At 40.3% G+C, this 57671-nt stretch carries 50 protein-coding genes, 2 pseudogenes and 1 riboswitch (1 of these 53 cut by a window edge); of the genes and pseudogenes, 6 read left to right on the top strand and 46 right to left on the bottom strand.

The annotated features are described in order from the left end of the window. Positions 1–148: 148 nt before the first annotated feature. From ACIROD_RS01035 to ACIROD_RS01050, 4 genes are all read right to left on the bottom strand, one after another. Positions 149–853: a TerC family protein gene (locus ACIROD_RS01035; protein WP_101225442.1), complete on the bottom strand. Its 705-nt coding sequence runs from the start codon at positions 851–853 to the stop codon at positions 149–151. 322 nt (positions 854–1175) lie between these two features. Further along, positions 1176–2663 (bottom strand): tagaturonate reductase, encoded by a 1488-nt coding sequence (locus ACIROD_RS01040; protein ID WP_402937224.1) that lies wholly within the window; start codon positions 2661–2663, stop codon positions 1176–1178. A gap of 80 nt (positions 2664–2743) precedes the next feature. Continuing rightward, positions 2744–3757, bottom strand: a complete 1014-nt coding sequence (locus tag ACIROD_RS01045; RefSeq protein WP_101225444.1) for a zinc-binding alcohol dehydrogenase family protein — start codon at positions 3755–3757, stop codon at positions 2744–2746. A gap of 45 nt (positions 3758–3802) precedes the next feature. Then, positions 3803–5308, bottom strand: coding sequence for a UxaA family hydrolase (locus ACIROD_RS01050; RefSeq protein ID WP_402937226.1), 1506 nt, complete (start codon positions 5306–5308; stop codon positions 3803–3805). 194 nt (positions 5309–5502) lie between these two features. Here ACIROD_RS01050 and ACIROD_RS01055 point away from each other — a divergent pair, with 194 nt between their 5' ends. Beyond that, complete coding sequence (locus ACIROD_RS01055; RefSeq protein WP_101225446.1) at positions 5503–6369, top strand: AraC family transcriptional regulator; 867 nt, start codon at positions 5503–5505, stop codon at positions 6367–6369. A 68-nt stretch (positions 6370–6437) separates the two neighbouring features. Here ACIROD_RS01055 and ACIROD_RS01060 read toward each other — a convergent pair whose 3' ends face one another. From ACIROD_RS01060 to ACIROD_RS01095, 8 genes are all read right to left on the bottom strand, one after another. After that, positions 6438–7679 (bottom strand): MFS transporter, encoded by a 1242-nt coding sequence (locus ACIROD_RS01060; RefSeq protein WP_101225447.1) that lies wholly within the window; start codon positions 7677–7679, stop codon positions 6438–6440. Between the two features lie 159 nt (positions 7680–7838). Then, positions 7839–8840, bottom strand: coding sequence for a LacI family DNA-binding transcriptional regulator (locus ACIROD_RS01065; protein WP_402937229.1), 1002 nt, complete (start codon positions 8838–8840; stop codon positions 7839–7841). A 186-nt stretch (positions 8841–9026) separates the two neighbouring features. Beyond that, positions 9027–9863: an SDR family oxidoreductase gene (locus ACIROD_RS01070; RefSeq protein WP_402937231.1), complete on the bottom strand. Its 837-nt coding sequence runs from the start codon at positions 9861–9863 to the stop codon at positions 9027–9029. Then, positions 9860–10936, bottom strand: coding sequence for a mannonate dehydratase (gene uxuA, locus ACIROD_RS01075; protein WP_101225450.1), 1077 nt, complete (start codon positions 10934–10936; stop codon positions 9860–9862). The genes ACIROD_RS01070 and uxuA overlap by 4 nt, the downstream gene beginning before the upstream one ends. Positions 10937–10948: 12 nt before the next feature. Continuing rightward, on the bottom strand, positions 10949–11569 hold the full coding sequence (locus ACIROD_RS01080; RefSeq protein ID WP_101225451.1) for a bifunctional 2-keto-4-hydroxyglutarate aldolase/2-keto-3-deoxy-6-phosphogluconate aldolase: 621 nt from the start codon (positions 11567–11569) through the stop codon (positions 10949–10951). Between the two features lie 13 nt (positions 11570–11582). Next, the gene (locus tag ACIROD_RS01085) at positions 11583–12602 is read right to left on the bottom strand and encodes a zinc-binding alcohol dehydrogenase family protein (protein WP_402937233.1); all 1020 of its coding nucleotides are present in this window, start codon (positions 12600–12602) and stop codon (positions 11583–11585) included. A gap of 8 nt (positions 12603–12610) precedes the next feature. Beyond that, a complete protein-coding gene (gene allD, locus ACIROD_RS01090; protein ID WP_101225453.1) occupies positions 12611–13621 on the bottom strand; it encodes an ureidoglycolate dehydrogenase in 1011 nt (336 codons plus the stop codon). 26 nt (positions 13622–13647) lie between these two features. After that, entirely contained in the window at positions 13648–14604 is a 957-nt protein-coding gene (locus ACIROD_RS01095; RefSeq protein ID WP_101225454.1) for a sugar kinase, read from the bottom strand. A 393-nt stretch (positions 14605–14997) separates the two neighbouring features. On the opposite strand from ACIROD_RS01095, the gene ACIROD_RS01100 reads away from it, so the two are divergent. Next, positions 14998–15915, top strand: coding sequence for a DMT family transporter (locus tag ACIROD_RS01100; protein ID WP_402937236.1), 918 nt, complete (start codon positions 14998–15000; stop codon positions 15913–15915). A gap of 377 nt (positions 15916–16292) precedes the next feature. On the opposite strand, the gene ACIROD_RS01105 is transcribed toward ACIROD_RS01100, so the two are convergent. The 23 genes from ACIROD_RS01105 to ACIROD_RS01215 all read right to left on the bottom strand — a co-directional run bounded on the left by ACIROD_RS01105 (position 16293) and on the right by ACIROD_RS01215 (position 38925). Next, positions 16293–16931 (bottom strand): urease accessory protein UreH, encoded by a 639-nt coding sequence (locus tag ACIROD_RS01105; protein ID WP_402937238.1) that lies wholly within the window; start codon positions 16929–16931, stop codon positions 16293–16295. Further along, positions 16928–17404, bottom strand: coding sequence for a nickel pincer cofactor biosynthesis protein LarC2 (larC2, locus tag ACIROD_RS01110; protein ID WP_137017611.1), 477 nt, complete (start codon positions 17402–17404; stop codon positions 16928–16930). The genes ACIROD_RS01105 and larC2 overlap by 4 nt, the downstream gene beginning before the upstream one ends. Beyond that, complete coding sequence (larC, locus tag ACIROD_RS01115) at positions 17401–18327, bottom strand: nickel pincer cofactor biosynthesis protein LarC (protein ID WP_402937241.1); 927 nt, start codon at positions 18325–18327, stop codon at positions 17401–17403. Before larC ends, larC2 begins: the two co-directional genes overlap by 4 nt. Further along, the gene (gene larB, locus ACIROD_RS01120) at positions 18308–19078 is read right to left on the bottom strand and encodes a nickel pincer cofactor biosynthesis protein LarB (protein WP_101225459.1); all 771 of its coding nucleotides are present in this window, start codon (positions 19076–19078) and stop codon (positions 18308–18310) included. The genes larC and larB overlap by 20 nt, the downstream gene beginning before the upstream one ends. Continuing rightward, positions 19075–19890 (bottom strand): ATP-dependent sacrificial sulfur transferase LarE, encoded by an 816-nt coding sequence (gene larE / locus ACIROD_RS01125; protein WP_402937243.1) that lies wholly within the window; start codon positions 19888–19890, stop codon positions 19075–19077. The genes larB and larE overlap by 4 nt, the downstream gene beginning before the upstream one ends. Before the next feature lie 175 nt (positions 19891–20065). After that, positions 20066–20698, bottom strand: a complete 633-nt coding sequence (locus ACIROD_RS01130; RefSeq protein WP_101225487.1) for a bifunctional 4-hydroxy-2-oxoglutarate aldolase/2-dehydro-3-deoxy-phosphogluconate aldolase — start codon at positions 20696–20698, stop codon at positions 20066–20068. Positions 20699–20711: 13 nt separating this feature from the next. Continuing rightward, on the bottom strand, positions 20712–21668 hold the full coding sequence (locus ACIROD_RS01135) for a sugar kinase (RefSeq protein WP_101225461.1): 957 nt from the start codon (positions 21666–21668) through the stop codon (positions 20712–20714). Between the two features lie 21 nt (positions 21669–21689). Continuing rightward, positions 21690–22553: a fumarylacetoacetate hydrolase family protein gene (locus ACIROD_RS01140; RefSeq protein ID WP_402937245.1), complete on the bottom strand. Its 864-nt coding sequence runs from the start codon at positions 22551–22553 to the stop codon at positions 21690–21692. Positions 22554–22567: 14 nt separating this feature from the next. Beyond that, positions 22568–23527, bottom strand: a complete 960-nt coding sequence (locus ACIROD_RS01145; RefSeq protein WP_402937247.1) for a C-terminal binding protein — start codon at positions 23525–23527, stop codon at positions 22568–22570. Positions 23528–23561: 34 nt separating this feature from the next. After that, positions 23562–24509, bottom strand: a complete 948-nt coding sequence (locus ACIROD_RS01150) for a U32 family peptidase (protein ID WP_230175867.1) — start codon at positions 24507–24509, stop codon at positions 23562–23564. Further along, entirely contained in the window at positions 24506–25417 is a 912-nt protein-coding gene (locus ACIROD_RS01155) for a dihydrodipicolinate synthase family protein (protein ID WP_101225465.1), read from the bottom strand. Before ACIROD_RS01155 ends, ACIROD_RS01150 begins: the two co-directional genes overlap by 4 nt. Before the next feature lie 17 nt (positions 25418–25434). Then, positions 25435–26583, bottom strand: coding sequence for a galactonate dehydratase (dgoD, locus tag ACIROD_RS01160; RefSeq protein ID WP_402937250.1), 1149 nt, complete (start codon positions 26581–26583; stop codon positions 25435–25437). 67 nt (positions 26584–26650) lie between these two features. Continuing rightward, entirely contained in the window at positions 26651–28120 is a 1470-nt protein-coding gene (gene gucD / locus ACIROD_RS01165; RefSeq protein ID WP_101225467.1) for an alpha-ketoglutaric semialdehyde dehydrogenase GucD, read from the bottom strand. Between the two features lie 22 nt (positions 28121–28142). After that, on the bottom strand, positions 28143–29300 hold the full coding sequence (locus ACIROD_RS01170; RefSeq protein WP_402940054.1) for a UxaA family hydrolase: 1158 nt from the start codon (positions 29298–29300) through the stop codon (positions 28143–28145). A gap of 4 nt (positions 29301–29304) precedes the next feature. After that, the gene (locus ACIROD_RS01175; protein ID WP_230175863.1) at positions 29305–29604 is read right to left on the bottom strand and encodes a UxaA family hydrolase; all 300 of its coding nucleotides are present in this window, start codon (positions 29602–29604) and stop codon (positions 29305–29307) included. 11 nt (positions 29605–29615) lie between these two features. Beyond that, complete coding sequence (locus tag ACIROD_RS01180; RefSeq protein ID WP_101225469.1) at positions 29616–30503, bottom strand: fumarylacetoacetate hydrolase family protein; 888 nt, start codon at positions 30501–30503, stop codon at positions 29616–29618. A 31-nt stretch (positions 30504–30534) separates the two neighbouring features. Beyond that, positions 30535–31302, bottom strand: coding sequence for an IclR family transcriptional regulator (locus tag ACIROD_RS01185; RefSeq protein ID WP_101225470.1), 768 nt, complete (start codon positions 31300–31302; stop codon positions 30535–30537). A gap of 63 nt (positions 31303–31365) precedes the next feature. Continuing rightward, a complete protein-coding gene (locus tag ACIROD_RS01190; protein WP_402937254.1) occupies positions 31366–33570 on the bottom strand; it encodes a dihydroxy-acid dehydratase domain-containing protein in 2205 nt (734 codons plus the stop codon). Between the two features lie 64 nt (positions 33571–33634). Continuing rightward, entirely contained in the window at positions 33635–34885 is a 1251-nt protein-coding gene (locus ACIROD_RS01195) for a nickel pincer cofactor-dependent isomerase, group 22 (protein ID WP_402937256.1), read from the bottom strand. Between the two features lie 24 nt (positions 34886–34909). Continuing rightward, positions 34910–35953, bottom strand: a complete 1044-nt coding sequence (locus ACIROD_RS01200; protein ID WP_402937258.1) for a TRAP transporter substrate-binding protein — start codon at positions 35951–35953, stop codon at positions 34910–34912. A 60-nt stretch (positions 35954–36013) separates the two neighbouring features. Further along, positions 36014–37291 (bottom strand): TRAP transporter large permease, encoded by a 1278-nt coding sequence (locus tag ACIROD_RS01205; protein ID WP_101225474.1) that lies wholly within the window; start codon positions 37289–37291, stop codon positions 36014–36016. Next, positions 37288–37860, bottom strand: coding sequence for a TRAP transporter small permease (locus tag ACIROD_RS01210; protein ID WP_397314886.1), 573 nt, complete (start codon positions 37858–37860; stop codon positions 37288–37290). The genes ACIROD_RS01205 and ACIROD_RS01210 overlap by 4 nt, the downstream gene beginning before the upstream one ends. 36 nt (positions 37861–37896) lie before the next feature. Further along, positions 37897–38925 (bottom strand): TRAP transporter substrate-binding protein, encoded by a 1029-nt coding sequence (locus ACIROD_RS01215; RefSeq protein ID WP_402937260.1) that lies wholly within the window; start codon positions 38923–38925, stop codon positions 37897–37899. 859 nt (positions 38926–39784) lie between these two features. Here ACIROD_RS01215 and ACIROD_RS01220 point away from each other — a divergent pair. Further along, on the top strand, positions 39785–41521 hold the full coding sequence (locus ACIROD_RS01220) for a methyl-accepting chemotaxis protein (protein ID WP_402937262.1): 1737 nt from the start codon (positions 39785–39787) through the stop codon (positions 41519–41521). Between the two features lie 71 nt (positions 41522–41592). Here the strand turns inward: ACIROD_RS01220 and ACIROD_RS01225 are convergent, their stop codons facing one another. The 5 genes from ACIROD_RS01225 to ACIROD_RS01245 all read right to left on the bottom strand — a co-directional run bounded on the left by ACIROD_RS01225 (position 41593) and on the right by ACIROD_RS01245 (position 48387). Beyond that, positions 41593–42552, bottom strand: a complete 960-nt coding sequence (locus ACIROD_RS01225; protein WP_402937264.1) for a DUF4822 domain-containing protein — start codon at positions 42550–42552, stop codon at positions 41593–41595. Between the two features lie 75 nt (positions 42553–42627). Beyond that, positions 42628–43329, bottom strand: coding sequence for an ankyrin repeat domain-containing protein (locus tag ACIROD_RS01230; RefSeq protein WP_402937266.1), 702 nt, complete (start codon positions 43327–43329; stop codon positions 42628–42630). A gap of 270 nt (positions 43330–43599) precedes the next feature. Then, complete coding sequence (locus ACIROD_RS01235; protein ID WP_101225055.1) at positions 43600–44286, bottom strand: response regulator transcription factor; 687 nt, start codon at positions 44284–44286, stop codon at positions 43600–43602. Next, the gene (locus ACIROD_RS01240; RefSeq protein ID WP_402937268.1) at positions 44283–45731 is read right to left on the bottom strand and encodes a sensor histidine kinase; all 1449 of its coding nucleotides are present in this window, start codon (positions 45729–45731) and stop codon (positions 44283–44285) included. Before ACIROD_RS01240 ends, ACIROD_RS01235 begins: the two co-directional genes overlap by 4 nt. Before the next feature lie 397 nt (positions 45732–46128). Next, a complete protein-coding gene (locus ACIROD_RS01245; RefSeq protein ID WP_402937270.1) occupies positions 46129–48387 on the bottom strand; it encodes a metallophosphoesterase in 2259 nt (752 codons plus the stop codon). 707 nt (positions 48388–49094) lie between these two features. Then, positions 49095–49273: riboswitch (Lysine riboswitch) on the top strand. A gap of 132 nt (positions 49274–49405) precedes the next feature. On the opposite strand from ACIROD_RS01245, the gene dapA reads away from it, so the two are divergent. Next, positions 49406–50302, top strand: coding sequence for a 4-hydroxy-tetrahydrodipicolinate synthase (gene dapA / locus ACIROD_RS01250; protein WP_101225060.1), 897 nt, complete (start codon positions 49406–49408; stop codon positions 50300–50302). 441 nt (positions 50303–50743) lie between these two features. Here dapA and ACIROD_RS01255 read toward each other — a convergent pair whose 3' ends face one another. Then, entirely contained in the window at positions 50744–51235 is a 492-nt protein-coding gene (locus tag ACIROD_RS01255) for an Lrp/AsnC family transcriptional regulator (RefSeq protein ID WP_230175854.1), read from the bottom strand. Positions 51236–51486: 251 nt separating this feature from the next. Between ACIROD_RS01255 and ACIROD_RS01260 the strand changes: the two genes are divergently transcribed. Next, the gene (locus tag ACIROD_RS01260; RefSeq protein ID WP_402937273.1) at positions 51487–52401 is read left to right on the top strand and encodes a DMT family transporter; all 915 of its coding nucleotides are present in this window, start codon (positions 51487–51489) and stop codon (positions 52399–52401) included. 137 nt (positions 52402–52538) lie between these two features. Here the strand turns inward: ACIROD_RS01260 and ACIROD_RS01265 are convergent. After that, positions 52539–52815: pseudogene (locus tag ACIROD_RS01265) on the bottom strand (DNA alkylation repair protein); the annotation flags it as partial. 45 nt (positions 52816–52860) lie between these two features. On the opposite strand from ACIROD_RS01265, the pseudogene ACIROD_RS01270 reads away from it, so the two are divergent. Then, positions 52861–52961 (top strand): annotated as a pseudogene (locus ACIROD_RS01270) (DNA alkylation repair protein); the annotation flags it as partial. Between the two features lie 212 nt (positions 52962–53173). On the opposite strand, the gene sdaAA reads toward ACIROD_RS01270, so the two are convergent. The 4 genes from sdaAA to ACIROD_RS01290 form a co-directional block, all read right to left on the bottom strand. Next, positions 53174–54736 (bottom strand): L-serine ammonia-lyase, iron-sulfur-dependent, subunit alpha, encoded by a 1563-nt coding sequence (gene sdaAA, locus ACIROD_RS01275; RefSeq protein ID WP_363320530.1) that lies wholly within the window; start codon positions 54734–54736, stop codon positions 53174–53176. 69 nt (positions 54737–54805) lie between these two features. After that, positions 54806–55987, bottom strand: a complete 1182-nt coding sequence (locus ACIROD_RS01280) for an amidohydrolase (RefSeq protein ID WP_402937275.1) — start codon at positions 55985–55987, stop codon at positions 54806–54808. Between the two features lie 14 nt (positions 55988–56001). Next, positions 56002–57237, bottom strand: a complete 1236-nt coding sequence (locus ACIROD_RS01285; protein WP_402937277.1) for an MFS transporter — start codon at positions 57235–57237, stop codon at positions 56002–56004. Between the two features lie 162 nt (positions 57238–57399). Continuing rightward, on the bottom strand, positions 57400–57671 hold the final stretch of the coding sequence (locus ACIROD_RS01290; RefSeq protein WP_402937279.1) for a helix-turn-helix domain-containing protein. The gene runs 2047 nt beyond the window's last position; only the last 272 of its 2319 coding nucleotides appear in the window; the start codon falls outside the window, past its right edge — the gene reads right to left on this strand; its stop codon occupies positions 57400–57402.

Genomic DNA, 57671 nt, shown 5'->3' on the forward strand with positions numbered 1-57671 from the left:
TCATGATTGAAGTGCATGTTATCGTTTGCTAATTCGCAAAAGGATGTACCAAAGTGCGGACTTTGGTACATCCTTTTTCTTGTTTTGTACTTATATGGCATAGACAAAAAGAAGAGACCTTTCATTTCGAAAGGTCTCTTTGTATCAATTATCCATTACGTTCGATTTGCATTTTTTCTCTGTTTGCTTTTTCTTTTTCGATATTTTTCTGTCTTGAAATCCCGGCTACCAGGATTCCAATTACCACTATTGCTTCAAATCCATATTTAATGAAGGGATTTGCAAAGTAGTCGTGCATGAAAGGTTCAGCTACGATCATTTTAGAAGCTGTCCAGCCTAGTATTCCCGCACCAATTATTATGATGAATGGGAAGCGTTCGATCAGTTTCAGGATCAAAGTGCTTCCATACATCACTACTGGAATTGATACAAGTAAACCGATCACCACTAAAGTGAAGTTACCATGAGAAGCACCTGCAACCGCTAGGACATTGTCCAATCCCATCAATGCATCTGCGATAATGATGGTTTTTATAGCAGCCCACATAGAGTCTGCAGGCTTCACATCATGTTCTTCTTCATCGATAAGGAGCTTATAAGCAATCCATACAAGAAGTAATCCCCCTATTAAATGCAGTCCCGGCACCTCTAATAGCCAAACAACAAGCAGCGTTGCAATGATCCTTATCACAATTGCGCCGACCGCTCCCCATATTATCACCTTTTTTTGCTGTTCTTTTGGAAGCTTTCTTGCAGCCAATCCAATAAGGATCGCATTATCACCGGCTAGAACCAAATCTATCATAATGATCGCTAAAAGTCCTGAAATGAATTCACCTGTTAAAAAATCCAACACAAATTCCTCCTTTTTACAAAAATAAAGAGACCTCTGCCATAAATGGCAAAGGTCTCGCTAAGCACTAAATGAATTAGGCCAATAAAGCCGGTGGGATTCCCACGTAATGACGACTTTATTTCAGGTTATCCCTGACGCTACTCCCCTTCACGGGAATAAAGAATATGTAATTCTTTTAATATCTTTCCATTAGGAAACTACCAAGAAAAAATATCACTAATTCAGTATACCAAAAATACAAATAAAATAAAGAAAAAAATAATAGATAGTAATGTTATTCATGAACTTAACCTTGTGGAATTCCTTTCAACGGATAATTTCAGTCAATCATCCCTTCTAGATATTGGCATAATTCGTTTCCAAGGTTAGGGATACCGCTCAAATCCTTCCCCCATAGATATTGATTACTCAACGTTGCCTCTACCAATTGTCTAAGCGGGATTTCTTCCCTCTCATAACGAAGCCATTGTTCCCTGAAAAATTCAATTACCTTTATATCATCTCTAACGACATAGACTTTACCCGCAAAGCTTTTACCAATATAACTCCCCTTGGTTTCGTTAACCCTATAAAATCGGATCAGGCCCGAAAAGCCTTTTACGATACAGTCGGGCAGCCTGCCTTTCGCCTTATGATATTCCTCCAAGGTAGGCAGGAGACGAGCCTTGAACTTCGAAATACTGTTCAGCGAGATATCGGCCAGGAGGTGATGTACAAAAGGATTCTTAAATCGCTCTAGAACACTTTCCCCATATTGCATCATCTCATTTTGATCAAAAGGTAATGAAGGAATTATTTCCTTTTCGATGGCATTGCTCAGAAATTGGCTGAATTCCGGATGATCGATTGCCTGTTTTACTTCTTCCAATCCAGATAAAATGCCTAAAGGAGCCAACAAGGTATGTGAACCATTAAGTATCCTTACCTTCCTCATTTGATAAGGTGTCAAATCTTTTACCCAATGCACATTTAAGCCGGATTGTTGTAAAGGAAGACGTTGATCAATACAAGGGTCACCTTCAATCGCCCATAAATGGTAGGGTTCTGCCGTATTTAGCAGAGTATCCTTGTATCCCCATTCAGCAAATAGGTTGTCCGACTCATTGGCTGGAAATCCTGTAACGATACGGTCTACAAGCGAGTTTAGGAATAGGTTGTCCCGGTCCACCCACTCCATGAATGGCTTTGGTAAATCCCAATCCCTGCTATGCTTAAGAACATATTGCTTCAATGAATCACCATTTCTCTCTAAAAGCTCACATGGAAGCATGATCAGTCCCTTTTTCGCATCCCCGTTGAAATGCAGATAACGATGATACAAAAAAGAAGTCAGCTTTCCTGGAAAAGATTCAATCGGCTTTCCTTCTTCCAAAGGAATCGGCTGGTATTTGAGTCCTGCTTCAGTCGTGTTGGAAACTACAAATTCCAATTCAGGATTTTCTGATAGTGCTAAAAATTCCATCCATTCTTCATATGGATCAATTACCTTTGAAAAAACGGAAATGATCTCTGTATGTTCCACTTTCCCGCCTTGGTGAAAACCACGTAACATTAATGTATACATTCCATCTTGCCGCTTTACTTCCTCTATTTTCCCTTTTCCGGCGAGGCGGGGCTGGGTAACTGCAATACTTCCCATGAAATGTCCTTGTTTATTACATTCATGAATCATCCAATCAAAGAAGCCTCGAAGAAAATTCCCCTCCCCTATTTGCAATACTTTCATGGGAAGTTCCATCATATGTGAATATTGGGCAGCGTTTGTATCTTTACTCAGATGCTTCAGTTGACTTTTATTTAGGTTCATGATCAAGGAACTCCTTTCTAATAGAAATATCCAATTCGGATTGCGTTTTATGTGGTTTCCTTATGACAGCGTACTAATGTTCATATTTCGACAATGGCCTTGATCACTTTAGCTTCAGGAGTTAACCAACCTTCAAACTGATTGATCATTTCATCCAAATGTGTGCGGTGGGTAATATACTGGCTCATATCCAACAAATCATTTTTCAGCGTATTCACGACATAATCAAAGTCATCCCTTGTTGCATTGCGGCTTCCCATTAATGTAAGCTCTTTACTGTGGAACTCAGGGTCATTAAAGGAAATATCCGCTTTAACTAAACCTACATAAATCAATCTTCCGCCGTGAGCAGGGTATTTAAATGAATCCATCATTGACTTAGCATTACCTGTCGCATCAAATACCACGCTTGGCATATCTCCATTCGTCAATTGGGCTAATTTCTCCATTGGATTCTCCAAAACATTCAAAGTATAATCGGCATTTGCCCACTTGCCGGCAAACGCAAGGCGTTCATCATTTACATCCATTGCGATCACCTTAGCACCCTGTTCTTTAGCGAATGCCATGACTCCCAAGCCAATTGGCCCAGCACCAATTACAAGTGCAAATTCCCCTTTATGAATAGCAGCGCGCCTAACTGCGTGAGCCCCTATACTTAAAGGCTCTATCATTGCGGATTGGTCAAGTGTGAGACCCTCGGTTCTCACCAAATGATTATAAGGAACCGTAATCCACTCACTCATGCCGCCTTCAGCATGTACACCCAACACTTTCATATCCGTACAGCAATTCGTTTTTCCACTTCTGCAAGCCAGGCATTCTCCACATTCCATATAGGGGATGATCGATACTTGATCCCCGACATTAAGCCCAGATTCATTTTCCGGTATCGACTCAATAAAACCGGATAATTCATGGCCAAGTATTCGAGGATAGCTAAAAAAGGGTTGATTGCCTCCATAGGCATGAATATCCGTTCCGCATATACCTATGCGCCGCACACGAATCAAAGCTTCCCCTGAGTTTGGAACTGGTTTTTCCGACTGTATCATCTTAAATTCAAAAGGTTGTTCACAAACGATACTTTTCACTGAATAACACTCCTTTTTAATAGCTTGATAGAAATTGTGTATGTATTAGAGAATGACTCCTTCTTTAAAGATGCTTATCTCCCTATATCCGAATTTTTCATTATTCGTTTTCTTTTTACCTGTTGAAAGCTCAAGAATGTAATGGAATAAATCGTCCTTTAATTCATCGATCTTTTGACCTTCTATCAACCGCCCGGCATTATAATCAATCCAGTGCTTTTTACGATCGGCTAAATCCGAATTCGTAGCTATTTTTACAGTAGGCACGGGTCCCCCAAACGGCGTTCCCCTTCCTGTAGTGAATAGAACGATATGTGCGCCGGCTGCTGCCAAAGCCGTCACCGAAATCAGGTCATTGCCAGGAGAATTGATTAAATTCAAACCATGCTTCTCTACTCGTTGTCCATATGGGCTTACATCCACTACAGTGGCATGGCCCCCTTTTTGTGTACATCCAAGTGATTTTTCCTCCAGTGTACTTATGCCGCCTTCCTTGTTTCCAGGTGAAGGGTTTTCATAAATTTCCTGATCATGGCGAATGAAATACTGTTTGAAATCATTAATAAGGCCAACGATTTCCTTAAAGGTTTCTTCATCCCTTGCCCTGTTCATCAATATCGTTTCCGCTCCAAACATCTCAGGAACCTCTGTCAATATCGTGGTCCCGCCATTTTCCACAATAAGATCGGAAACAGCACCAACCAATGGATTAGCGGTAATGCCTGAAAAACCATCGGAACCACCGCACTTCAAGCCTATTTTCAACTTTGAAACTGGTACGGTCTGGCGTACGAACCTTTCCGCATATTCCACTAATTCCCCCATTAAACGTAAGCCGCTCTCCAATTCATCTTGAACCTCCTGGGCTTTTAAAAATTTAATCCGATGAGGAGGAAATTCGCCTATGGCTTCTTTAAATGCTTCGATTTGATTGTTCTCACACCCTAATCCTACAACTAAAACCCCTGCTGCATTTGGATGTTGAGCCAAGGCTGCCAATAGTTTCTGCGTATGGGTCAAATCATCTCCCAATTGAGAACAACCGTAGGGGTGGGAAAAGTGATGAATCCCATCGATTTGACGATCTTTAAACTGCTCATTGCCCATTTTAGCGAGAAGTTCACATGTTTTATTGATGCAGCCTACCGTATTGATGATCCAGATTTCATTCCGGATACCCACTTCCCCATTTTCACGGATATATCCTTGGAAGGTATGATTTTGACTTGGCTTATTTGTATCTTGAATGCTAGGTTGATAGGAATAATCCAATATACCATGCAAACCGGATGCTAGATTATGGGTGTGAACCCAATCGCCAATGGAGATATCTTCTTTAGCTTTTCCGATCGAGTAGCCAAATTTGATTACGTCCTCCCCTCGTTTAACCGGTTTCACTAACATTTTATGCCCTTTAGGAATGTCGTCATTTGCCTTGATATGGATCATTCCACTGTCTTCTGTTTGAATCTGGAAGCTCTGTCCTTTATGAATTCCCTCCAAGGAAATAACAACATCATCATTTGAATGCAATTGAACATATTTATTCATTTTGTCCCTCCTTATCATGAGTAAGACGTTCAGAACCAAACGTCAATTCATTCCGAAAGCCCTTTCATTTTTCCCTTGAATTTTTTAATTTTTAAATCTATTTTAATTTTAACATCAATTTATGAGATATAAATTGCGTTTTTTGCTATAAATATACTCATTCTTGTTGTATTATACTTTCAGGAGATGAACAAATGAAAAAAATTCATAATGCATTAAACCATGATTTACTCTTCCCATTCTCATTTGTCTATCAAGATACGAAAAGTCCCCAGAATGAATTGTCCGATCATATGCATGACTATTATGAAATTGTTTATGTTTATAACGGTAAAGGGACCTTTTTTATCGGTGATGTGTTTTATGATATGCAGCAAGGGGATGTATTCCTGATCCCGAATAATACCATTCATAGGGCATTACCGAATAAGGACGACCCTGTCACCTCCACCATTATCTTTTTCAGTCCCACATTAATATATAAAGATGTGGTTGATGATTCTTTTTCATATTTACACTTGTTTGATCTGACAAAAAAGAGTAAGAATTACAAAATATCATTGCCGCAGAAGGAACAAGTAAAGTTGGAGGAACAGCTACAGCTCATCCTGCAAGAAACAACTAGCCAACTAATAGGCTCGAGGCATGCTTGTTTGCTGATCGTTCATCAGATCATACTTGATTTATACCGTACCCGGATAAATGGCAAAGAGGATTTATCCGAGGGCAGCTATAGCTCAGAATGGATCAAAGATATTTTAATCTATATTAATGAACATATTGATGAACCATTAACACTGACGGCACTTGCACAAAAAGCTTTGGTCAGTCCCGCTCACTTCAGCAGAGTTTTTAAGGAAACGACTGGAATTGGCTTAATCGTATATCTAAACACGAAAAGAATCATCAAGGCAAAGGAACTTTTGCTGGAAACGAATCACACCATTGCACATATTGCTGAAATGTGTGGTTTTGAAAGCATGCCCCAATTTTATCGTACCTTTAAGAAATACAATGAAAAGACACCAGCTACATTTCGAAAAGAAAATCGTATTCGCTAGGCGTGCCTAATACAAATGAAAAATGGAAGTGTCTTCCCTTTGGGAGACACTTCCATTCTAACAATCTATTACGCAGGCTTTACTATCGGTCGTACAAAACGGATGACTGCAAGCGATGCAACGATGGCCAATCCACCAGCAAGCAAGAATGCAACTGTGTATGTGCCTGAGGTATCGACAATGTATCCTGTTAACGTCGGTCCGATGATTCCTGCTGTATTTGCCAAGAAATGCATAAAACCTCCAACAGATCCAACATTACCAGGGTCTACGACATCGTTGACGATTGCCCAGTAAATGGCACCAGTCAAATATAGGAAGAAGACGGAAAGTGCTACAAGCGTTACCGCACTGACCGTCGTGGATACAAGTCCGGCAAAACCGATACATACTGCCGATAAGAACAAGCATGTTACAAGCACGAGTTTACGTGAGAATAAAACACCTTTTTGAGCGAATTTTTTAAAGAAGAAATCCGACACGAATCCACCCAAAGCAAGTCCGATGAATCCAAAGATCCAAGGAATCACTGTAATGATACTCATATTTTCCACACTTAGGCCGCGTGCATCCACCAAATAGCTTGGGAACCAAGTTAAGAAAAAGAAGAGAATATAGTTGTAGGAGAAAAAGGCTAGAGCTGTAAATAAAACAGTTTTTTGTTTTAAATAAAAGGTGAATTTCACCTTTCCTTCCGATGTTGCCGCTACATAAGATTTTCCTGTATGTTTCTGTTCTTTGGACTCTTGTGGTTTTTCTTTAACGAACTTCCACCAGCAAATCGCCCAAATAAGACCAATTATCATTATGGCAATGAAAGAAACTCTCCATCCATATGAGATGGCAATGAATCCAACTATTGGACCTGCGATTGCGCCACCAAGCGGAGTCCCGCTATTCGTCAGACCAACGACAGATGCCCGTTGATTTGACGGGAACCAGTTATTCACCATTTTATTGATGGTTGCTGAAAGAGGGCCTTCGCCCATCCCAAACAAGATGCGGATGACTATCATACTGGCAAAACCGACAGCAAGCACAAGTGCACCACTGAATAATGACCAAACGATCATTGCCACGAAAAGCGTAAGCTTTGCTCCCCATTTATCGGACGCCATGCCTCCAAGGAAGTTAAATACGGCATAACCAACTGAAAAGCTACTAAAGATAATTCCCATCTGTGTTGCTGTTAGGGATAAATCATCTTGGATGAACGGAGCTGCAATGGATAGTGCAGATCGGTCCAGATAATTTATTACCCCTGCCAAGAACAAGAAAACGATAACCATTCCTCTACCATTTGAAAACATAAAGAACCCCCCTATACGTTTCTATAAATGCAGCAGCATTTTTGGAAACGTTTCCATTTAATAACCAAGAGTAAAACCTATATGACCCAAAAACTAAATCGGTTTAGAATCCCCGTAAAAAAAGCGCTTTCTTTTTCACAGGAATTCTTACATCCGAATCTAGCAAGAATTCCTTGAAAGCAAAGTCGGTTTCAAGCGATGGACGCTTGTATCCTCTTTTCCTGATTTATTGATTTGACTAAGCAGTAACTCTGCTGCCAAGTTTGCCATTTCAATGGCCGGCTGATTAACCGTTGTGATGGTCGGTGTATAGAAACTGGCATAAGGAACATCATCGATACCTATGACCGCTATGTCATCAGGTATATTGATTTCGTGCTGTTTCATATAACGCAATACTTCATTAAGTACGATATCATTTCCTGCCAAAATGGCTTGAGGCGGCTTTTCCAATTCGAAAAATTCTGAAAGCGCAACCGGAATTTCATCTGCATTCACAGTTTTAATATATTCTGAATTGAATGGTACCCCATGTGACGCGAGTGAATCCTTGTACCCTTTGATCCGTTCGATTCGAGGACTGATATCGCGTATTATTGAAGTGGTTATGATTGCAATGTTTTCAAAACCCTTTTCAATAAACCGATCGACCGCTAACTTGGAAGCAAGGTGATTATCGAGCATGACTGTAGCAATATTCAATTCTTCGATCGTCCTATCCATGAAAACAATCGGGAATTGATCACTCTTCATACGTTGATATAAATCAAGATTGTCCCCTGTGGGGAAAATGATGATCCCATCCACTTGTTTAGCCCTTAGCATTTCAATATAATTCTTTTCCTTTTCAGGATTGTCATCTGCATTGCAAACGATAATGTGGAACCCTTGTTCATAAAAGTAGTTTTCTATAGCTCTAATAACTTGCGTTGAAAACGTGTGAAGGATATTGGCAACCACTACCCCAACGGTAAAAGTGGATTTTTGTTTTAAACTGCGCGCTATTATATTAGGCTGATAGTTTAACTCTTCTATTGTTTCTTCAATCTTTTTCCTTGTTTTTTCACTCATATATTCATAGCGTTTGTTCAGGTATTGGGAAACTGTGCTTTTTGATACTTTCGCGTGATTGGCGACATCAGTAATTGTAATGGTTTTCATTTCATTCATTCCTGTCGTGTGATTTCAATTTTTTCTGCCTAATACCAAAATGGCTTATATATAAGGAATATTCTATTATAATAAGTAAAGCTTTACAATCACCATCTGATGCAGTAAATAGACAATTTCCCAACCCGTTGAACTAATTTAAATCTTAACTTGTTCGCCTTTTTATTGGACCTGGCTTCAGACGCCCGAATATGCCATGAAGCCCCCATCGACCGGTACCGTAATTCCTGTGACAAAGCCCGAATAGGATTCATCAACGAGCCAAAGCAATGTACCAAGTAAATCTTCAGGCTGCCCGAAACGCTTCATGGGTGTTGAAGTAATGATTTTATCAGACCTTGCCGTCAGACTGCCATCTTCATTAAGCAAAAGATCCCGATTTTGCTTCGTCAAAAAGAAACCTGGAGCAATGGCATTCACCCGTAAACCTTCTTCGGCAAAATGAACAGCCATCCACATGGTAAAATTATTTATCGAAGCTTTGGCGGCACTATATGCTGGTACTTTAGTCATTGGAGCGTAGGCGCTCATGGAAGATATATTTACGATAACTGGTGCTTCCACTTGCAATAATTCTTTTCCAAAAACCTGACTTGCCAAAAATGTACCGGTAAAATTACTGGCAAAAACTTGGGAGAAACCATCCTCATCCAGATCAAAAAATGATTTTCCTTCTGCTTCTTCCCCATATTTCTCTGGAGAAGTAATGGCATCAGGATGATTGCCACCCGCTCCATTTATTAATAGATCCACTCTTCCGAACGTATCAATTATTTTCCCTCTTGCATCCTCCAATGAGGTTCTATTCAAAACATCTGCCGCGATTGATATCGCAGTTCCCCCTGCTTGTTCAATGAGTTCGACCACTTCTTGACCTTTTTCTGCCGTTCTGTTCAATATAGCTATCTTGACACCATGACGGGCCAATTCCACAGCCATTTTGGAACATAAAACACCGCTGCCCCCAGTGATGACTGCCACCCTGTTCGTTAAGTTTTCATGTATGGGGATCATGATTCCCCACCTGATTTACCAGCTTCATATGCATCCCATAATCCGAGCAAATACATGATTCCCAATGCTCGGTCATATAAACCGTATCCAGGGCGGCAATCTTCACCCCATATATGGCGGCCATGATCCGGTCTGACATAACCAGTATAATTTTGCTTATTCAATTCTTCCACGACGCCCTGTATATTGATGGATCCATCCTGGGTATGATGGGATGTTTCCACAAAGTCGCCATTTTCATAAATCTTCACATTTCTTATATGGGAGAAAGGCGAACGGTTTGCATACTTTTTAGCCACTTGGACCATATCATTTTCAGGGTTTGCCCCCATCGAGCCTGTACACATGGTGAACGCATTCGACGGTGAATCCGAAATCGAGATCAGTTTTTCATAGCTCGACTCTCCGGTGATGATTCTTGGCAAGCCAAAAATGGACCATGGCGGATCATCCGGGTGTATTGCCATTTTTATACCGCAAGCCTCGGCAACAGGTAATATTTCTTTTAGGAATATTTCAAGATTCGCCCACAGCTGCTCTTCGTCCACAGTTTTGTAAGCTTCGAATAATTCAGAGATTTGATCCATCTTTTCTGGTTCCCAACCTGGTAAAGTTAAATCTGAGGCTTCCGTTACCGTACGAATTAAATCTTGTGGATCTAACGTATCCACTTTCGCCTTTTCATAAAACAGGGCAGTTGAGCCATCTTCCAAAGGATGGAACATTTCAGTCCGAGTCCAATCAAAAATCGGCATGAAGTTATAACAAATGACTTTCACTCCAGCTTCCGAAAGATTCCGGATCGTCTCTTTGTATTTCTCTATATATATCATGCGATCTTCGTTACCCAATTTAATCGATTCATGGACATTTACACTTTCTACGACATCCGTGTGAAAACCAAATGATTGGATATACTCGATTTCTTTTTTAATTTCTTCCTTTTCCCATACCTCACCAACAGGTTTTTGGTGAAGTGCCCAGACGATCCCTTTCACTCCAGGAATCTGTTTAATGTGCTCCAATGAAACGGTATCATTGTCTTTCCCGTACCATCTAAATGTAATGTTCATCATGCACCTCCGTCATTCCGCAATTTTCTGCATGTATTTTCTGCTTAACTCCACTGCGGCCTCATAGCCGCCATTCTGATAGGCTTTGTTCAAGTCACTGCCGATACCGATTGCTACCGCGCCTGCATTAAGCCAGTCCTTCATGTTATCTAAATTTATTCCGCCTGTTGGCATGATCCTTACATTGGGCAGTGGTCCATTAACCGACTTGATGAAAGAAGGTTCGAAATGGTTTGCCGGAAATAACTTTAAAACATCACAACCTGCTTCCAATGATGTAGCCATTTCTCTAATTGTCATGCAACCAGGCATATAGGGAATGCCGTATCGATTACATAGTTCGGCTACTCCATTGACAAAATAGGGACTGACGATAAAATTGGCGCCAGCTAAAATCGCATGTCGTGCCGTTTCAGAATCAAGTACCGAGCCTGCCCCTAAGAGTGCTTCCGTATTTTGCAGTTCTTTGAAAGCTTCTTCAATTCCCGGTGTTGTATAAGTCAATTCGATTGCCCGAACACCTCCTTCTACAGCTGCGTTAGACAGCTGTACCGCTTCTTTTGCATCCTGTCCCCGGATAACAGCTACAACTTTCGTTTCCGTTATTTGATGTATGATTGAGTGTTTATCCATGACTCCTACCCCCTTAATTAAAAACGATGATCGCTTTTCGAACTTGTTCGGGATGATTTTCAACAAAATTAAATGCTTCCTGGATATCATCGAGCGAAAATGTATGGGTGACTAAACCTTCATGTCTGAGTTTGCCTTCATTCAAAAGCTTAACCACTTTTGGAAACTGGTCGGTTTGCAATCTAGATCCTTTCACAGATACTTCCTTTTTAGTGATTGGAAGCTGGGAAATAGCTGAAGGACGTTCATCAAAACCGAGTACGACAATCCGCCCGGCCGTTGACACTACATCAAAGGACAATTCAAAGGTCATCGGCAAGCATACTGCATCAATGACGACGTTGGCCCCTTCCCCATTCGTCCATTCTTCCACTCGTTTTTGAACATCTTCCTTTCCCGCATGTACAGTGATATCAGCGCCGCTTTCTTTAGCGAATTCCAAACGCTCATCACTTAAATCCGTGATCATCACAGATGCTCCTTGAAGCTTTGCCATCTTTAAAATGCATATCCCAATAGGTCCAGCTCCCTGGATTAGCACGGTTTCCCCTTCCTCGACTTCGCCTCTCCAAACGGCCTGTGCTCCAATTGTGTATGGCTCCGCCAATACTATTTCATCCCAAGCTAAAGCGGAATCCACAACATGTAATTGTTTCTCGGGAAGGACGAACCATTCCCTCAACCCACCATCTTCATGCACGCCAAAAACGGAAAGTTTTTCACAAACATTTTGGCGTCCTTTGCGGCAAGCGTAACACTCACCGCAATAACTGATGGGCTCAATAACAACGTGGTCCCCAACTTTTATGCCCGCGACGCCTTGACCTATCTCCACAACTTCTCCCGCTACTTCATGTCCAACGACCCGCGGCAAAGTTGCAAGAGGATTGGTGCCATGGTAAATATGCATATCCGATCCGCAAATCCCGACTCTTTTTACTTTTACAAGGACATCCGTCGAGTTCGAAATCCGTGGTTTTTCAACTTCTTGAATGTTAAGTTCATGAGCTTTACGTACTTGAACCGCTTTCATTTCCCCACCTACTTTGTAAGAAATTCATAAACACTTGATGCTATCGTAATACCTTGTTTCAGGTTTTTTTCTTCATTGATTTGTTCGATCTCACCCGGTACATATACGCGATCGAACCCTGGAGCAGGTTCAACCTGTTGCAGCTCTTCGATCATTTGATCCATTTGCTCTAGAAATATATCAGTATCCGTAAAGAACGAAGGATTAATTACACAAAAATAATGTCCCAGCTTCCGTTTCTTATCAAGATCGTCATACATTTTCCCAATGTGCGGGCCAAATGCCGCACCGGCCAATAATCCAGAAAACACATCTACAATTACGGATAGGCCATAACCTTTCGGGCCTCCGAAAGTGGAAAGGGAAACGACTTTATTCGGGTCTGTGACCGTAGCTCCATTTTCATCCACTCCCCATCCTTCAGGGATTTCCTTTCCCTCTTCCCGTGCCTGGAGGATTTTCCCCAGTGCAACATTGGAAGTTGCCATATCAAGAATAAAGGGTTTCTTCGTTTTGGCAGGAACTCCGTATGCGATTGGGTTGGTACCAAGAAAAGAAGTTTTCCCTCCGAATGGGACCACAATTTTATCGGTATGTGACATTGCGATTCCAATCAACTTTGCTTCAGCTGCTTTTTGAACGAAATAGCTTAGTGCTCCGCAATGGCTGCTATTAAAAACAGTCACCATGCCCACGCCATTATCTCTGGCCATTTCGATCGCATGGTCCATGGCCACGTCGCTGATCACATGACCAAATCCATCATCTCCATCAACTACACCGGTAACGGGTCCTGTCTTTTGAAAGGAAATCTGTGCATCGGGATTTATTCCTCCTGCCTGTAAACGGTTCACATAATGCTCTGTTCGTAAAACACCATGGGAATTGACATTTCTAAGATCGGCATGAACCAATACTTCCGCGATTTTCCCGGCATTTTCTTCATTTAAACCCACTTTGGTCAGCTGTTGTATTACTAATCGTTTTGCTTCCTCCGCTTGAATCGTTACTGTTGCCATTTCATTCCCTCGTTTCTTTCAGTCATCTATCTTTCTATAACGGCCTCATTCTGTATGAAAGGCATTACTTCATCCAAATACGGTAATCCTTCATTGTCCCCAGCCACAGTTGTGACAAGAGCTCCTACACCATTTGCGAATGTTAATCTTTCATCAATGGATAAGCCATGAAGATATCCGTAAATATAGCCGGCATCATAACCATCTCCCGCTCCAACAGTGTCCAGGGGTATAACAGGGAAGGCTTCTTTTTCATGCCATTCATTTTTGGTATATAGTTTTGAACCATGTTTCCCGTCCTTGATGACAAGTTGATCAATGTCATTCACCTTCGCGAATTTTGCCAAAGATTCTTTTGAGTCAGTTCCGATGATCAATCTTATTTCATCCAAACCTGTAAGCAAAATATCAACATATGGAAAAATATCATAATAAACTGATCTTGCTTCCTCGATTGACCATAGCTTTAAGCGGATATTCGGATCAAAGGAAACAGGTATATTTTTTTGTTTTGCAATGTCCATTACCCTCTTGGCAATATCCACATTTTGGGGATCTATAGCCAGAAATACTCCAGTAAGATGGACTATATCAATCTCTTCAAACATCTTTTCTGTTATATCTTCCGGTTTTAAAGTTAAAATCGGAGATTGATAGCGGTAATAAAATGTCTTTCCGGAACCATCTTCCCGGATTTCTTTAAAGTTAAGGGATGTTGGATAACCATTTACAAAGGCAACATCACTCATGTCCACGCCTTCCCCACGAGCGAAATTATAGATAACTCTGCCGAACTCGTCCTTGCCTAAACGACTTATCCATTTTGCCCGCATGCCTAGCCTTGCACAGCCAATTGCAAAATTCAGTTCTGCGCCTCCTACTTTTCGCTCAAAACGGGTTACGAATCTTAAAGGTCCTGTTTCTTCCGGATTTAGCGTAATCATGGCGTCGCCCAGCGTTAAAACACCATATTTTGATGACAATACAGTACCCCCTTCTTTCGAACAATCACAAATAAAAAGAAAAACATTTGATCATATCACTTTCATTAAGCTATATTGCTAAATCGATTTAGTTAATTACTAAACCGGTTTGGTAAATCATAAGGAAATTGTAAATGAAAACCCTACCAAAAACAATAGAAAAGTTAGATAATTTGTAATTTTATTTTTATTTGATAATATTTCAGCTAAATTTATGATAAAAAACCATATTAAGGTAAAGTGAAAGGGGTTATTTCTTCCCTCTTTTTTTAATGATTAAGAGCTTCTGATTTTTTATCCTTGGGCTTTTAATCAAATTTTACTCTTTGCTATTAATTTAGTGAAAGTTGTATAATATATCAATTATTAAATAAGTTTGAAAGGTTGTTTGGAATGAGTTTTTTGAAAATATACATCTTACTTACCGGAATAATGATCACGTGGGGGTTAAATGTCTCAGTTATTAAAATTTTAGTTGCGCATACGCAGCCAGTAACGATCACTTCATTGAGAATTTTTACTGCTTCTCTTATCGTCATTATTATTCTTTTCTTCTTTGGATTAATACGTCTTCCTAAAAAAAGTGAACTTCTTTACGTTTTTGGAGGAGCACTTTTGAGTGTCGTTTTTCATCATTATTTTTTAGCTGAGGGATTGACGAAGACTTCAGCCTCGAATGCTGGACTGATTCTGGGCATGGGGCCAATATTGACTGTCATCTTGACCATGATATTCTTTCGTAAAAAGCCCACTTTAATCCGGCTTCTTGGCTTTATATGCGGTGCTCTGGGCGTGAGTTTTACCGTTATGGCAGGAAGTGGAGGACTTCATTCCATTAATCTGGGAGATGTGGATATTCTCCTTTCCATTCTTTCACAGGCACTGAGTTTCATACTCATTAATAGAGCCTCAAAAACAATGGATCCACGATTATTAACCGGCTACATGATGCTTATCGGGTCTTTTATTCTTTTTGCCATCAGCTTATGGAAGGAACCAGAGGGCTTATCTTCACTGGCAACGGCACCGCCATCCATCTGGGGAGCTTTCTTGTTCTCCGCTATTTTTGCCACTGCCCTTGGGCACATGAGCTATAATTATGCCATTGGTAAGGTAGGCGCAGCCGAATCATCGATATTTCTTAACTTAAACACCTTATTCTCTTTGTTAGGGGCAGCATTTTTCCTTAATGAAGCCATAGTTCCTGCACATTTCATTGGACTTATATTCATTGTTTCAGGAGTATTGCTTGGCTCCGGTGCAATAGAAATATGGATTCTTCAACGGAAAAATAAACGCATTTCTGCCTAACGGCTACAGCAAAACCTAGATTTCGTGACTTTCTATATAAAAATACTAACAGATCCTACGACACTGCCATTCTTAAAAAAATGGCTTAGCAGTGTCATGGGGTCTTATTTTTATTGTCCATCCCTTCTTCCAACTACAAATAATTGCAGAATAATAATTGGAGGTTCATATCCGTTACAATATACCCGGAAATTTGCTTGGACATGTCCATTGAAGTGTGCCCATTAAAACAAGCCTTTTTGTCAGTTTTCTTTCTGAGAAACCTCCTAGAAGACATATTGTCTACTTAATATTGGTTTTGATGAATTAATAAAAATAAAAGAGACTGTCCATGGGTTACAGACAGCCTGAGATTTCAGTCATGCTTATAAAATAAATCAATTAGCCCAGAGCGCAAACAAACCTTCTGTTACACCCAATTTGTATATATAATAAAGTCCGAATGAAAAACTTAAAGCTCCCGCCAGCTTGATGAAGATTCGGTTTAAAACGATGTCCTTTCGATTCAAAGCAAACGGTATGCCTAGTAAAGTTGTAAAGCACAGCATGCCAATAATGGTTCCCGCGCCAAATATTATTATATAGATGGACCCTTGGCCTATTCCGGTTACTGTCGACATCGTTAGAATGACCATTGCGGCACTGCCCGCGAGACCATGGACGAACCCAATTAAAGCAGACACCAAAAAAGGGCGAAATCTATCTTTGTCGTTCGTGATATTAGGGCTAGCTTTAAATAAACTTTTCGCCCCTAGCATAACAAGCATAATGCCAACACCGAATTCCAGCGTCATGCTTAACGACTCTGGAATCTCCCCTTTCATCCAAATGAACATCATACCTATAAGAAACAGCGTACATGTATGTCCTATACCCCAATACACCCCCGTTAGAGTGGAACGCGATAATTTTTTCGTATTTCCTGCCGTGGTTGCTACCGCAATAACATGATCCGGCTCTAACGAATGCTTTATCCCTAATATGAATCCAAATGTAAGAATCGACACCAAACTCATTTCTCTACCACCTCCCCGAGACACTTCCATACTTCTTCATACACCCTTTTAAGAGGTATATTGTTCTGTACGGCAATTTTACGGCAATCTTCATATTCAGGTGCCTGCTGCAAGGTCAACCCCTCATGAATCCCTCTCTTCATCGTCACTTCCCCCCATTGAGTATTCACATTGAAAAAAGAGCGCTCAAGCCGGTGCACGGTAAGAGGGTAGTAGCGAATACCGAGAGTCGTCGTTTCAGCAAATAATATCTTCTTCATTTTCGAAATCACCTGCTGTGAACAGAGAAGTTGCAATAACACCCCCGGTCGATTTTTTTTCATAAAGATTGGTGTATAAAATACATCATTTGCTCCTGATTCAAACAACAAATCCATTACATGCCCAAGCCATTCACCGGAAATATCATCTAGATTCACTTCCATTTTCACCATTTGTTCATCAAGATGCTCATGATCAGGTGGGCGCTTCATTGGATCTCCCCTATAATAATGCGTAGGACGTTCGGATGATTTTCGAATGTTTTTTTTCCCGCACCATAGCCAATCGATTCGACAGTCATGGGTGGAAGCGAGCCGAAATTTTCAGCTAAAACAGCAGCGATGGCAGCACCGGTCGGCGTTGCTAATTCAGAACGAATATCGTTTGAGGCAATCGGTACCCCCTTTAATATTTCAAGAGTGGCAGGTGCAGGAACAGGATATATTCCGTGATCAATATGTATATGTCCAAATCCCGTTGGAATGGCTGATGACTGAACAGATTCAATACCTAGCTGATCGATTAAAATTGCAGCCCCGATTATATCTATTATTGAGTCTACCGCTCCCACCTCGTGAAAGTGAACTTTATCAAGAGGAAGCCCGTGTATGTGCCCTTCCGCCTCACCAATCTTCTTAAAAATGGCGAGTGACATGTTTGTTACCGATTCATTAAAGTTCGCCTCATTGATAGCTTCTACAATTTGTTTGTAGGTACGGCTGCCGTGATGGTTGTGAGGTACATGGCTATGGTTGTGTTCATGTCCATGACTTTGTTCATGTTCATGGCTATGGTTGTGTTCTTGTCCATGGTTGTGCTCATGTCCATGACTGTGTTCTTGTCCATGACTGTGACTGTGTCCATGACTTTGTTCATGTCCATGACGGTGTTCTTGTCCATGGCTGTGGCTGTGTTCATGTGTTTGCTCTGATTTACTGGTAAGAAAGACATCAAATTTAGTACTTGTAATGCCATTTTTGACGACCTTCACCCATGACAGATTATATTCTTCATCTATGTTCAGCTTTTTTAACTCTTCTTCCATTTGTACAGGGTCTGCACCTGCATCAATCAACGCACCAATAACCATATCTCCGCTTATGCCGGAAAAGCAGTCAAAATATAAAGTCCTCATCACTATTGACCTCCTTTTTATGTACGAGTTTGTATATAATGGCTGCATTGTAGGCTGCACCAAATCCATTATCTATGTTCACCACACTTACACCCGATGCGCATGAATTAAGCATCGATAAAAGTGCCGATAAACCGTTAAAATTAGCACCGTAACCAATACTTGTCGGCACAGCAATAATTGGATTCGTGACAAGGCCCCCTAACACACTTGGAAGTGCCCCTTCCATCCCCGCAACACAAACTGATACCGTAGCCCCTCGTATCTCGTCAATATTATCAAGAAGGCGGTGCAGTCCAGCAACACCTACATCGTATATACGCCTGACTGGAATACCTAGAGTTTCGGCCGTCACGGCAGCTTCTTCAGCAACGGACAAATCTGATGTCCCGGCGCACACAATTGCAATATATGAATCAACGGATTTCGGCTTTTCTTTAACCCAAGCAAGTGTCCGTGCAATCTCGTTATACTCAAAATCACTACATTCTTTTTGTACAAATACCGCTTTTTCCCGAGAAATACGAGTCACAAGCACAGAATCATTCCTTGTCCGCAGCGATTGGACAATCGTTAAAATTTGTTCAGCTGTTTTCCCTTCCCCAAACACAATTTCGGGAAAGCCTTGTCTCCTTTTACGATGATGATCGATTTTTACAAACCCTAAATTTTCATAGGATGCAAGTTTTCCCTTCGCTTCCGCAACTGTCAATGAACCCTTTTGAACCTGCTCCAAAATATCGTCAATCATAACATTTCTTCCTTTTTAAGCGCCATATTCATACTTCCGCTTGTATAGCCCGTGAGATCCATTGATACATACTTATAACCAAATTGCTTCAGCCGTTTCGTGATCGCCGCATGGTATTGAAGCACTCGCGGCATATCATCGGGTTCAACTTCAATTCGGGCAGTATCCTCATGGGTCCTGACTCTTACCTGATGAATATCCAGTGATTTTATGTAAGCCTCTGATTTATCAACTTTGGTCAATTTTTCCTTCGTAATGATATCGCCATATGCTATTCGTGAGGATAGGCAAGCAAATGACGGTTTATCCCAGGTTGGCAATCCGGCTTGCTTGGACAATACTCTTATTTCTTCTTTGTATAAATCGGCTTCTAGAAGAGGTCCCTTGATTCCTTTTTCTTTAGCTGCTTTCATGCCTGGACGAAATTCGTTAGCATCATCAGCGATAACTCCATAAATAATATTATTAAATTCATATTCTTCAAGAATAGGAAGCAGATGGTCAAATAAACTACTTTTACAAAAGTAACAGCGATTCTGATTGTTTTCTTTATATCCAGGAATGGCCAACTCCGAAGTTTGAATGACACGATGGTTGGCACCAATCCATTTTGTTAGCATAATGGCTTCATTCAATTCACTCGACGGATAGGTTTCCGAATCTGCTGTAATGGCTAACACATTATCATAACCCAGAGTATCAATAGCGACTTTTAGCAAAAACGTGCTATCCACCCCTCCTGAAAAAGCGACCACAACCGACTCCATTTTTTGGAGAATACCCTGCAGATTACTGTACTTTTCTAGTAACATAGCACTTTTCCCCTTTCTGGTTTGTCTTTAATTTATCTACTGTCCATCAGCAATGCCACCCTTGATGGAAATTTAACGGATACATCAAATTGGTAGGAATGGAGGAAAAAACATACAGTCATACTTTCATTTCCAGCGATTATTGAATTGATATGAATATAAGCGTCGGACTGCATTAGCTTTTTTGTACGATAGCCGAGAATTTTTTTGCCGTTTCTGTCAGCCTTGTGTAATCTTCACCTGTAATCAATTTCGCAGGATTGATCAATGAACCGCCAACTCCCGCAGCGATGGCCCCTGCCTTAAAAAACGAAGCGAGGTTGTCAAGGTTGACACCGCCAGTTGGCATTAGAGGGATGTGAGGAAGCGGCCCTTTAAGATTTTTAAAGTAACTAACACCCAATGCATCTGCCGGGAAAACTTTGATGATGTCAGCTCCATTCTCGTAAGCAGTCAATATTTCGGTTGGTGTGAGCGCACCTGGGATGCTAATAACGCCATAGCGCTTCGCCATTTTAATCGTTTTGACATTGACGGTTGGAGAAAAGATAAATTCCGCCCCTGCCATTATTACCGCACGGGCCGTTTCAGGATCCAATACTGTACCGGCACCCGCTATGATATCATCACCGAACTCCTCTTTCACTCTTTCAATCAAATGGCACACTTTGGGAGTTTCCACTGTTATTTCTAGCGTTCGGATGCCGCCCTCTTTCAGGGCCCGGGCGATTGGTATAATTTGATTGGGGCGTGCTCCGCGAATGACGGCGACCAGCTTCCCATGTTTAAGCTCTTCAAGTTTAGTCATTTTTTCCACCTTTCTACCTCTTCACATCATCAGCGCCGCCACTCATGAACAAAGCGAGGTCGGCACGGGCCGGCAAACCCTCAACATCGCCATTTACCATCGTTGCCATTGCTCCCATGGCATTTCCACGCCTTGCAGCTTCATCTAGCGGCAGTCCATCAAGCAGACCGGAAAGTACACCGGATGCAAAAGCATCACCAGCACCGATGGGATCCACGACCCGTTCCACATAGAATCCAGGAACGTATGTTTTCGGTACAGACGGGGCTGAAATTAAAGAGCCTTCTTTGCCCAATTTAAGTAAAACTGTTTCGACACCGAGTTCATGAAAATGATCGGCAAATTTCTCCGGAGTATGGGAGCCGAATAAAAATTCGGCTTCGGCCACCCCAGGCATGACGATATCACTTTTCGAGGCGTACTTTGTTATGATGTGACGTGCTTCATTTTCATCACCCCATATTTTCAAGCGAATATTCGGATCGAAGACGATTTTTGTTCCGTTTTCCTTAGCAATGCGGATCGCTTTATCCAAGAGCGACTGACAAGAATTCCCTAGTGCAGGGGTAATCCCCGTAATATGGAGATAAGCGGCGTCTTGGATGGCAAGATCAGTTAGTAATTCCGCCGTCATTTTACTAGCGGCCGAATCTTTCCGGTAATAATAAACTCGAGTATCATTCAGCCGTCTGAATTCTTTAAAAAAGACTCCGGTAGGCGCATCAGGGTCTCTTGTTACATAAGAGACATCAACGCCTTCTCCGCGAATGAACGATTGCATGGCATCGCCAAATTCATCCTCACCGAGACGGCTAATCCAGCGTGAGCTATGACCGAGTCGGCTTAACCCGATCGCGACATTGGATTCCGCACCGCCAAACTTCATCGAAAAAGATCTGGCGTGGCGAAGCGGTCCTTCTTCATTCGGGGTAAACACTGTCATTGTTTCTCCGATGGTTACAACATCCATGTCATCATCTTCTTTCTCTTATCATGCTATTACGTGATTAGAAAGCTTACCGATCTTCTCAATTCTGACGTTCATCCGGTCACCGTTTTTCAACCAGATTTTCGGATTCCTTCCCATTCCAACGCCTGGTGGCGTGCCAGTTGCAATCAAATCACCTGGCATTAGCGTCATGGACTGTGATAAAAATGAAATGATTTTCGGAACCGTAAAAATTAGGTTGCTTGTATTTGAATCCTGCATAATTTCACCGTTTAATTCGAGCGAAATCGCTAGATTGTGGGGGTCACCCACTTCATCTTTTGTCACGATAACAGGACCAAATGGAGCGAATGTATCCGCCGTTTTGCCCCTTGACCACTGACCGTCCTGAAATTGCAAATCTCGGGCGCTGATATCATTCATAATCGTGTAGCCAAAGACGTAGTCATCCGCCTCTTCTTCTGACACATGTTTCGCTTCTCTACCAATGACAAACGCAAGCTCTGCTTCAAAGTCGACCTCGGTTGAATTAATCGGGATTTCAATCGCATCATTATGTCCGGCAATAGCATTAGCATATTTCGAAAAAATGACCGGTGATTCAGGAGGCTCCATCCCGGTTTCCTTGCAATGATCAAAATAGTTAAGTCCTACGCAAATGATTTTATCCGGCTTTGCGATTGGCGGCAGGATATTTACTTCTGACAGTTTGAATATTGCATCGTCATTTACCCGTTGCTCGATTAACTGTTCAGCACGTGAACGCAACTCGCTTCCTCGTTCTATAAATTTTTTCATGCAAGCAGGAAATTCTTCTGGACCGAGGGCCGTTAAGCTGATAATTTGATCATCTTTAACAAGACCGATGTGCTGTTCGGTTTGCACGGAAAAAGTTGCTATTTTCATATTTTTCCCCTTTCTTAGGTTAATGCGTATGGTGTTTTTTCCCCTTTTAAGACCTGAACGATATTTCTTGCTGCTTTTTGACGAAGTTCAACCATCGCTTCCTCAGAATACCAGGCGCTGTGCGGCGTAATGATGACATTGTCCATTGTGAGTAGCGGGCTATCGATTCGGACCGGCTCATTTTCTGTCACATCAAGTGCAGCACCTGCAATTATCCCTTTTTCAAGTGCATAGGAAAGTGCTTTTTCATCGATTATCGGTCCACGTGCCGTGTTAATGATGACCGCGTTACTCTTCATTTGTTTAAGGCGCTCCTCATTGATCAGGTGGTATGTATCATCAATTAAGGGCACATGGATCGACAAATAATCGGCTTCGCCTATAATTTCGTCGAGATCCATTTTTTGAACCCCGACAGCAGCCATGTCTGCCGCCGATACGAAAGGGTCATAAGCAGCGGTTTTAAAGCCGAGCGGTTTCACCTTTTCAATGAAACGGCGCGGAATCCGGCCAAAGCCGAGAACCCCAACCGTTTGTTCGTTAAAACGGTGAATCGGGACACACACTTTAAAGTCCCAGTTACCTTTTTTCACTTCCTTGTTTAACAGTGTCACTTTCCGCGCCGACGAAAGTAAAAGTGCCAATGCATGATTCGATACTTCTTCCATGCCATAATCCGGTACATTGGCGACAGTGATCCCCTTTTCTTTAGCCGCATTGAGATCAATTGTATTGACGCCAACACCATAGCGGGAGATGATTTTCGTGTTTTCAAGCGACTCAATGACTCGGCGTGAGATAGGAGCATATTGATTTAAAATTGCATCCGCTTCTTTTGCCTGCTCCATAACTTGTTCTTCAGTTTTGCATTGCGCTTTGATGAAATTGATATCCAGACCGCTTTCTTGAAAAATCTCTTCTTCATATTTCAAATGTTCAAATTCGTAATCCGTTAATAATATTTTAAAGGTCATTCGGGCTCAACTCCTTTATTGTAATACCAGACATCTATTTCGCTGCTGCCTTTTCAATTTTTGCAATTCCCAGTCCTTCTGCACCGAGTTTCGATGTTTTTGCTTCAGGATAGTATCGTTCGATCATTTGAATACCAATTGCGGCACGGCGTACACGTTCTTGAGCGAGTGAGATGTTCGTACTTTCCCATTGTTTCCCTGAAGGGTATACATCAGGATGATTACGCAGACCAAATTTAATGTATACAGGCGCCAATACACGGATAATTTCCGGTATTTCATAATAGCGAAGAAAGCCTCCAAAGGTATCCGGAACTTCAACATATAAATCAATTGGAATGTTTATTGATTGTCGGATCGCTGCAAGTTTAGACAGCGTTAATGCAGGTGGCACGTTGTAGGTATCCGCTCCGATGTCTTCCATTAATTTAACGGATACTGGATTGGCTGAACCCATTTGAACTGATACTTTAACAACAAAGTCTTCCGGAAGCTGTCCGTATTTTTTCATTTCTTTCGTTAAAAGTAGGAGTCCTTCATCCGCAACTAACGCACCGCGAAGACCAAGTGCAGCTCCTCTTTTCAAGTCTTCCATTGCATAAACAAGCTGGTCCGATCCTTCATGGCGGATTCCCTGAGATTTACCTCCTGGCGTAAGCGGTCCCGCACTGACATCCCATGAACCCCTGGGGCCGACAAACAAACTGAGCTCCATGCCGCGCTCTGCTGTCATTTCACACATTTCTTTAATTTCTTCATCCGTTTGAAGCATGATGCCGCTGCCCTGGGATATCCGGTGAATAGTCAAACCAAGTCGGTCAATTTCTTTCAATGTTTCTTTTAGGGCAGCTGGACCTTCTACACTTGGTAGTTCAATGCGGTATTGAGCTCCATCCGGAAATGTTTTCGTTGATGTAGGAAGTTCTTTAAGATCAGTGGATGGGTAGCCTAATTGTTCGAGCAAGTCGCGTGATTCTTTCATTTTTGGATGCCTTCTTTCATATCAATATTTTTTAAGAGAGCAGCTACTTTGTCACTCAAATCAGCAGGGTATACATCGCATGGGGCACGGTGTCCAGCCGCAACGTCAAACCAGCGCTGATGAACGGCTTCTTTCATGGCTGTAAAAAATGTCGGACCGTAATTGTACACATCCATCAGTTTTGAAATCACTTGATGATTTTTCTGGGCTTCAGCGAGATCCCCTTTATGATACGATTCATATAAATGTACGGATATTTCCGGGGCAAAGACAGCGCTTCCATTAATGCTTCCAGCTGCACCAATCATTTGAGCCGGAAGCAAATGCTCGTCAAACGCGGAGAAGACTTTGAAATCACTGCGAACTTTCTTCACTTCCGCGAGCACTTGACGAAGGTGCCCGAAATCACTGACCGTCTCTTTAATACCTGCTATGTTAGAATGATCTTGGGCTAATTTTTTAATCAATTCGATTGATAAATTTTGTCCGGTCAAGAGCGGGATGTTATAAATGAAAACTTGCAGATTAGTATGATTCGCTACGCTGGAAAAATGTCGATATAATTGCTCGTCAGACAGCTTCCAGTAATATGGGTTTACTACGAGAACGCCGTTCGCTCCATGCTCTTCTGCATAAGAAGTCAGTTCATGCACCTCTTTTAATGCGGTATGCCCGACTCCGACCATAACTGGCACTCGTCCGTTAATGTGCTTTAACATTTCGCGTACATATAATTTCCTTTCTTCAGTCGTAAGTGAGGAGAACTCACCTGAACTACCCATCAACAAAATACCGTCAATATTCCGTGAGATTAATAGGTCGATATACCTTCTGTTCAACTCCAAATCCAAGTTCCCAGTTTCATCAAATAAGGTGACTACCGGTGGAACGATGCCATGAAAGTCCATTATTTTTCCTCCTTTTATTACCATTCAGCGATACTCCCGTCTTCATTACGCCAAATTGGGTTTTTCCAATTATGTCCGGTCTCTGCTGCCTGCTTCACTTTTTCTTCATCAATTTCCACTCCAAGACCAGGTTTATCCGGAATGTTCACATAGCCATTTTCATAATCGAATAATTCTGGATTTTTCATATAATCGAGAATGTCCATGCCTTCGTTGTAATGAATACCAAGGCTTTGCTCCTGAATAATGAAATTCGGTGTCGTTGCGTCCAAATGAATGGATGAAGCAAGAGTCATCGGACCGAGCGGGCAGTGCGGCGCAATTGCTACATCATACGCTTCTGCCATTGCGGCAATTTTTTTCCCTTCTAAAATACCACCTGTATGAGACAGATCCGGCTGAATTATATCGACATAACCATCTTGAAGTAGCTGCTTAAAGCCCCAGCGCGTATACATTCTTTCTCCCGTCGCAATCGGACACGTAGTATGCCAGGCAATCTCACGAAGTGCTTCATTGTTTTCCGGGAGCACCGGTTCTTCAATGAACATTGGACGGTATGGTTCGAGTTCTTTCACAATCACCTTTGCCATCGTTTTATGAATCCTTCCGTGAAAATCCACACCGATCCCAAAGTCCTTGCCAACCGCTTCCCTGATTGAAGCAACGCGTTCGATGACCGCTTCTACTTTCGAAAAGCTATCTATGTAATTCATTTCTTCTGATGCGTTCATTTTGACAGCAAGGAAGCCTTCTTTCTGTTTTTCTATTGCGGCAGCAACTACATCCAGCGGTCTATCTCCTCCGACCCATGAGTAGACTTTAATTTTTTGACGTGCTTTGCCGCCGAGCATTTGGTATACAGGAATATCGAAGTATTTTCCTTTTATATCCCATAGTGCCTGCTCAATGCCGGAAATGGCGCTCATTAAAATTGGGCCCCCGCGGTAAAATCCACCTCGATAAAGCGTTTGCCAGATATCTTCAATATCGTTCGGATTTCTCCCGATCAAATAATCAGTCAGTTCGTTAACTGCTGCTTTAACAGTTTCAGCACGGCCTTCCACGACAGGCTCTCCCCATCCGGAAATGCCCTCATCCGTATCGATTTTTAAAAACAGCCAGCGGGGCGGAACTTTGTATAAAGAAATTTTTATGATTTTCATCAAGCACCTCGCAATGTTTTTTTGAAGAAAGAGAGATTTTCAAAAATGGAAACCTCCCTTGCACTTGTTAAGAACCTTTAATAAAAACCGTTTTTATGGCTGTATAAAATTCTTTCGCCGCTTCACCTTGCTCTCGCGAACCCGTGCTTGATGCCTTCATGCCTCCGAATGGGGCTTGCAACTCTACGCCCGCGCTTTCTGCGTTAATGCGGACAAGACCTGCTTCAATTTCATCAATGAACTCCAAAATTGAGCTAATATTTGATGTGAAGATTGATGCACTCAATCCATACTTCGTATTATTTGCCAAGTCAATCGCTTCGACAAGATCGGTTGCTTTCATAAGTGCGATAACTGGTCCAAAAATTTCTGCCTGTGCAATCTCCATTTCGGACGTCACGTCTTCAAAAATCGCTGGTGTGATGAAAAAGCCCCTATCATAGTCTCCGCCAGTTAATATCTCCCCGCCATGTATAAGTTTTGCGCCTTCCTGCTTGCCTTTTTCAATGTACTCTGTGACCGTTTTGAACTGGCTTTCGCTTGCACATGGACCCATCCAAATACCCTCTTGAAGACCGTTGCCTACTGTAATTTCCGCTGCTTCCTTTACCAGTTTTTGTTTGAATTCATCATAGACGGATGATTCAACGACTACACGACTTGAAGCTGTGCATTTCTGGCCGGAAGAACGAAATCCACCGCTGATGACCGCCTCGACAGCTTGGTCGATGTTTGCATCTTTCGTTACGATGACTGGGTTCTTGCCACCCATTTCAAGCTGATATTTTATGCCGCGTGCGGAAGCTGATTTTGCGACGCTCTGACCGACACTTTCAGAACCGGTAAATGTGATCGCATTTAAAAGCGGATGATCTATGAGTCCTTGACCGATGATCGACCCCTTACCGGTAATGAAGTTCACTACGCCCTCTGGGAAGCCTGCTTTTGTGAAGCATTCCATCACTTTCGCTGCAGTAACGGCTCCCTCCGTAGCCGGTTTCCATACGATTGAGTTGCCATATACAAGAGCAGGAGCCATTTTCCAGATGGGAATTGCAACCGGGAAGTTCCATGGCGTGATTATCCCGACAACACCAAGTGGGCTGCGTTTCGTAAACATTAGGGCATCTTTATCGGATGATGGAATAACATCGCCGTCTTTCCGCATCCCTTCCCCAGCATAGTAACGCAGAATTGCAACCCCCCGTGCCGTTTCACCTTTTGCTTCAGGTAACGTTTTCCCCATTTCGCGCGTCATCGTTTCGGCAATTTCATCTAGATTTTCTTCCAATATATTGGCCGTTTTGAAAAGGATTTGTCCACGTGCAGACTGCCCGATCCTGCGCCAATCCCTCTTTGCTTTATGCGCAGAAGCTACAGCTTTGTTCAAGTCATCTACCGTTGAGCTTTGAACATAACCAACCGGTTCTTTGTCCGCAGGATTAATGCTTTCGATTGTATTTCCAGAAGATGCATTCACCCACTCATTATTAATGAAATTTTTATATGTTTTCGTTGCAAATGTAGTTGATATCATAGTCTTTAGCTCCTTTTTCGTTTTAGAATGTCGGTCCAATTCTCCATATACCAAAGTCATGCTGCTTTAATATCTCAGCTTTTGTTAGTTTTCCGTTAGAAACATGTTGAATTTCTTCCATGATGCGCCTGCCCACTTCATCAACGGTTTCTAAACCATCGACGATCGTACCAGCATTTAAATCCATATTTTCATTCATCCTGTCAAACATTGGTGTATTAGTCGAGATTTTTATGACGGGTGAAATAGGAGAACCAGTCGGCGTGCCTCTTCCACTTGTAAAGAGAACGATTTGGGCACCGCCTGCGACCATTCCCGTCAATTGCTCGATGTCATGGCCAGGCGTATCCATCCATACGAGCCCTTTTTTTGTGGGCACCTGGGCATAATCAATGACCTCTTCCAGTCTGGTAGTGCCTGATTTTGTCGCTGCCCCCAGTGATTTTTCCTCGAGTGAGCTGAGACCTCCCTCAATGTTTCCCGGACTCGGATTTCCGGTGCGGATATCTACGCCCATTTGAATCGAGCGGTCTTCCATCATTTTAATAACCGCATAAGCTTTTTTGGCTACCTGGTCGTTTGCCGCCCGGTTAGCGATCAAATGCTCTGCACCGATGAGTTCAGTCGTTTCCGCTAATATTGCAGTTCCCCCCTGCTGAACAACCAAATCGCTTGTACGTCCGACTGCGGGGTTAGCCGATAAGCCGGAGCATGCATCCGACCCACCGCATTCTGTGCCGACAATCAGCTCGCTAAAATCACATAATTCCCGCTGCACCATCGAGGCATCCTGGACCATTTTGACCGCAATTTTAGCTACTTCGGCAATGGTTTGAAGAGTGCCGCCATGTTCCTGAATCGATACCGTTTCCACTGGTTTACCGCTTTTGGCAATTTCATCTCCAATACGGTGCGCCTGATGTGTTTCACAGCCAAGTCCGAGTACTATGACACCATATACATTTGGATTCATGCCCATTCCCGCATAGGTTCGGGCCGTTTGATCATAATCAGAGCCCACTTGCGCACAGCCATGCTGATGAATGAATGTGACGGTTCCGCTCACCAGCTCTGTTACTCGCTGCGCTGTTTGTGTTGCGCATGTTATCGTTGGCAAAATCAGTACGTGATTCCGGACACCGACGCGGCCATCAGGACGGCGGTAGCCCCAAAACTGCATTTTTTCATTCAGCAATTTTGTCACCCCTTCCCCTCTTTCCTTCTAAATTGTGTACATGAACATGTGCACCAGCGGGAATAAAAGCTGAGGCTGCACCTATGACTTCCCCATATTTAATTATGTCCGCTCCTTGTTCGATGGCTTTGACTGCGAACTTATGTCCAAAACGAATCGGTTCAAGAATGGATACGACAAGTTCTTCCATGCCTTTCTTCACAACTACTGATGTGTTTTCAGGGATTTCGGATAAAGCGACAGCTACACTATCTTTCGCACTTAAGTAAAGTGTTTTATATTCGCTCATTTTGTCACCCCTTAAATTGTTTGAACTGCTTTACTTTGGATAACCGGGTTGTTCAATACTCCAATTCCTGGTATTTCGATTTCAATTCGGTCATCGCCTTTCAATGTAAATTCATTTGGCGGAACCACGCATGTACCTGTAAGTAGCACTGATCCGTCAAAAACAGTATTATCTAAGACTAAATAGTCGACAAGCTCTTCCAATTTTCGTTTCAGTTGGTTTACTTTCGCTTCACCTTCAAATACTTTTTCTTCATTTCGATAAATACGGCACATGATTTTAAGCTCATATGGATCCGTAACAGCCTCTTTTAACAATATTGCCGGTCCAATTGAGCAAGAATTTTTCCATACCTTTGCCTGTGGAAGATAAAGCGGATTTTCACCTTCAATATCTCGGCAGCTCATGTCATTACCCGCGATATATCCGAGTACCGTTCCCTCTTTATCGATGACCAGACCAAGCTCCGGCTCAGGAATTTGCCATTTTGAATCTGAACGCAAGTATACCGGATCATTCGGGCCCACAGTTCTTGCTGCAGTCGATTTAAAGAAAATCTCAGGACGCACTGCATCATAAACTTTGTCATAGAATGTTTGGCGGTCCAGCTTTCCTTGCGTAGCTTCGTAGTTACGTGCTTCCTTGCTTTTTTTATAGGTAACGCCAGATGCCCATACTTCAGGTGCGTCGATAGGAGTTGTTAATTGAAGACCTTCCAGTGGCTGCAGTTCCCCTTCGGCGGCAATTTGTTTTACAATATCAAACGCTGTTCTGTTATCATGACGTGCCGTTGTAATCAACGACATAAAATCCGTAAATGGAAGGTCCACCACATTGTTTTCGTTTGTCACGGCAGCAAGTTGTTTTTTACTTTCTTTTACATAGCGAATAATTCTCATTTTCTAGTTCCTCCTAATTGGCAGGCCTCATTTATATTTTTTGATATTCATAGCCGAGCTCCTGCGAAATTTTACTGCTGCATTCCTTTAAGAGACGTACATAATACTCATGTGTTTCTTCATTTACTTTAGAAGCAGGCATCGATACACTCATTGCAGCGATTACCTTGCCTGAATAATCTTTTATCGGTACTGCCAGACAGAAAATGCCCGGTTCGTTTTCTTCATTATCCATTGAATATCCATTAATGCGTGCTTTTTCGATTTCCGCTAAAAATTGGTCCTTGGATCTAATCGATCTATCGGTCGGTCCTGTATAATCATAGCCGTCCAAGAGTAAATCCAGTTCACTATCCGTTTTGGTTGCAACAAGAGATTTGCCAACTGCACTCGTATGAATCGGAACACGCCGGCCAATACGTGAATAGAGGACCGTTACCCCAGTGCCCTCCACTTTATCGACATAGACACCTTCCTGCCCGTCTAATATGACAAGGTGCAGCGTCAAATTCGTTGTTGCTGAAAGCCATTCAAGATGTTTTCTTGCTACATTGCGCAAATCGAGATGGGTCACGACAACGCTTCCCCTCTCCAATAGCTTTAATCCTAGCGAGTATTTTCCATTTTCTTCGCCTTGTGAAATATAGTGATGCTCCTGTAAGGTTTTTAATAGTGAATGAACCGTACTTTTATGTAAATTCATTCGTTTGCTTATCTCTGTTATAGTTAGTTCACGCTCACGCTCATCAAATAAATCCAATATTTTCAAGGCACGCTCCACCGATTGGATGATAGGCATCGTTCCTCACTCCTTTTATCATTCTGTCTACCTTTATCTTATCGGATTTACGACGAGCATACCTCACTTTATTTCTACTTTTTTTTCCTGGATTATAATATCTTGTTCATAATCAAGCACCGCATCCTCAATGACAGCGATTGGAACAACACCATTTGCTGCATCTGTATGTCCAAACATCCTGTTGCTAGCCGCAACCATTTTTTGTCTAACTTTCATCCGCTGCTTGCGTTCAGCTGCCAATGATTGTCTTTCTTCTTTAAAATGATCCGCAAAATCATGAATAACCTTTCCAGTATGAAGTTGAGTAGAATCTACAAAATCAATCCGTCGATCACGAAGCTGAAGGTGAATTACATCCCCTGATTTAAGTAAACCAATGCCGCCACCTTCATACGCTTCCGGTGTCATATGTCCTATGGCAGCACCATATGTGACTCCTGAATAGCGGCCATCGCTAATGATTGTAGCGATTTTTTTCATAACACGATTTGCATTGATGTGTTGCATTGGTGTAAACATTTCAGGCATTCCGAATGCCACTGGCCCCTGCCCTGAGATAATAACCGCAATTTTCAATGTGCCTGCTTCAACCATCCTGTCAAATAGCTCCCCATAGGTAGCGGTTTTTAGAAGAGACCATTCCGGCTCATTGTTGTATTTAAGAGATTCTAGCAATAGATTATGTTCGAAAAGCTTTTGCTCTTTAATTTTTGAAAGCAGATTTGAATCGAGCAGGCTTTTATTTGCATCATCTTCATTTTCGTAATAAAGGACAAATGCAAGCTTATCATCGAATTGGTCAAGCTGTGGTGTCGGCATACCGCTGATTTTTACAACGGCGCTTTCAAAGAAGTTTCCTTTTAATACATCAACACCGCTGAATCCACGGCGTGGATTGGATAAAATGACCTGATTTTCCTTTACATTAACCGCTTTTAGACTACTTGTGATCGAAAGTCGTTCTTTCCAGGTTTTTGCTGCGACAGTCGGCGCATCCTGATCCATTGGTACACCATTCTCAATAAGTTCATGAAAAAGTGTTTCCATTCCTCTGCTTTTCCCGCTGCAACACTGCATCGCAAGTGAATAAATGTCCCTTCCTTCTGTCAAACTGTAATCAAATAAGTCAGGAATTGGATGTGAATGATGAATGCGGTCAAGGTCCCATAAACTGAATTTGAATCCTGCATAGAGCATGCCTGCGACAATATGCATCATTAAGTTAGTAGAACCACCCGAAGCGCTGTGAATACGGATTGCATTTTTTATGTTCGCAGCGACAATGTTGGCCACGCCGTAGCGCTCTTCGTTTATCATGCCGGCAAAGCTATCAAGCACCGAGTTAATCTGACGTTGTGTTGGTGGATCGGTCAACAGCTCCACGGCTGGATGAACGAGACCCATGCCTGCCACTAAATGACGTGAACTATTCCCCGTACCATTAAAGGCACATACACCTCCCTGCCCGTCACATGTTGCGACAGCAAGTCTCATTTCAAAGTATTTATGCTGTTCCTTCGTCAATATTCCTCGTTCATAGGCCCGTTCAAATACACCCTGAAATGCAGTATTCGATGAACATTGCAATATATATGCCATCGTATCCCGTAAATCAACGGCTACATCAGTAGCTCCTTTACTTTCCGCTTTTTTTGCAAGAGTTTCCAATTCTTCAATCACGTCAGCTGGAATCGAACCGCCTTCCAATACGTGAGCAGGTGCGAATGTTGCGAAAAAGGGTGCTTCACCACGGTTTCGGCGAACACGATCAACATGTGCGAGTGCACTTACAACACCAAGAGGCTGCTTATCACACCCTTGAATGACGAATGCACCATGATAACTGTGAGCTTCTAGCTGGTTGACAACCATTTGTGCAACCGCGTTTCGGCTCTGGAGAGAGTAACTCATTCCTTGATTGTTTTGCGCAGTGCCATCACACATCACCGGTGTCGAGAAATGAAACGGCACACCGCCGTTTTGCCAAATGCGGATTGCTGCCCGTGCTGACGTTTGGTAATCCATTATATGGGCCGGATGATCGGACGAACCACCGATTATTGCGATACGCGGGGCATTCCTCTCTAACCGCATATAAATTTCTTCAAGCGTCCAATCAGGCTTGCCCCCTTCATATGTGGAGCCAAGCGTCAGCTTCGAACGGTCCAACAAACCTGCAACCGTAATGGGTTCATTTGCTTTTCCCTGTACATTATCGCGGTAAGGGTTTATCCCGTTATCAATTAGTGGATATAGGTGTGTCATTTCAGCACTCCTTTTCTGATTTCAACTGAATTCTTCCATTCTCTAAAAATATTAACCAAGGTTTTTAATCTAGTGCCAATTCTTCTGGTTCTGACAGGATTTCTAAATTTTTGTTTTTTAAAGCTTCTTCCATCATGCTTTCAGAAATCCAAATTTCACCGATTTCAAGCGTGTTTTTTATTCTTACGACTCTCACTTTATTCAAATTGAAGGCATTGCACGTTTTGATAGCAGCTTTAACAGCTAATTCCTGCGTATCTAAACACATCGGGAGCTTTACTACATCTGTCACTGTGCTTGTGAGTGCATTGGCATAGCCTTTTTCCCATTCGATTTCATTCATGACGGCCTTCGTCGTCATATCAGCCATGCCGATGCCGTTTGCATTACCGTGAGTTTTTTCAGTAAGTCCAAGTACAACGGTCCGTTTAACCTCTGGCCCACCGGTAGCATATGGAGTGGCGAAGTTACCCGTAATATTCGGATCCATTCCATCCCCTGAAATATCCTTTCCGAGTTCATTTACAATAAGTACGTCAATCGAATCGAAATGGATTTTTGGCATCAATGATTTTGCTTCAAGCAATAGTCCCGGTTCCACTTCCTCCAGTTCCTCTGCTGGGACTGCGACGATTTTCGCTGGTTTATCATAGGCATTTTCAATAGTCGCAAGACCAAATATGATAGGAGCTTTCGCTAAAGAAATTTTTGCCATTTCAGGGACATGTTCCGCCATATACTTAAAGCTATATGCATGTGCAGCTTCGGCTCCCTTTTGCTTGCCTAAACCGATTGTAATCATTTTCATTAGTCCGCTTTCAACCGGTCCACGAAATGCCGTATGTGGTTTTATCCGATTAATGACAATGATTTTATCTGATTCATATGCAAGCTTATCAATATAGACAGGGAGCCCATTTGGCAATTCATCCAGTTTAATAACTTCCATTGATGAAAGTATTGACGCTCCAACCGATTCTTCTGAAATACCCAGTTGAAGCAACACATCAATTTGTCCCTCCGCTGTAGCACCCCCATGGCTTCCCATTGCAGGGACTATAAAAGGATTTCCGCCAGCCTCCTTAACGGCAGCCACCGTTTCTCTTACAAGAGTAGGAAGGTCCGCCACCCCTCTGCTTCCTACTGCAATTGCCACCCTGTCATCTTCATTTATTCTTGATAAGACACCTGCTTCTTTTATCGCCTTCTTCACCTCACCAGCTACATCAGCTATATGAGGTGCAAGAAATTTCTGCCTCACTTTGACCATTTTCGGTAATTGGATTTCACGTAAAAGTTCAGAGATAATATCCATTTTCTATCCTCCAAACAGTCTGGATTATTTACCGCGTACTTTTTCAACTTCGCTCATCATTTCCTCTACAAGATCCGGCCCGAATTTTTGAGCATATTCGTCCGTCACTGGTTGGATGGCTTTCTTCATTTTTTCCATTTCTTCCGGCTCTACTTCATTGATTTTCATTCCTTCTTCTTTTAGATACTTAAGTGCCTTTTCATTTTCTTTTTGGTTAACCTCCCGTTGATACTTTCCAGCCTCTTGTGCGGCCTCACTCATGATTTTTTGCTCTTCTTCTGATAGGTCGTCCCAGAACTTTTTACTTACAAGGAATACAAATGGTGTATAAACATGATTTGTAAGACTTAAGTAGTCTTGCACTTCATTATATTTTTGCGTTTGAATTGTTGCGAGTGGGTTCTCCTGCCCATCAACAGTGCCGGTTTCCAGTGCAGTAAATACTTCAGAGAAGGCCATCGGCGATGGATTAGCACCCAACTTTGAAAAAGCATCTAAATGCACTTCATTTTGCATGGTACGAATTTTAAGGGCTTTGAAATCCTCAACCGTTTTAACAGGGTGTTTACTGTTGGTCAAGTTTCGGAAACCATTTTCCCAATATCCCAGACCTACTAAATCATGTTCCGGTAATTTATCCAAAAGTTTTTTGCCTATTGCACCATCAAGTACGGAATAAGCTTCTTCTTCATTATTAAAGACAAACGGGAAGTCATAAATTCCAAATTCCTTAATCATTCCCACAAGTGGAGAGGTTGAAGGAACAGTTACTTCCTGTAAACCACCTTGAAGTGCTTCTGTCATTTTCTGATCATCCCCGAGGGTGGCATCAAAAAAGTTTTGGACCTTCATTTTTCCCCCGCTTTTTTCTTCAACCAGTTCTTTAAATTTCTCCATTCCTTGCCCTTGTGGATGCATTTTACTATTCCCGATTCCTGCTTTGATTGTTCTTTTTTGAATACCGTCAGCTGAAGCGCTTTCATTTTGGTTTCCGCAAGCACTTAATAGCAATACGGCTGGCAGTAAAACCCCCACCGCCAAACGCTTGAACAGATTATTCATTATCATTTTCCTCCTATTAATTAAGATGAATATCAGCATACAAACCGAATTACTAGTTTAATTCCGTTAGGAGGTAAACCATCCTAGAGGAACCAGCACTAAGGAAGGGAAAAGAATCAACAAGATCAATACAATTACTTCCACGAGCAAGAAAGGCCAAATCCCCTTCATGATATCTTCCATACTGATCTTGCTTATGCCGCACATGACATTTAATACGGTTCCGACCGGTGGTGTAAGTAAACCTATGGCGTTATTCAGGATAAACAGGACACCAAAGTAAACTGGATCAATACCTGCAGCGACCACCAATGGCATTAATACAGGTGTTAGAATAAGGATTGTCGGCGTCATATCCATAGCAGTTCCAACTACGATGACCAATAAGTTTATCATTATTAATAGAAGGAATGGATGATCCATAAATGGCTCCAGCAATCCAATCACCTGACCAGGTAAATCGGCTACCGTTATCAGCCAGGATGACACGAGTGCCGCGGCGACCAGAAACATGACAACACTCGTCATTTTTCCTGCATGAACAAAGACCTCATACAAATCTTTCATTTTCATTTCTCGATAAATTACAAGACCGACAAATATGGCGTAGACTGCAGCCACCACTGCCGCTTCAGTCGGTGTGAATAAACCGAATTTCAATCCACCAATGATAATGATGGGCAGGAATAGAGCCCAAACTCCTTGACGAAGAGAAGTAAGAATCTCTTTTGTTGAAGCTCGCGGGTTAACGGCGACTTTATCTTTTCGTGCAACAATGGCCCAGGTAACCGTTAGTCCAACCGCTAGTAAAATACCAGGAACGATTCCTGCCATAAACAGCTTTGTAATGGACACTCCACTTGCGACACCGAAAATGATAAAGCCAATACTTGGCGGAATGATCGGGGCAATGATACCACCGGATGCAATCAACCCACTTGACCGGTTCACATCATACCCTGACTTCACCATCATTGGAATTAATATAGCCCCAAGCGCTGCTGTATCGGCAACGGCAGATCCTGATAAACTTGCAAACAACACACTCGCAATGATCGCAACATAGCCAAGGCCTCCCTTGATATGGCCAACCAAGTTCATTGCCATCTCAACGATACGCCGTGATAATCCGCCCCTATTCATCGCCTCTCCTGCAAGCATAAAGAACGGTATGGCCATTAGAGGGAAGTTATCAGCGCCACTGATTAGATTTTGTGCGATTATTTGACTATCAAAAATACCAAGGAAATACATTAACACTACACTACTCACAAGTAAGGCAAAGGCAATAGGTATTCCAAGTCCCATGGCTCCCAGTAAAGATCCGACAAATACACCTATCATCCCTGTTTCTCCTCCTTGACAATCCTAATATCTGAAGCAAATTCATCAGTATGGAGAGAAATTAGCTCTTCTGACTCACTTATCATCACCAATTCTTCGTCTTTAATTTTATTGAAGAAAATCCGATACAAATTGAAAATGATCATGCTGCCCATTGAAACACTCACAAGAATACCTGTCCCATATACAAATGCCAGTGGCATGCCTGTGGCTGGTGCAGTACTATCTATGTTTATCAATGTCATTTTCCAGCTGCCATCCAGGATCAGGAGAAGAACGAATAACATCATCAAATCACTAATAACAAGAACCACTTTTTTCATCTTATTCGGGAGCCGTTTGATGACCATGTCGACACCTAAGTGTTCTTTGTTTTTGAAAGCTCCGATGGCGCCGAGGAACGTCAACCAAATAAAGAGATACCTTGACATTTCTTCTGACCAAGTAATCCCTGAATTAAAGAAATAACGAAGTACTACATTACCAAACACGAGTACGACCATAATTGCTAAAGCTGCCGCCATAATAATGTTCAACGAATTTTCTAGGGTTTTGGAAATTTTATTCACCTATACATCTCCCCCTTCCTATCTAAAGCGCCTGCTTCATTCTGCTTTTATTTTTCCTACAAGCTCTTCCGCCCAGTCATTTTCCTCAAAAACTTCATCATAAACAGGTTGAGATGCTTTTAACATTTTTTGTGCAAAATCTTCGTCAGGCTTAGTGAATTTGATTCCATTATCCTTAAGATATGCTTTGTCATCTTCATAACTTTTTTCCATCAAATCAAACTCATATGCTGCCGACTCTTTTGCTGCTTTTTGAATGATGGTTTGTTGCTCCTTCGTCAGCCCTTTATAGAATTTGCTATTGATAATGTAAATATTGGGGCTGAACATATGCTTGGATTCTAGTACATCACTTTGAACTTCATTCCACCCCGAGGATCTCAACGTGGCAATGGGATTATCTTGAGCATCCACTACCTTTTGTTCAAGTGCGGTAAAAACTTCTGAAATTGGTAATGGACTAACATTTGCCCCCAATGATTCACCTAGTTTTATGTAATTCGGAATGTTCGGCATTCTGAGTCGAAGTCCTTCAAAATCTTTCATACTCTTAATTGGACGATTACTCGAAAACATCCTAAATCCATTTGCACTCCATGCGAGCGGTGTCACTCCATGCTTTGGATCAAGCTCTTCTGTCAATTCTTCTCCGATAGGTCCATTCAATACCTTCTTTACATGATCGTAATCCCGAAATAGGAAGGGCCATTCCGGAACACCCATTTTCGGAATGTCCGACTGCATAATTAGTCCTGGAACACCCATTTCAATCGTTCCGTTTCTGACGCCGTCATAAAATTCTTTTTCTGCACCTAAAGTACTGTTCGCATAAATCCGAACCTCTAGTTCTCCATTACTCTCTTTTTCTACTATTTTTTCAAATTTTTCTCTCAAGGCAATGTTTTGAGGGTGATTTTCAGCAAAATAATTCGCCACTTTTATCGTTTTCTTTTCAACGCCAGATCCACTGGCTTTTTCTCCCTCACCTCCACCACATCCTGATAAAAGTAAAGCTGCTGCAAGAGTTAAGCTTGTGGAGAATACAAAAGGCATTCTTTTTTTCAATAAAAACCCTCCCAAAAGTTTTTTGTAAGCGTTATCATTAATGACTGATTTTAAGAACTTCTCCTCACCCTTGTATAAGCCAAAGTTAAATTGTTTTATATTATAAAACTCCGTTTTTGTTTTATTCGGAGTAAGGAAAACACTTAACTTCTAGTTGCGTTTCAAGTTGATTCATGACATTTTAAGCAATTACTTTTAATAACAAGAATGTTAATCTGTTCTACATTATAAAACTCGGTTTTAAAATTTGAAATCTTACGTTGATTATAAGCTTCCAATTTTACTAATGTCAAACCATTTTTTGAATTTTATAACAATTTAACAAATCCTCTATTTTTCACTAATTAATATTTAGAGAATCAACATTTATTAATCATATCCTTTTCAGTCAAGATTTATAGAATCAGAATGGGAAAGATGAATTTTTTCTATACTAAAATATTTATAGAATAGAGAATTGAACATAACTATAAGGTTTCCCTTAAAATACATTCCTCTCCTTTTAATTGGGCTTTTAAGTTTGGAATTTTGTTTTTCCTTCTGAAAAAACTGTCTTTAAGAATTTTTTCTTGTTTGACCTTGCGCTTCATCAAAGTGGTAACCGTTTGTATATTTTAACCCGTGTCTTTCATACAGAAGTTATTTTCCTTTTTTAAAGATTTATACTTTTTTCTCTTTTGAAAAGTTACAATCCATTATTTATATTGAGATCATTTCAATATGAACCTCTTTCCAACAGGTTAAAGACTAAAGGGAAAAAAACTCTACCCGAAGCTTTTAAAGGCTCATTAAATATATTCAATTATTACCGATATATAAAACATGGTTAATATATAACACGGGGAAGGAATAAACAAAGATGAATAAACTCAGTACGAAAATAGGTTTTGTTCTTTTAACAGGCATGGTCATTACATTAATTGGAAGTTTACTATTGATGTATAAAAGTACAAATGATACGGTTGAGAAAACAATCGCTATGAGCAGCTTAGACATCGCAAGCAACATCGCTCAAGGAATAAATCCAACATATTATGCCGATTTTTTAAGTAATCAATCCGAAACCTCTACATATTGGGAGATACGCGAACAGTTAGACGATTATAAACAAAAAACTGGAGCATTATATGTCTATACATTGGGGATTGACGAAAGTAGCGAAAAAGTCCATATTCTTATAGATGGAATGGGTAAGGAAGATAAAAAAGCATCTCCCATTTCAACCCCCACAACCGTAACTTCATATCAGGATGTAGAAAGCGTCATGAAGGGAAAGGTTTCTACCACTTCCATCGTTCATGATCCTGAATATGGTGACTATTTATCCGTTTTTGTTCCCATAAAGAAAGGGGACGAGGTCATTGGAATACTAGGGGTGGATATTGATGCCAGTAAAGTCGATGCTACGACCGGCAAGGTACTGGGTGGCATCCTTCCCCTGATGATAATAATCAATGTAATCTTAATGGCAATCGTTGTAGGTGCATTAATATGGTTCTTGACTAGAAAGTTAAGCCCCCTTCTCAAGGTCAGCATGGCTGCAAAGGAAATCTCAAATGGAAATTTATTATCAGCCAATAAACTGATTAGCAGCACAAGGGTTAAAGGAAACGACGAAATAAAGGTTTTAGTGAAATCCTTTGAAGAAATGATCACCAATACAACCATTATTGTCAACTCCATGAAAAACTCTTCATACCAGATATTGGAATCATCAAGTGATATCGAACACAAAATCAAAGAAATGGATACTTCCACACAACATATCGTTAAAGGCATTCAGCAAGTTGCAGGGGCTGCGGAAGTACAATTGCACAGAAGTGAAGAATCATCAAGGGTCATCGAGGAAATGACCATAGGGATACAAAAAATTGCCGAAGCTTCTTCTGAAGTCAGCGAACAGACAAATCATGTTTCAGCTAGAATGTCCATCGGAAATAAAGATATAAATGAACTCTCAAATCAAATTCTGCAAGTAAAAGATGTTATGCTGCAAACAAGTTCAGAAATAAAGAAATTGGACGAACAAGCAAATGAAATTGTGAATATTGTACATTTAATTACGGGAATTGCCGAGCAAACCAACCTGCTGTCATTAAATGCGGCCATTGAAGCTGCTAGAGCCGGTGAACAGGGTAAAGGTTTTGCGGTGGTATCGAACGAAGTACGGAAATTGGCAGTAGGCACCAAGGAATCTGCAATCAATATACAAGAGTCCCTACTTCATTTTAAATCCATCATAAATGAATCAGTGAAAATGATGGAAACCGGTACTAAAGAGGTAGAGGAAGGGACAAAATTTGTCCTGAATACAAGAGAAACATTTAAACAGACCATAAAATCCTTTGAGCATGTTAGTGACCAGATTCAAGAAATATCCGCCATTACAGAGCAAATGGCAGCAAGTTCTCAAGAAATCAATGCTTCGATAGAAGATTTTGCAGGGTTAACAAGGGAAACGGCAGTGGCTTCAAAGCAAGTTGCCCAATCAACCGATCAACAAGCGAAATCCATGGTGGACATCTCCTTCTCCACCTCTTCGATGGTAAGGCTCGCTAATGACCTGGAAACATCTGTTGAACAGTTTAACGCGTAAAAAAATTGAACTACATTTTATTACTATATCAAGAAAGGGATTTTGCTATTAATGCAAAATCCCTTTTTTATTTACTTAGTTGATTTTAGCTTCAAATCACCTTCATAAGGTATATGTTCAACTGTTATCGTTATATCTTTGCCCTCTTTATCTTTACCGATTCGTTTATAAGTGAATTTATTTTCATTAAGCTCCGTAAGTTCAAGAACTGCACCATACTTATTTTCCCTTTGTGAAACATGGGCTCTAATCTTATTTCCATGAACAACATCGTAATAGCCGTAATCACCACGGCTTTCACCGGTTTTAGCATCAAAAAATTCATACTTATTTGTTTTATCATCATATTTTGCCAGACCTAAATAATTCGAGTTATAGCTTGATACATCATTTCCCTTTTCATCCAATGCCACTGTACCTTTCCATGTGGTGCTTGATAAAATTTTGTCTCCATCAACGTCTGTAACTACATCTCCTGTATAAGTTTCCAAATTTTTGTCTGGATCAGTAAAGGAAAGTTCTGTTTCAGTATAGGGAATATGATCGACAAACACTTCTACTTCGTTACCTTTTGCATCTTTGCCCATTCTTTTATAAGTAAACATATCCTTATTCAGTTCAGTTATTTCAACAACGGCTTGGTAACCCATTGATTCTGAAATTAACACTCTAATCTTCCCATTCGTGATAAAGAAAGTTCCTTTATCACCTCGACTTTTTTTAGTATTTTTATCAAAAAATTCATATCTCGATGCTTCATCATCATATTTAGCTAGACCAATGAAGCTTGCATTCTCCTTTGTTAAGTCATTATTATTTTTATCATAAACTTTTGTTCCTTGCCAATTCGTGCTAGTAAGAATTTTAGTCATTTCCTCTCCTGCGGTTAACTTTTTTTCTTGTTTACTCTGTTTTGCAGTTTGTTCCTGCTTCTGAGCGCTTTTATTTTCTTGTGCGTTTGTGTTACATCCTGTTATTGCCAACGTTATCCCAAGTAGTATAGCTGATGAAATTATTGCTTTTTTATTCATTTTTTCGTCTCCTCATCATATTGTGGTTTTTTTGTAGTGCAATTGATATTACAAATTGAAAGTATAGCGATCTGGTTATTTTGCTCCTGCCTTAAGTAAAATTTGTTCGATTTCCTTAAACCCTTTCTCGCGGGCATGTTGTAAAGGTGTCATACTGTTATTATCGGGGATGTTGACATCTGCCCCATGATCTATTAGCAATTGAACTGTTTGCTGCTGTTTTCCATCTCCATCATTCAAAATGATTGCTTCTAGCAAAGCGGTCCAACCGAGATCATTCACATGATTCACATCAATATCAGTTTTAGTAAGAAGTTCTTTAATAACCTCAACATAACCATGTTCCGAAGCAGGGATTAAAGCCGTTCCACCATAACGGTTGGTTATAGAGGGGTCTGCACCCGCTTCAATCGCAAGTTTAAGTATATCTACATAACCTTCAGCACCGGCATACAAGAAGGGGCTATTTTTCATGTCATCCTGAATGTTGACGTCTGCACCCGCTTCAATAAGGATTTTTGCCGTCTCTACATCATTGTTATAAGTCGCAATCATAGTGGCGGTTCGCCCTTTCGAGTCCTGTGCATTTATTTCTGCACCTTGCTCAATCAAGCTTCTTATTCTTTCCGTTTCTTTACGTTCTACGGCTTGAATCAATTGTACATTCATTCCCTTTCCTGTCTCCTTTTCTTGTTTATTTAGCTCTACTTCATTATCCAAGACACAGCCTTGAAGGATGAAAAGGCTTCCGATGACAATCGTTAGCCATCTCCACATGAAACACACCATCCTTTCCCTGTTTGTACTTCACAGCCGCAAATGGATTTCCCGTCATTCTTATGTAGCAAATTGACATGTTCTTTAGGTTTCATGATGTTTTTTTCTCCCTTTTATTTTTAGTTGCTTACTTATTCCGTCTTCATTATGTTAATGCTTAACCTTAAACTCCCTCTAAACAATTTCTTAAAAAATGATTAACTTATTAATAAAATTTCTTAATGTTTATAAAAAAAACCGCCACTTCGTGACGGGTCCTTAACATGCTATTTAAACATTAAAGCGATACCCTGCTCCCCAAACGGTTTCCAAAAATTTAGGATGTGCAGGATTTCTTTCAATTTTTTCACGTAGTTTCCTGATATGGACGGTTACAGTCGAAACATCCGCAGCCGATTCCAATCCCCAAATATTTTCATAAAGCTGCTCTTTGCTTAATACTTGATTCGGATGCATGACAAAAAACACCAAAGTATCGAATTCCTTTGTTGTAAACGGCACCACTTCTCCGTTTATGTGAACTCTGCGCGCTGACTTATCTATTGAAATCCCATGAACATAGATTGAATTAGATTTGGGGTGACTTCCTGATAAACGTTCATACCGCGCTATATGCGCTTTCACTCTTGCAACTAGTTCACTTGGACTAAATGGTTTTGTAATATAATCATCTGCCCCTAGACCAAGCCCCCTAATTTTATCGATATCTTCCTTTTTGGCGGATACAAGCAAAATCGGGATATTCTTGACAGCACGTATTTGTTTACATATCTCAAAACCATTCAACCCTGGAAGCATGATATCCAAAATGATTAAATGATAATTTCCTTGAAGGGCCTGTTGGAGACCTGCATCACCAGTATGTTGAATATCAACACTAAAATCATTAATTTCCAAATAGTCCCTTTGCAATTCAGCAATACTGACTTCGTCTTCAATAAGTAATATCTTTTTCACATTTCCTCACCTTTCTTTATGGAAAAAAAGACACTTGTACCTTTTCCTATCTCGCTAGTAGCCCAAATATCTCCACCATGCTCGCCGATAATTTTTTTTGCAATCGCAAGTCCTAAACCACTTCCACCTGTCCGGGAATTTCTAGATTCCTCAGCACGATAAAAGCGGTTAAATATATAAGGCAAAGCAGAAGATTCTATTCCATAGCCATTATCCGTTACTTGTACAACAACATCATATAGTCCTTCATGCAGAGAAATGGAAATGTGTTTTTCATCTTTATTCATATACTTTACACAATTGCTGATCAGGTTGGCCAATACGCGTTTCAGTTTCTCTCTATCCGCTGTCACGTATATCGGTTTATTCACCTGATGAAGTTCAATCTGGATCCCTAGTTGAAGTAAATCCAGTTGAAGTTCTTCTACGTAGTCTTTTAAATACTTATCTAACCTGACCGTTTCAAAAGTGAATGGTTCTTTTTTCAAATCCAACTTGGAAAATAAAAATAATTCATCTATCAATGAATCCATATCTCTTGCTTTTAGGTATACAGTCGATAAATACTTGTCCATTTTCTGTGGGGTGTTTGCTACTCCGTCTTTAATCCCCTCAACATACCCCATAATCGAAGTGATCGGTGTTTTCAAGTCATGGGAAATATTAGAGAGAAGCTCTTTGCGATTTTCCTCATACTGAAGCTGAATGTTTACGGACTCTTTTAACTTTTTTCTCATTTCCTCAAAAGCTCTATTCAATTGCCCGATTTCATCATTCGAAGTCGCCTTGATTTCAAAGTTTAAATCTCCTGATTTTATCCGCTCTGCGCCTTCTTTAAGAATTGAGATCGGTTTGATGATGCTACGTGAAACTAAATAATTTAATAGTCCAATAATCATTACAAACAGTAATAACAATAGAGCGAATAAAATGGGAAAGAGCTCTCGAGTCAGCTCGGCATATGAACTTGCCTTTCTCAATACAAAAATACTTCCTTCACTTTTATCAGAAAAATAAAAATCAAACTTCACATAGGTGAAAAAAAAGTCTTTCATTTTGATTGTGTCCCGCGTATTGATATTCGTTTCTTCGAACTTGGGAAGTGATTGTATCAAGCCTGGCTTATCTAGTGTTTGGGACGCATAATCAATGTTTTTACCTTTTCTAACGACAATCTTAATATCTCCATGTTCAATCTTCTTCAGTTGTTCTTCATTTAGAAGCTGCTCAGGATTATTTTTTGCCAAAAGCTTTAAATCGAGAAACACACTCTCCTCTACTGCAGTCAAAGGTTTTTGGAGATAAGATTTTTTGTATAAATGTTCTATCGCTTTTACATCACCTGTTATCGCAAAAATAAGTAAAAATCCAGCTGTTAAAAACAAAGTGATGGAAATAAGGATTACGCCAACGTAGGACAACAGAAATCTCATTTTAATTGACAAATATTTTCACCCCGCTTCGATCTTTCGTTTACTCATTTATAGAAAAGTTGTTTATCTGCTGTTCTTGCATAAAAAGATGTTTCCTACGATAACTTTTTTAGTACTTAAAAAAACATATCACACAAATCTTAAAATTTTCTAAAATACATGAAAAAAATCCTATTCTATTGTCGGTTTACAGTTTTTTTATTTGAAAAACGTTCCAGCTTGATTTCAGAAATCCGCTCTCTTTCCGCCGACTGTTTATCAAGCTTCCAGCGGGGTTCCGGCTAGCTTGTTTTTTGTTAAAATATTTTTTATTTGTCCAGAGTTTGTGAGACATAGAGAAAAAGCGAACTTCCCCTTAAGGAAAGTCCGCATTTTACAAATATCAAGAAAAGTTCATCTGTTCTTCTCTTTACTTTGGTGAAACGATCATTTGGTCATCCAATCTAATATCGTCAATCGACCAAAACCAATTATTTTTAGCATTATGCATTCTCCATTGTAATTTCATAGAGGCAGCATCTTCAGGAACATTAATCGATTTAACTTCATACTTATTCAAAACATGTCCATTTTTATTATCCGAAGCAGCTTTATTGTCATAAACGAGAACTTGTTGTTTTTCCCCATTATCAAAGACAGCAGTCACTTCAGCTGTTTGCGTTCCTTCTTGTTTATAGTGAGATGCAAATCCTAAGTATAGCTCTTTGGCATCATCAACTTTTACAGTAGGTGAAGTTAATGTACTATCAAAAAAGCCTTTTGCTGCTGGTGAACCGTTATCATCCCATTCATCAGGATCCGCTACTGCTATAACACCTTGACCAAGTTCAAATTTGTTACGCTCTTGGTCTTCTGCTTTTGTCCAAAAGTCCTTTGTTGTGAAGCTCCACCCTTGCCACTCTTCTGTACCAGCTGGCATATTCGAGCTATTCGTAACCGACCAGCCATTAGGAGCTGTATGGCTCCAACCGAGAATGGAACTTGGAATGTTTTCATTCACTGCTGGCTTTAATGCAGACTCTAATTGGTCAAAACTTTCTCCAAGCATCATGTTGACGAATACATTTATTTTCTTGGAGCCAATTATTTGGCCTTCCTCGTAAGCAGTAATCTTGAATTGTGATGAACCCGATATCTCCTTGCTAGGTGTAGCTTTTATTGTCAATATTTTTTCTTCTGTTCCTGATAGCACATACTCAAGTTCATTGTGCTCTACACTCCAACCTTCAGGTGCATCAACTTTAATTTTCCCGTTCATACTTTTACTTCCATAATTTTTCACCTTCACTTGGAGTGCAGTCGATTCACCTTCTGTTACTAAAGAAGGAGAAGCTTGTGCCGAGACCATTTCCAGGGCTTTTGTCTGACCATCAGCCAGTAACACCTTTTTACTGCTATTGTTAAATGAATCTAGTGCTTGTACCTTAATTTCATAATCAGTACCTGGCTTAAGTCCAGCAACAGGGAACTCTAAATTCTTTGGCACAGGATCATAATAGAATTCAGAAAATGCGGTGATATCTGCGTCCATCTCCCCTGTTTCCTTGTTTTTGGCTGTAATGTGATATGAATGTACGAGTGCGTTATCTTTTGCCTGTGGAAATGTTACATTTAAACTTCTTAGTGTAGATTTTTCTTCTACAATCGAAGCCTTATCTTTAACTGCAAAAACCGGTGGTAACTGATCTCGATCGTCTGTATATTTAAATTTATTTTTTTTAGAAGGATTTTTTATTACCCATGGTTTTCCTGTCCAATCGTCTTTATGAAAGTCACGTTTTTTAATGACAACTTCATTATTATAAACTTCTACAATCATTCCTTGACTAATATCCCGATATCCTTCTGGATGGAACCCTTGAAGTTTGCCTGGCTCCAATTCCAAATAACTTACAGAAGACGTGCCAACTGACGTAAAGTCTTTTTGATGAATCGTTCTCGGGTCTTCGAGTGGATAATGAGAATGGCCTGAAAATGTAATTACCTGTGGATGTTTCTTTAAAGTATCATATAAAAGTTCTTTATTTTCCTGAGTTCCCCACAAGTCACTTCCATACACAGTGTCTTTAATGTGTTGATGAAGAAAAACAAAGATTGGTTGGTCCGGATTCTCTTTTTCTGCTGCAGCTAACTTTTCACCTAGCCAGTTAATTTGATTAACGGAATATAAACCATGCGTATTACCATTTTCCGGACTTAACGTAATAAAATCATATCCATTTACTTTTTTATGATAGTAAAGAGAATCCATTCCTGTTTTCTCGAGAAAACGATTTTGTGCCTTTTCAACGGAAAGTCCATTCCAATAATCATGGTTCCCCATTGTAAACATGGATTGGACACCACCTTGTTTCTTCTCATTATAAATGGAGAAGAACTTATCATATTCAGAAGCGTATCCATAGTCCGTTAAATCCCCAACGACAACAAAAGCATCCTGTCTAGGCGCAGCTTTATTTAATTGATCCATGGCTGTTCTGAACTTGTTCATATCAGCTGTTGTTCCATCATCAATATGCACATCACTGATTACTGGAAAAACGAGCTCAGGTTTACGTTTATTATCTGAATTTGAAGATTCCGAGAATGCTTGTACACTTGATAAAGAAGTTGTTAATCCTACCGTTACAACTGTCAGCATTGCTGCAAATTTATTTTTCCCTTTCAAAATCAATACCTCCTATTTATCGTTTAGCTAATTATGTATTTTTTAAACAGATCAACAACTATCCTCCTTGTTTATAAATTTTTAAGGTGTTTACCAATTAAAATAGTAACTTTACATTATTAATAAAATATAAGACCAATGTAATTTATATATTAATAAATCAAAAAAGGACTAAGGCCAGTATTCGTTCCATTCACTTTTGTCTCGTTTTTGGTATTGATTTTCCATTTCTTAATGGGAATGGAATCCTATCCCTCAACTACGTAGTTACCCGTAAAATGGTAAATGGTTCCACAGTACATAGAAATACCAATTTTGATATGGTAAAGTCTAGAAGAAGGAAAGGAGAGAGGTTATTATAAAAAATTATTAAATATTGTGATGGTAATAACTCTTGTCTTTGGACTGTTTTTTGCGATTGCACCGACACCGATGAATAAAGCATTAGCATTGTCCTATGATAATACAAACCCTTATTCGACAGGTTGTGCTTCTAAAAGCCCAATCACCTATGAAACAGAATATATCTATAAAACTATTAATGTTAAGATTACATAATCTAAAAAAGATGAATCCAGCCCTATACCGTATCCATTTTCATTGATTATTCATGTATTCTAAAAAAAATTTTCTAAATTGCCTTGCAATAGAAAGGATTCCTTGTTATATTACAGTCAATTAAATATTTTCTTGCTTCATACTTTTGAAGTGAGGATAGAGGAGCAAAAACCATTAGTACACATTTTGAGGAGAATGAGATCCTATGACTATTGTGGAAAGGGGAATTTGCCGAAGCCGAAAGAATCTCATGTTCTTGAAGCTGGTTCTGCTATTGAATAAATACAGGACTGTCATATAGGAAACTATATGGAGGGCTATCTTATGCGCGGAAACATTTTTTTGATAAATATTGTTTCTACTGCAGCAGCGAATCCTCGTTGTTGCTTTTTTGCGTTTACTCCTGAATGGCCCACCACCTCTGAATATTTTTAAAAATCATACAAAAGGGTGTGAAGTTATGAATTTTGGCCAAGTTTTAACCGCAATGGTTACCCCGTTCAATCATAATGATGAGGTTGATTTTAATGCTACGAGAACTTTAGTAAACTATTTAATTGCTAATGGCTCTGATGGATTAGTAATAGCTGGTACAACTGGAGAGTCCCCTACATTAACAACAGAAGAGAAACTGGATTTATTCAAAATTGTTGTTGAAGTTGTTGATGGAAGAGTTCCTGTCATAGCTGGAACTGGCTCAAATAACACGAAAGCTTCCATCAACTTAACAAGGCAAGCTGAGGCAGCGGGAGTCGACGGAATAATGCTCGTTACCCCATACTATAACAAGCCGTCTCAAGAAGGATTATTTCAGCACTTTAAGGCTATTGCCCAATCAACATCTTTACCGGTAATGCTCTATAATATTCCAGGACGAAGTGTTGTAAACATGTCAGTAGAGACGATTGTTAACCTCTCAAGAATCAACAATATTGTGGCAGTAAAAGAGGCAAGTGGTGACTTAGATGCCATGGCACAAATCATAAGCAAAACAACTGGTGATTTTACATTGTACAGCGGCGATGATGGGTTAACATTACCGGTTTTAGCCATCGGTGGAACAGGAATTGTTTCGGTTTCTTCACACATAATTGGTAATGAAATGCAAGAAATGATAAATAGCTTTAAAAATGGTGATGTCCATGGTGCTGCCGCTACACATCGTAACCTTCTTCCAATCATGAAAGCATTATTTGCTGCACCAAGCCCCGCACCAGTAAAATCAGCATTAAATATGCGGGGGTTAAATGTTGGAGGTGTCCGGTTACCATTGGTCCCTTTAAACGATGAAGAAAAAAGAGCACTACAAATGGCTCTACAACCTAGAAACGAAGAAGCTGTTTTGTTAAATAAATAAATAAATAAAGATAATGATTCATTCAGCATACTTTAATACCGTTTTTCTAATTAAAGACCATAATAAACGGGATAAAATTTTAAAAAGCAGTGCAGCTCATAAAGAGTGCACTGCTTTTTAATCGATCCACGGCTCAGTGCTTAAACTGGTTGAGCAATCCATTTTCAAGAAAAAATATATGGCATACAGTTGGAATTATAAATTTCAAATTTCTAACGCAATGATTTTATCGGGATCGATCATAAGCTTGTATTTCTAGTGATGTTGAGATGTAATTATTGAAAGACATAGTGTACCTGCCCAATTCTCTTGAAGTGATAAGAATAATCTTAAATGACTCGTTCCTTGCGATCCAATCTATAAAGGACTTCATTTTTTTATTTCTTCTTCTACCTTTTCTCTCTCTCTTGTTCTATAAAACACGTTCGATAAAGTGTACTTTTACGAACGGGACTTTTCTTCCCATATAGGTAAAACAGTTGAATATTTAATTTCTCTAAGAGCTAGGCTAGTTTGAATTTTTGTTATGCCTAGTTTATTTAACTTTCTAATAAATATTTCTAATTCCTTCCGATCTTTATTAGCCACTTTTAGAAGATAATCATACTCACCAGTTAAACAATGACACTCTAATACTTCTGACATAGAAGCTAATGCCTTTTCCAAAACTTCCAGTTCTTCAGCTTGATGTATATTTGTACTAATAAAAATGAAACATAATAAATCAAAACCTAGCTTCTCCTGGTTTAAAATTGCTACTTGTCCATTAATAAACCCTTCATTTTCCAAACGTTTTATCCTTGAATGTATAGCTGGGGGAGATAACTTGACACGCTTTGCGAGCTCAGTATTACTTAACTGTGCATCCTTTTGCAGTAAATCTAAAATTTGAATATCAACATTATCTAGAACCTTGCTTACGATAGATTCCACTTATAGTCACTCCTTTTACAAATGTTCCAAAAATAGTATCACTTCAATAGCAAAACAAAATTTAATTCTGTTTATCGGCAATATTCATTAATATTATTCTAAGTTTCTTCTATTATACAAAATAATATATTAAGTAACGATCTAAAATGTTAAAATTATTAATAAATAATTGTAAAAATTGAAATGTCATTGTGCACAATGGCTTCGATCCTTTTACTTAAACAGTGAAAGATGTAAAGGAGCAAAATGAAATGCAATATTATTATTTTTCGTTATTACTTGTAACAAGTTTGTTATGGGGTGGAAACTTTGTCGTTGGAAAGTCGCTTGTCGAACATGCTTCTCCGATGACATTGACGAGTTTAAGGTGGATCATTGCTGTTAGTTGTCTTTTGCCGATTGTATGGTGGAAAGAAAAAAAGATATTTCCTCCTCGAAGTGCAATCCTTCCTTTATTTTTGATGGGAATTACAGGTGTGGTTCTATTTAACCTATTGCAATTTGTAGCATTAGAGAAAACATCCGCGACTAATGTTGGATTAATATCAACATTAAACATGATTTCAATTGCTATTTTTTCATTTTTCTTTTTAAAAGAAAGAATTAATATTCTACAAATGTTTTCTATGTTTTTTTCGCTTATTGGCGTAATACTTGTACTTTCAAAAGGAAATATTGATCTTTTCCTTTCATTACGATTTAATACAGGTGATTTATATATGATGGCTGCTGTATGCGTTTGGGGAATATATTCCGTTTGTAGCAAATGGGCAATGGTAACGACAACACCCATGATGTCTACGTTATATTCTGGTATATTTGGACTTATAGTTCTTCTACCGTTTAATTTTTCCAATTTTACAGTGTCTAATATAAATACTTCCTTCATACAATCTATTTTATATACAGGCGTTATCTCAACTGTAGCATGTATGGTACTTTGGAATATTGGTGTACAAAAATTAGGTACAACAACATCAGGTATTTTCTTGAATTTTAATCCTATTTTTACTGCAATTTTAGCTTTTCTATTATTAGGTGAAAAAATGACGTGGATACAAGGGATTGGTAGTGGTATTGTGATTATAGGCTGTTATTTGTTCTCACATTTTAAAGCGAAGGTGATTTTCAAAAAGAATTCTAGACAATCGCAGATTCAAGCATGATATTTTTTCAATGTCTAAAAACATAATATCTCTCGTGATTACTTTTCTATATATACAAGAAAGCCTGATCCAAGGTGGATACAGGCTCATTTGTTAAAAAAACTTTACGGATAAGGAATAATAAAAAAGTGCTAATTTTAACATCTTACATACTTGCGTTTAAAACCAATCCTTCCTGTTTCGACTTCTTTTTGAATACTTTCGTAAGCTTTTAGAAAGCTGCTTTTTTCTTGTCAGCCTTTGCAGTCTCGACTGCCTTTTCATGGTGCGGCAAATATGAAATCCCCACGGTGTATAGAAAATTATTCATAGCTGATTTCGTTCTGGCGAATCGTGAATTGTATTTTTCACAAGGTCAAGCATATTGGAAATCTTGCTTTCTGAAAATTCAACGTCTAGTTGATTCCCTGAAAGCACCGTCTAGCTGAAGAGCTTTATTGCACGAGGACTTACGATGCTATGTCCTATGCAGGCATTATTGTTGCCCTAAAAGCCATGACAAAGTCGGATTATGATCGTTGGTTTCATATTTTAATATGCTGTCCGATTTAGTAGTTGCTGATATATGGAATTATTATTTTGCACTTCCGTCTTTTTGGAATTTCCCCTATTAAATTTTGCCCTTAAGATTGGCATCATATTATAGACAAAAGGCATTCGGAACGAATTCATTCCGAATTCCGAATGCCTTTTATGAATTTCATTCGCATATCATGCTTTCTTGCATCAGCGAAAATACGATTACGAGCTTAATTGATGATTTTATAGGTAACTACTTAGTTTGAACCAATACAATTTCGTCAATAGTCGGAATCTCTCTTTTTAATAAAGATAAGAGAGTGTCTTCGATTGTATTGTCGATTTCACAAATTGTTATTGCAGCACCATTGATTTTGGAACGTTCATTGGCCATACGGGCTATATTGAACCCCTTTTGATATAGTATTTCCGATAATTCAGCAATAACCCCTTTTTGGTCGGAATGGCGAATAACAAGTGTTGGCCTTTCACCTGAAAATTTAAATGGATACTCATCGAATTCTTGAACCTCCACTTTACCACCGCCTAAAGAGCTGGCCAAAACCTTTACAGTACGTGTGAACCCTGTCAATTCTACGAGAACCGTATTTGGATGGTAGCTTCCAAGCACCCGTTTCGTGAATTCATATTGTAAGCCATTTTCCTCAGCAATTTCCTTTGAATTTGGAATGCCGTCATCCATGGTAGATAACCCGAGCACACCGGCTAAAAGAGCTAGGTCTGTTCCATGGCCTTGATAGGTTTCTGCGAAAGAGCCCATCAGCGAGAACTTTGCATATACTGGATTTTCATTTAGTAGCTGGCGGGCAATATTCCCGATCCGGACAGCCCCTGCTGTATGGGAACTCGAAGGGCCAACCATTACGGGACCGATGATTTCATACGCACTTTGGTATTTTGCCGGCCCACAGCCACTAGTTTTTTCATTTAAAATCTGCTTCTTTAATTTTTGCCCGGTCGGAGTTCCGGCAAGACCGCCTATCCCGGTTTCTCTCAACGATTCGGGCATTTGCTGTCCGACTTCATGCATCACATGGATCACTTCATCCGGCGGGATGACCGAGGCTATCCCGGCTAAAGCCATATCCGCAGCAGCTTGGGCGGTAATTGCATGTAAACCGTTGCGGATGATGCACGGGATTTCCACCAGCCCAGCAACCGGGTCACAAACCAAACCCAATGAATTTTTTAAAGCAATTCCGACGGCATTTCCAACCTGCATTGGTGTTCCACCGGCAAGCTCTACCAGGGTGCCGGCTGCCATTGCGGTTGCTGATCCTATTTCAGCTTGGCACCCGCCGGCTGCCCCTGATATCGAAGCTTTATTGGCAACAACTAAGCCGAGAGCAGAGGCAGTGAATATTGTCTGCACAAGCTGCTCTCGGGTAAATTTCCCGCTGTCAAGTGCGTGAACAAGGACAGCTGGCAAGATTCCCGCTGAACCAGCTGTTGGCGTTGCCACAATCCGCCCCATTGCAGCATTTACTTCTGATACCGCGAGCGCATTTGCTGCAGCATTCAATGTTTTAGGATTGACAAATGAATTACCGTTTTGGGCATACTGATAAAGACGGTTTCCATCCCCACCAGTCAAACCAGTACGCGACATGACTGGACTCATTGTACCTCTGCGGACAGCCTCCTCCATTACAGTAAATTGTTCTGACATTTTTTCGATAATCGTTTCCCTCGAACAGCCTTTCTGTTGTACCTCTGTTTTGATCATCAATTCCGAAATAGTTGAGTTTTCCTGCTCTGCTTGTTCAATTAACTCTTTTAAATTAGTAAATGACATGTGATCACTCCTATAAAGAAGAAGGTTCCCACGCCGCAGGCATAAGAACCGTCCCCTTTTTCCTTTTTTTTACTTCTGCCCAAAATATTCCGCAACCACTGCAGCCATTGCTTTTGCCGCGATGATAAGGCTGTCCTCATTAATGACAAATTTAGGATGATGGTGAGGATAAACTGGTCCATTCTCCGGCTTTGCTCCAACATAAAACATACTGCCAGGAATTCTTTGCAAATAGTAAGCAAAATCCTCTGAACCGGACATTGGCGGTGTTTCCATTAATGCTTTGATTTCAGGAATTCCAGCCTTTTTAATCCCATTTACAACCAGTTCAGTCATGGCATTATCATTCACCAAAACAGGGTAATCATGCGAATATATTAAGTCATAGGTAATGTCAAATTCTTGAGCAAGCCCCGCTAGGATTCGCTTGAATTCCGTTTCCACTTTAGCACGAACTTCACTGGACATGGTTCTAACGTCTCCTTCAAGTTCCACGCTGTCCTTTATGACATTAAATGATCCCTTTCCATCAAACGAGCCAATCGTTACTGTCGCCATATCAAAAGGATTGATTCGGCGACTGACAATCGTCTGGGCTGCTACAACAAAATGGCTTGCTGCGACAATACTGTCATTGCTTGTATGCGGCATCGAACCATGTCCGCCTTTTCCTTGGATTTTCACTTTGAAATATGAGCGTCCGGCCTGCATTTCTCCAGAACGATAGTAGACTTCCCCGGTCACCGACGGGGACATTAGGTGAATACCGAAAATACTATCCACACCTTCCAAACATCCATCTTCAATCATGGCAATCGCTCCACCAGGAGGCGTTTCTTCCGCAGGCTGATGCAAGATAACGACGTTTCCTCTTAATTGGTCTTTCATTTCGATTAATGCTTCGGCTAATATCATTAAATAGGCAGTGTGTCCATCATGACCACATGCATGCATAACACCTGGATTAACCGATTTAAAAGGTACATCTGTCTCTTCCATAATGGGCAGTCCATCAAAATCAGCACGCAGGGCAACCGTTTTACCTGCCAGTCCGCCTTCGATTTTAACTACCACTCCATATCCGCCAACATTTGTCCGTATTATTACATTTTTATCTTTATAAAAATCAGCAATATATTGGGCCGTTTTTTCTTCTTTAAAAGATAATTCAGGATGTTGATGGAGATATCTGCGTATTTCAATCATTCTTTCTTTTTTCTCTTCAAGTTTTTGCATTAGTTGATCTAACATCATTTTCCCTCCTATTATTTTTCTGTTTTAACGGTAAGTAAAACTAGACCGCATATTACTACGGCTATTGCCAAGGTGATAAAAACGATAGAAAACGATCCACCAGCCATGGAAATTAAAGCACCGAATGCCATTGGTGCAATAAAGCCCCCAAGCGTTCCACCCGTATTGACGATCCCAATGGATGACCCAATTACTTTCTCAGGCAAAATTTTGTGCGGCCAAGAGAAAATTCCCACAAAAATAGTGGTTAGTAAAAATGTGAGCACATATAAGAAAGCAATGGAAAGGGCCAAGGAATTTGAGAATACTAAACCAAGAAACAACAAGGATGAAAGGACTGAACATACCATTAACAGTAACTTTTCCTTGCTAGCGAAATATTTTGTCAACAATACACCTGCAAATATGGAGGCTAATGTTCCTCCAATAGCGTTCACTGCCAGAATTATCCCTACCGTACTAATGGATAGTGAAAATTTTGTCTTTAGGAAAGTTGGCAGCCATGACATATTTCCGTAAAAAGCCACATTCGCCAGCAGCATGGCAACGAATAAAATAATTACATTTCGATTAGAAATCACTGACTTAAAACTAACTTGTTTCTTTTCAATCTTCGTTTTGGCAGTTGGTTGGCTATTAGGTACCAATAAAGCAACCATAAGTAACGCAATGGCAAAAAATGTCCCCAGTGCATAGTAGGCATAGTGCCAATTTATGTCAATCAGCCGTGCCCCGATTACAAACGCAAAAATTCCGCCAATTCCACTCGTTGACAAAATGAGCGATTGAATAAAAGTTCGTCTTGTTTTCGGGAAATTTTCGGCGATTCCTTTTGAACAGCTTGGAGGATAGCCTGCATGGCCAATACCAGCCAAGAAACGAATCAAAATAAACATCAATAAGCTTCCAGCAAGGCCAAATGCAAATGAAAATATCGTAATGAGCGAAAGCGAAAGCATCAGTACCTTTTTATATCCAATCCTATCTGCGAGCCATCCCCCAGGTATCTGCATTAACGAATAACCCAAGAAAAATAAACTCATTATCAAACCGGTTTGACTTGTTGTTAGATGGAATTGTTCTGCAATTGGGATAATTGCAGTCGAAATCATGTTTTTGTCCATGTAAATCATGGAATAACCAGCCATTAAAGCTGTAGTCAACAAAACTCCCCCGGTATTCTTTTCCTTTGATACCGAAAGTTTTGCATCGCTTTGCTTCTTAATCGTTCCTTGAGAAACAGACATAAAAGGCTACCTCCGAATTAATATTTATGTAATCGCTTTCTTGTCTTCATTATAATTTTTTTAACTATTTAAAACATTCCAATCATTGTCGAAAACACACTCCATCATTTGCCCTTTTTCATAACTTGGCTTATCCAAACAACAAAAAAAGACCATTAAGTTTTAACCTAATGGCCTAATTTCAAAGAGATGAATGGCATTTAACGTCAAAGTGGATTGTAATAAGAGCTCCGAGGCAATGTTTTCCTCATAGATTTGCAAATCTGGATAGGCTCGCTGCTTGAGATACGCAATGATCTCTTGATCATAGATATACTGCTGATTGAGATTGAGCCAATTAAAGTAAAATGCACCGTTATTTCTATCGAGAATGTATTTGCGAATTTGATAAGTGCCAGAAGGCAGCCCTGAAATCATGATTTTCTTTTCCTTTG

This window comes from Peribacillus sp. NPDC101481, from assembly GCF_044767165.1.
Classification (GTDB): domain Bacteria; phylum Bacillota; class Bacilli; order Bacillales; family DSM-1321; genus Peribacillus.

What these genes read in the sequence shown, in the direction of transcription:
- ACIROD_RS01285 (WP_402937277.1), bottom strand. Translation starts at nt 57,237, where the DNA reads ATGTCTGTTTCTCAAGGAACGATTAAGAAGCAAAGCGATGCAAAACTT.
- ACIROD_RS01070 (WP_402937231.1), bottom strand. Translation starts at nt 9,863, where the DNA reads ATGATCCCCATACATGAAAACTTAACGAACAGGGTGGCAGTCATCACT.
- dgoD (WP_402937250.1), bottom strand. Translation starts at nt 26,583, where the DNA reads ATGAAAATCATAAAAATTTCTTTATACAAAGTTCCGCCCCGCTGGCTG.
- gucD (WP_101225467.1), bottom strand. Translation starts at nt 28,120, where the DNA reads ATGATATCAACTACATTTGCAACGAAAACATATAAAAATTTCATTAAT.
- ACIROD_RS01175 (WP_230175863.1), bottom strand. Translation starts at nt 29,604, where the DNA reads ATGAGCGAATATAAAACACTTTACTTAAGTGCGAAAGATAGTGTAGCT.
- ACIROD_RS01135 (WP_101225461.1), bottom strand. Translation starts at nt 21,668, where the DNA reads ATGGATGTTGTAACCATCGGAGAAACAATGACAGTGTTTACCCCGAAT.
- ACIROD_RS01150 (WP_230175867.1), bottom strand. Translation starts at nt 24,509, where the DNA reads ATGAAAGAATCACGCGACTTGCTCGAACAATTAGGCTACCCATCCACT.
- ACIROD_RS01230 (WP_402937266.1), bottom strand. Translation starts at nt 43,329, where the DNA reads ATGTGGAGATGGCTAACGATTGTCATCGGAAGCCTTTTCATCCTTCAA.
- ACIROD_RS01105 (WP_402937238.1), bottom strand. Translation starts at nt 16,931, where the DNA reads ATGAGTTTGGTGTCGATTCTTACATTTGGATTCATATTAGGGATAAAG.
- ACIROD_RS01205 (WP_101225474.1), bottom strand. Translation starts at nt 37,291, where the DNA reads ATGATAGGTGTATTTGTCGGATCTTTACTGGGAGCCATGGGACTTGGA.
- ACIROD_RS01260 (WP_402937273.1), top strand. Translation starts at nt 51,487, where the DNA reads ATGCAATATTATTATTTTTCGTTATTACTTGTAACAAGTTTGTTATGG.
- ACIROD_RS01140 (WP_402937245.1), bottom strand. Translation starts at nt 22,553, where the DNA reads ATGAAAATAGCAACTTTTTCCGTGCAAACCGAACAGCACATCGGTCTT.
- ACIROD_RS01055 (WP_101225446.1), top strand. Translation starts at nt 5,503, where the DNA reads ATGAAAAAAATTCATAATGCATTAAACCATGATTTACTCTTCCCATTC.
- ACIROD_RS01085 (WP_402937233.1), bottom strand. Translation starts at nt 12,602, where the DNA reads ATGAAAGCGGTTCAAGTACGTAAAGCTCATGAACTTAACATTCAAGAA.
- ACIROD_RS01190 (WP_402937254.1), bottom strand. Translation starts at nt 33,570, where the DNA reads ATGACACACCTATATCCACTAATTGATAACGGGATAAACCCTTACCGC.
- ACIROD_RS01040 (WP_402937224.1), bottom strand. Translation starts at nt 2,663, where the DNA reads ATGAACCTAAATAAAAGTCAACTGAAGCATCTGAGTAAAGATACAAAC.
- ACIROD_RS01130 (WP_101225487.1), bottom strand. Translation starts at nt 20,698, where the DNA reads ATGACTAAACTTGAAGAGCTTAAACATGGGAAGCTGGTCGCCGTCATT.
- larB (WP_101225459.1), bottom strand. Translation starts at nt 19,078, where the DNA reads ATGATTGACGATATTTTGGAGCAGGTTCAAAAGGGTTCATTGACAGTT.
- ACIROD_RS01200 (WP_402937258.1), bottom strand. Translation starts at nt 35,953, where the DNA reads ATGATAATGAATAATCTGTTCAAGCGTTTGGCGGTGGGGGTTTTACTG.
- ACIROD_RS01060 (WP_101225447.1), bottom strand. Translation starts at nt 7,679, where the DNA reads ATGTTTTCAAATGGTAGAGGAATGGTTATCGTTTTCTTGTTCTTGGCA.
- ACIROD_RS01180 (WP_101225469.1), bottom strand. Translation starts at nt 30,503, where the DNA reads ATGAGAATTATTCGCTATGTAAAAGAAAGTAAAAAACAACTTGCTGCC.
- ACIROD_RS01145 (WP_402937247.1), bottom strand. Translation starts at nt 23,527, where the DNA reads ATGACCTTTAAAATATTATTAACGGATTACGAATTTGAACATTTGAAA.
- ACIROD_RS01080 (WP_101225451.1), bottom strand. Translation starts at nt 11,569, where the DNA reads ATGGATAAACACTCAATCATACATCAAATAACGGAAACGAAAGTTGTA.
- ACIROD_RS01170 (WP_402940054.1), bottom strand. Translation starts at nt 29,300, where the DNA reads ATGCAGTTTTGGGGCTACCGCCGTCCTGATGGCCGCGTCGGTGTCCGG.
- ACIROD_RS01155 (WP_101225465.1), bottom strand. Translation starts at nt 25,417, where the DNA reads ATGGACTTTCATGGCATCGTTCCACCGGTAGTCACCTTATTTGATGAA.
- ACIROD_RS01195 (WP_402937256.1), bottom strand. Translation starts at nt 34,885, where the DNA reads ATGGATATTATCTCTGAACTTTTACGTGAAATCCAATTACCGAAAATG.
- uxuA (WP_101225450.1), bottom strand. Translation starts at nt 10,936, where the DNA reads ATGAACATTACATTTAGATGGTACGGGAAAGACAATGATACCGTTTCA.
- dapA (WP_101225060.1), top strand. Translation starts at nt 49,406, where the DNA reads ATGAATTTTGGCCAAGTTTTAACCGCAATGGTTACCCCGTTCAATCAT.
- ACIROD_RS01065 (WP_402937229.1), bottom strand. Translation starts at nt 8,840, where the DNA reads ATGAAAACCATTACAATTACTGATGTCGCCAATCACGCGAAAGTATCA.
- larC2 (WP_137017611.1), bottom strand. Translation starts at nt 17,404, where the DNA reads ATGAAGCGCCCACCTGATCATGAGCATCTTGATGAACAAATGGTGAAA.
- larE (WP_402937243.1), bottom strand. Translation starts at nt 19,890, where the DNA reads ATGTTACTAGAAAAGTACAGTAATCTGCAGGGTATTCTCCAAAAAATG.
- ACIROD_RS01050 (WP_402937226.1), bottom strand. Translation starts at nt 5,308, where the DNA reads ATGAATAAATATGTTCAATTGCATTCAAATGATGATGTTGTTATTTCC.
- ACIROD_RS01225 (WP_402937264.1), bottom strand. Translation starts at nt 42,552, where the DNA reads ATGAATAAAAAAGCAATAATTTCATCAGCTATACTACTTGGGATAACG.
- ACIROD_RS01280 (WP_402937275.1), bottom strand. Translation starts at nt 55,987, where the DNA reads ATGTTAGATCAACTAATGCAAAAACTTGAAGAGAAAAAAGAAAGAATG.
- ACIROD_RS01100 (WP_402937236.1), top strand. Translation starts at nt 14,998, where the DNA reads ATGAGTTTTTTGAAAATATACATCTTACTTACCGGAATAATGATCACG.
- larC (WP_402937241.1), bottom strand. Translation starts at nt 18,327, where the DNA reads ATGAGGACTTTATATTTTGACTGCTTTTCCGGCATAAGCGGAGATATG.
- sdaAA (WP_363320530.1), bottom strand. Translation starts at nt 54,736, where the DNA reads ATGTCATTTACTAATTTAAAAGAGTTAATTGAACAAGCAGAGCAGGAA.
- allD (WP_101225453.1), bottom strand. Translation starts at nt 13,621, where the DNA reads ATGGCAACAGTAACGATTCAAGCGGAGGAAGCAAAACGATTAGTAATA.
- ACIROD_RS01220 (WP_402937262.1), top strand. Translation starts at nt 39,785, where the DNA reads ATGAATAAACTCAGTACGAAAATAGGTTTTGTTCTTTTAACAGGCATG.
- ACIROD_RS01185 (WP_101225470.1), bottom strand. Translation starts at nt 31,302, where the DNA reads ATGCCTATCATCCAATCGGTGGAGCGTGCCTTGAAAATATTGGATTTA.